The following is a 55727-nucleotide window of genomic DNA, read 5'->3' on the forward strand; positions in this document are numbered from 1 at the left end:
ACCACGTTCCGGCAGATCGACAGGCCGATGCCGGTGCCGACGCCCGCCGGCTTGGTGGTGAAATAGGGATCGAAGACCTTGCGGCGCAGGTCCTCCGGCACGCCCGGCCCGTTGTCGGCGACGGTGATGGCCACCTTGCCGTCGCGCAGGGCGGTCTCGAGGCGCACGATGCGCGGCGCCGGCCGGTCCATCAGCGCCTGCTGGGCATTGATCAGCAGGTTGGCAAGAACCTGGCCGAGCAGGTCGCGGTCGCCGGAAATGGCCGGCAGTCCCGGCGCGAGCGAGGCCTGGACCGCGATGTCCGAGCTCTTCAGGCCATAGGCGACCATGTCGAGCGCGCCGGCGGCGATGGTGTTGATGTCCACAGGCTCGCGCTGCGGCGGCTTCTGGCGCGCCATTGCGAGGAAGCTCTTGACGATGCGACCGCAGCGCTCGGCGGCGGCATGGATGCGCTCGCCGCGGCGGCGCACGTCATCGCTCGGCGCCTTCTCGATCAAGAGGGACGACTGGGCGATGACGATGGCCAGCGGATTGTTCAGCTCGTGCGCAACCCCCGCCAGCAGCGACCCCATGGCCGAGAGCTTTTCCACCTGATGCAGGCGCTCGCGGCTTGCCTCCGCCTCGGCGGTCATCCGGCGCGCCTCGGTCAGGTCGCGGACATGGGCCATGAACAGGCGCTGCTCGCCGAAGCGCACCGAGTTGACGGAATATTCGATGGGGAAGTTGCTGCCGTCCTTGCGCAGGCCGAAGGTCTCGAAGCGGCGGGCGAGGCCGGTGCCGTCGGCGCGCGTCTTGTAGCGCTCCATGGCGCTGGTCTGCTCCTCGCGCAGATCCTGCGGAATGACCAGTTCGGTGACCTTCATGCCGATCGCCTCGTCGCGCGTGTAGCCCGACATGTCCTCGGCGGCGGGGTTGAACTCCAGGATCGTCCAGTCCTCGTCCGTGACGATGATGGCGTCGAGGGATGCGCGAACCACGGCCCTGTTGAGGGCCTCGCTGCGGGCTAGCTCCTGCTCGCCCAGCTTCTGCTCGGTGAGGTCGCGGGTGAAGGTGAGGAAGCCGACCTTGCTGGCCCCGATGGGCAGGTAGGGAATGAGAGAGACCTGCAGATAGCGCCCGCCCCGGCTGACGAAGTCGATCCAGCCTTCCCAGCGCATCGTCTCGCCGCCCTGGACGCGGGCGGACATGGACTCGTACTGCTCGACGACGCGGGGGCCGAGGATTTCCCCGACCGTGTGGCCGATGACCTCGTCGCGGGTCTTGCCGACGAAGTCGAGGAATTCCCGGTTGGCGTCCCGGTAGATCAGCTCATGATCGACATAGACCGTCCTCAGCGGGATGCCGTCGATCATGGCGCGCAACTGGTGGAACTTGGCGCGTTCGTCGGCGATCGCCGCGCCGATCTGCGCGCGCAGCGGCATCCAGGGCGCCGGCACCTCCGGGAGCGGCGTCTCCATGCCCTGCCGCGCCTCGGCGCCGAAGCGGGCAAGCTCGACCGCCGGGGCAACGAACTGGCGCCAGACCAGCAGGGCCAGAACCGTGAAGGTCGCGACGATGCCGAACACCAGGACGACGTGCTGGACGAGATGGTCCAGCGCCTGAGCGGTGATCTCCGCGCGGCCATAGGTGGACCAGGCGAGCAGCAGGACCAGAAGCAGAAGCGGCAGGCCGCAGACGGTCAGCAGCCCGGCGAAGCGCCGGGACAGGTCCGCCCCCCGCTGTGGCTGCCGGGGAGCAAGGGCATCGGGCGCGCCGGTCTCGGCCATGCCGCGGACATTGGTCGGGCCTTGCCGTGGCGTCAAGCGCCCGGGCGCTCAGTTGCCGGCAAAAAGCCGGCGCACGCGCATGAGTTCGCCGGTGGTCTGCCGGATCTTGCCGCGGAAATCGTCGTGGACGCGGAGCGCGGCATCCGGAAACTCGGTCAGGACGCGACGGAACAGGGCGCGCGGAATGCGCAGCACCGTCGTCGGCTCGGCCGCGACCGCGGTCGCCGGCCGGGATGTCTCGACGATCAGGGCGATCTCGCCGACCAGCGCGCCCGGCCCGGCCCGGTGCTCCCCAAGGCCGCCGCTGCCGGAGAGCGTCAGGGCGCCCTCGACCACGACATAGCCGGAATCGGCGGCATGGCCCTCGCGGAACAGGACGTCGCCGGCGCGCAGCACCCGCGTCTCGGCTGAGAAGGCGAGCAGCCGGATAGGCTCGGCGCCGATGGCTGCGAGGAGCGGAACCCGGGACAGAAGCGCAATATCGTCTTCGAGGGCCATGGGCTCCGATTCGTGGAAGGGTCAGGGCACGAGCTTGTAGCCGCCGCCCTCTGTGACGAGAAGGGACGCGTTGCCGGGATCCTTCTCGATCTTCTGGCGAAGCCGGTAGATGTGAGTCTCCAGCGTATGGGTGGTGACGCCCGAATTGTAGCCCCAGACTTCGGAGAGCAGGATCTCGCGCGAGACGGGCTTGACGCCCTGCCGGTAAAGGTAGCGCAGGATCGCCGTCTCCTTCTCGGTCAGCCGGACCTTGCCGTTCTTCTCGGTGATCAGCAGCTTGGACGAGGGACGGAACGTGTAGGAGCCGATCTGGAAGACCGCATCCTCGCTCGCCTCATGCTGGCGCAACTGGGCGCGGATGCGGGCCAGCAGCACGGCAAAGCGGAACGGCTTGACGACATAGTCGTTGGCGCCGGCTTCCAGACCGAGGATCGTGTCGGAATCGGTGTCGTGGCCGGTGAGCATGATGATCGGGCTCTTGAAGCCGCCCTTGCGCATGATCTTCACCGCCTCGCGGCCATCCATGTCCGGCAGCCCGACATCCATGATCAGGAGGTCGATGTGATCGCCCTTGACCAGCTGGATGGCCTTGGTGGCGCTGTCGGTGGTGGTGGCGTCGAACTCCTCGTGCAGCGCGAGCTGCTCCGAGAGGGCCTCGCGCATGTCGGCATCGTCGTCGCACAGGAGGATCTTGCGCACCTGACTCATCGAATCACCCGGATGTGGGAAAGGGCGGCACGCGGGGACGGCCACCAGAATAGGACACAGAAGCAGGCTTCGCGCAAACGGCCGAGACCGCTACAGGTCGCCTGTCTGCTCCTAGAGATATGGATGACCGTTTGATGGCGAAAGGCCGGATCACACGCATTTTTGTCCATGCCCTGCCCGGCAGGCCGTCGCGCGGCATGGTCCATGTCGGCTTCGCCGCCTTTCCCTGCGCGCTCGGACGCGGCGGAATCCGGGCCGCGAAGCGCGAGGGCGACGGCGCCACACCGCGCGCGCAGCTGCCCCTGCGCCGGGTGTTCGTCCGGGCCGACCGCAGGGTCCGGCCGATGTCGCTCCGGCCCGTGCGCGCCATCCGCGCCGACGACGCCTGGTGCGACGATGCGGCCGACCGCCGCTACAACCGGCTGATCCGCCGCCCGCCGGGGCCGGCCGAGGAGCGACTGATGCGCGACGACAGGCTCTACGATGTCATCGTCGAACTCGGCTGGAACGACCGTCCGGTGCACCGCCACAGGGGCAGCGCCATCTTCTGGCACGGAGCGCGTGAGGGTTTCACGCCGACCGCCGGCTGCGTCGCCATCCGGATTGCCGATTTTGCCCGGATCCTGCCGCGCCTGTCGCGACGGGCCGTGATGGTGGTGCGCTGAGCCTCACACCGAGACGGTGAGGCCGCCATCCACGAACAGGATATGCCCGGTGACGAAGTCGGAGGCGGGCGCGGCGAGGAACACGCAGGCGCCCTGAAGTTCCGCCACATCGCCCCAGCGGCCGAGCGGTGTGCGTCTGGCGAGCCAGGTGGAGAAGATCTCGTCCTTCACCAGGGCGTCGGTCAGGTCGGTGCGGAAATAGCCCGGCGCAATGCCGTTGGAGCGGATTCCCTTCGGTCCCCATTCCACCGCCATCTGGCGGGTCATCATCTTCACGGCGCCCTTGGAGGCGGTGTAGGGGGCAATCGTCGGGCGCCCGAGTTCGCTCATCACCGAACAGGTGTTGATGATCTTGCCGTAGCCGCGCGGGATCATGTGCCGGGCCACCGCCTTCGAGACATAGAAGACGCTGTCGATGTTGGTCGCCATGACCTGGCGCCAGCCGTCAACGGGGAAGTCCTCCAGCGGCTGGCGAATGGTCATGCCGGCATTGTTGACGAGAATGTCGATCGGCCCGAGATCGCGTTCGATGGCGTTGACGCCGTCGGTGACCGCGTCCGGATCGGTCACGTCGAAGACCTGCGTGGCGACCTTGAAGCCCTTCGCCTCGAGCGTCTCCCTGGCCTTGCCGAGCTTGGCCTCGTCCCGGCCGTTCAGAACGATCTCGCAGCCGGCACCTGCCAGCCCCTCGGCGAACGACAGGCCGATGCCGCTGCCTGATCCGGTGATGAGCGCGCGGCGCCCGGTGAGGTCGAAGCTCTTCAAGGTCATGGCGCCGTTCCCCGGTATGCGCACTCCGCCTGCCAGCAAAAGCGAAGCGGCGAGACAAGGCAAGCGGGACCTTGACGGCTACTCCGCGACATACTTGACCAGTTCCCCGCCACGGGGCTGGTCCGTCGGCCCGAGGCCGTTCAAGGCGCGGAACCTCTCCTCGGCGCGGTCCGGCACCTGCATGCGCCGGGCAAAGGTCTCGACCGTGTCGCCTTCACCGGCACGCAACACCCGCACGCGCAGGGGCCTGATCGCGGCCTCCTCGCTGGTCAGGCGGCGGAAGCTGTTCATCGAGGCGCGGAAGGAGCCATCCACCTCGCCGCTCAGATCGCGGGCCGCATAGATCAGCCGGTACACCTCGCTGCCGAACCGGATGACCATGATGCGAAACGACCAGTCGGACCCGCGTGCCACGGCCGTTGCACCCTGGAAGCCGTTGACGTTGACCTGTTCGACCGTGTCCTCGGCGAGGCCGTCGATCCAGCCCGAGGCAAGATAGGTGGTGAGCGACTGGCTGGCCGGCACCCGCACGACGTCAAGCCGGATCGCCATGTCGTTCGGACCGAGGCCGGTCACCGCCGAGCGCGAATTCTCCAGCGTGAAGCCTTCGGGCGCCGTCACGGTGAAGCCGAGGCGGGGGTGGATGAAGGTGCGCCCGCGCACGACGCCCTGGCGCGGATCCTCGGCGAAGGTGATGCCTTCCACCGCCCGCAGGAAGCGCTCGCTGTCGCGTGGCCGGCCATCCGGCGCCGTGAACTGGCGCGCCGACAGCACGGCCTGGCGGATGCGCTCGGGGGTGGAGGGATGGGAGGCGAGGAAGTCCGGCCCCTCCTCGCCGCCGCGTGCCCCGCGCAGGGCCGCGTTGCGGTCCATGCTCTGCAGGAACCGGGAGGCGCCGTAGGGATCGTAGCCGGCCTTTGCGATCAGCGCGACGCCGATTGCATCCGCCTCCAGCTCCTGGGCGCGCGAGAAGCCGGCGAGCGAGACGCGGGCCTCGGCGCGGCGGGCCTCGGCACCGGCGGTGTCGTTCAGCAGGCGGGCGCGCATGACGGCGACCAGCTCGCTGGTCCGCACCCGGTCCTCGCGCTGGCTGGCATGGCGGGCCGAGACATGGGCCATCTCGTGGCCGAGCACGGCGGCGAATTCGCTGACATCGTTGATCAGCGCCAGCATGCCGCGGGTGACGTAGATCTGGCCGGAGGGCAGCGCGAAGGCGTTGATGGTGGCCGAGTTCAGCAGGGTGAGGCGATAGCGCTGCTCGGGCCGGTCGGAGGCGGCTGCGAGCCGTTCGAGAATCTCGGCCCCCAGCCGCTCGAGGTTCGGCGCGCTGTATTCGCCGCCGAATGCGGCGAGGATGCGCTGGTGGTCGCGCGAGGTGAGCGGCGGCAGCCGGCTCTCTGTCGGCACGGGAGTGGGCAGGGGGGTCGGCAGCGGATCGGGGGCGGTGGCACAGCCGGCAAGGCTCAGGGCAAGCGCGATCGTTGCCGGACCCGCCGTCCGGCAATACCCCTCCCACGCTCCTGTGAACCGAAACACGGTCCCGGGCTACCTCGCGCCGCTGACAGGCGCCGCTGCGATGGTGATCGCCTCCGGCATCGCCGCCGCGATGAAGGGGCCGCGCCGGACCGTCACGGTCCCGCGCACCCGCAGCATCTGCCCGCGGAATGCGGCAGGTTCAAGCCCCGCATTGCGGAAGGCGGGCATGTCGCGCTGGTGGATGGTCACGGTCAGGGCCCCCGATCCGGGCGGGCCGAAATTGACGTAGGTGATGCGATTGACGGTCCGGACGTTGCGCACGCGGCCCTCGGCGACGGCAAACAGCCCGTCGCGGGCCTTCAGGGCTTCCGTATCGTTTGTATCGAGAATTGTGCCAGCCGTTGCCCAGATGCCACGCCGGGCGGTCACGGCCTCGGTCTCGGCCGCCTCCATCAGGCGCCAGCAGTCGCGCGGCACGGCACGGGCCGGGGTGAGGCGGGCCGTGCCGGCGCGCAGCAGGCCGGCCTCGAGGAGGCTATCCGCACCCAGCGCAAGGACCGGCAGGCGCCCGTGCCGGTCGGCCGTGCCGAGAATGGCCAGGCGGGTCGCGTCCGAGGCCGGAACCTGCACCTCGCCCGCCAGGGCGACGAGACGGAAGCGCCGTCCATCGGGAGCGGCCAGAACGAGCGGTGAATCGGCACGCAGGCCGGGTATGGCTTCCGCGCCCTCGGGCGAACAGGCAAGCACCTGACCGCCCGCGACGACACAGGTGCCGTGAACGAGCGCCGCCGCCAGGAGGCGCGCGGCGCCCATGGTCAGGCGCCCCTGCGGTTCTGCCGGTTGTTGATCAGGTCATCGACGACGGCAGGATCGGCCAGCGTCGAGGTGTCTCCCAACGCGCCGAACTCGTCCTCGGCGATCTTGCGCAGGATGCGGCGCATGATCTTGCCCGAGCGGGTCTTGGGCAGGCCGGGAGCGAACTGGATGAGGTCGGGCGAGGCGATCGGGCCGATCTCCTTGCGCACCCAGGCGACCAGTTCCTTGCGCAGCGCCTCGGCAGGCTCCTCGCCCGTCATCAGGGTGACATAGGCATAGATGCCCTGGCCCTTGATGTCGTGGGGATAGCCGACCACCGCGGCTTCCGAGACCTTCGGATGGGCGACGAGGGCGGATTCGACCTCCGCCGTGCCCATGCGGTGGCCCGAGACATTGATAACGTCGTCGACCCGGCCGGTGATCCAGTAATAACCGTCGGCATCGCGCCGGCAGCCGTCGCCGGTGAAATACTTGCCGGCATAGGTGGAGAAATAGGTCTGGACGAAGCGCTCGTGGTCGCCGAACACCGTGCGCATCTGGCCCGGCCAGGAATCGGCGATGGCGAGATTGCCCTCGCAGGCGCCCTGGAGCACCTTGCCCTCGGCATCGACGATCTCGGGCCGCACGCCGAAGAAGGGCAGCGTCGCCGAACCCGGCTTCTGCGCGATGGCGCCGGGCAGCGGCGTGATCAGGATGCCGCCGGTCTCGGTCTGCCACCAGGTGTCGACGATCGGGCAACGGCCCTCGCCCACCACCCGGTGATACCATTCCCAGGCCTCCGGATTGATCGGCTCGCCCACCGATCCGAGCAGCCGCAGCGAGGCGCGCGAGGTCCGCTTCACCGGCTCCTCGCCGGCGCCCATCAGCGAGCGGATGGCGGTCGGTGCCGTGTAGAAGGTGTTGACCTTGTGCTTGTCGACCACCTCCCAGAAGCGGGAAATGCTGGGCCAGGTGGGGATGCCCTCGAACATCAGCGTGGTGGCGCCGTTGGCCAGCGGACCATAGACGATGTAGCTGTGGCCGGTGACCCAGCCGACATCGGCGGTGCACCAGTAGATGTCGCCGTCGTGGTAGTCGAAGACATACTGGTGGGTCATCGAGGCATAGACCAGATAGCCGCCGGTCGTGTGCAGCACGCCCTTCGGCTTTCCCGTGGAGCCGGAGGTGTAGAGGATGAACAGCGGGTCCTCGGCGTTCATCTCCTCCGGCGGGCACTCGTCCGGCACGGAGGCGGCAAGGTCGGCATAATAGTGGTCGCGCCCCGCCGTCATGGCCACGGGCGAGCCGGTGCGCCTGACCACGATCACGCTCTTCACGACACCGGGGGCCTTGTCGCAGGCGGCATCGACATTGACCTTGAGCGGCACCTTGCGGCCGCCACGCAGGCCCTCGTCAGCGGTGATCACGACGGATGTCGAGGCATCCTCGATGCGGCCGGCCAGCGAATCCGGCGAGAAGCCGCCGAAGACGATGGAGTGGACGGCGCCGATGCGGGTGCAGGCCAGCATGGCATAGGCCGCCTCGGGGATCATCGGCAGGTAGATGGTGACCCGGTCGCCCCGCGACACGCCCTGGCTCTTCAGCACATTGGCCCATTTCATCACCTGGGCATGCAGCTGGCGGTAGGTGATCCGCGCGTCGTCCTTCGGATCGTCGCCCTCCCAGATGATCGCCACCTGGTCGCCGCGCTTTGCCAGATGCCGGTCGACGCAATTGTAGGAGACGTTGGTGGTGCCGTCCTCGAACCAGCGGATCGAGACATTGTGCGGGTCGAAGGAGGTGTTCTTCACCTTCGTGAACGGCCGGAACCAGTCGATCCTTTTGCCGTGCTCGGCCCAGAACGCGTCGGGAGAGGCGAGCGAGGCCTCGTACATGGCCCGGTAGCCGGCCGCATCCAGATGGGCCCGGGCCGCCCATTCGGCGCTGACGGGATAGAGCTTCTCGGACGACATGGGCTTCCCTCCAGGGCCGGCCGGCCGCGAGAGGAGGCCATGCCGGTCACGATGCTTGTTGTGCTCGCGCGTGGTGCCGCCTTCACGAGGCGGTTCTGTTCGTGGGGCCTTGCAGCCGGGCGGACAATACGTCGGGGAAAGCAGGCGGCTCAAGAGAGGCCCGCTCACACTTTGGTCGCTGCGGCGCGGGGATACCGGTCATCCGGCCCGATTGACCCGGCCGGCCCGGCCCGCCCAAGGTGCCGCCTCTCAGGACGGTCCGGGGCGGGGCATGAAGCAGGCGATCGACACCATTCTTTCCGAAGCCACGGCCTCCGGCGCGGTGCCCGGCGTGGTTGCGGCGGTCGGCGACCGGACCGGCGTGCTCTACGAGGGCGCCTTCGGCCTGCGCGGTCTCGACCGGCCGGATCCGATGACGCCGGATACGGTCGCCTGGGTCGCCTCCATGACAAAGGCGCTGACCACGGTCGCCCTCATGCAACTGGTCGAGCGCGGCAAGGTGGAACTGGATGCGCCGGCCGGCCGCTATTGCCCGCAGATCGGGGCGGTGCAGGTGCTGGCCGAATTCGATGCGGGCGGCCAGCCGGTGATGCGGGCGCCGAAGCGACCCGTGACGGTGCGCGACCTGCTCACCCACACATCCGGCTATGCCTATGACTTCGCCTCCGGCGCCATCCGCAAATACATGAAGGCGACCGGTTTGCCTACGACCAATACGGGGCTGAAGGCCTCGCTCGCCGCGCCGCTGATCGCTGATCCGGGCGAGGCCTTCGTCTACGGCATCAGCACCGACTGGGCCGGGCAGGTGGTGGAGGCGGTGACGGGTTCAACGCTCGAGCAGGTCTTCGCGGCGAACATCGCCGGCCCCCTCGGCATGTCGGACACGATGTTCCGCCTCGGTCCGGACCAGCACGCCCGGCGCGCGACCGTCCATGCGGTGAAGGAGGACGGCAGCTACGTGCCGACGCCGATGGTGGTGGTGCAGGAGCCGGAATTTGCCTCCGGCGGCGGCGGGCTCTATTCGACCGCCGGGGACTATCTGGCCTTCACGCGCATGCTGCTGAACGGCGGCGTGTTGGACGGCACCCGCATCCTGTCGGAGGCGAGCGTCGCCGCGCTCGGCACCGACCAGATTCCCCACATGACCATCCCCGCCATGGGGCTGATGTCGCCGATGGGCCTGCGGCAGGTCGACTTCTTCGGGGGCCAGCCGACCGGCTGGACGCTGGCCTTCCAGATCAACCGCGAGCGGAGCGCCGAGGGCCGCGCCGCCGGCTCGCTGTTCTGGGGCGGCTTTGCCAACACGTTCTACTGGATCGATCCGGCCAGCGGCCTCACCGGCGTGTTCATCACGCAGGTGGTGCCGTTCTTCGATCCGCGCTCGGTCAAGCTGTTCAAGGCCTTCGAGCGGGAAGTGTATCGGGCGAGGTGAGGCGGCCGAGTGCCGGGTGGGTGCAGCGGAAACGAAGTGGGGCATCCCGGTTCAGCACTGCGATCATTCCTTCTCTTGCCGTCACCCGTCATCCCCGGCGGAGCGCAGCGAGGGGAAGGGGATCCAGACTTTCGCGCGAGAGCGAGGCTGGCAGGCTGGACCCCCTTCCCTCGGCCTTTGGCCTCGCCGGGGGTGACGGCAGGTGTTCGCCTGTGCCGATGCGCAAGAGCGCTGGCCATGTCATCTGCGCTCATACCCTCGGTTTGCTCCACCCGTCATCCCCGGCCGAGCGCAGCGAGGGGAAGGGGATCCAGCCCTGCACTTATCCGTTGAGCCGCTCGTAGAGATCGTCCCAGTCGGGGTTGTCGCGCTCGATAAGCCTGATCTTCCAGGCGCGATTCCAGCCCTTCAGCTGCTTTTCTCGCGCGATCGCTGCGGCAATGCTCTCGTAGGGTTCCATCTGCACCAGCAGGGCAACGCCGTAGCGGCGTGTGAAGGCCGAACCGATGCCCTGCCGATGCTCAAAGGTGCGACGCGAAACGTCGTTGGTCACGCCGACATAGAGCGTGCCGTTGCGCCGGCTGGCGAGGATGTAGACGTAGTACACAGCGGCCGTCTCTGTGTTGCTGGCATCTGGACCCCCTTCCCTCGGCCTTTGGCCTCGCCGGGGGTGACGGCAGGTGTTGACCTCGGCGGATGTGCAGGGCCGGCGACCGTGTCGCCCGCGCTATCATTTTCGACGGCCTCCACTCGTCATCCCCGGCCGAGCGCAGCGAGGGGAAGGGGATCCAGCCCTGCACTTATCCGTTCAGCCGTTCGTAAATGCCCTTCCATTCGGAATTATCGCTTTCGACAAGCCTGGTCGTCCAAGCGCGACTCAGCTCCGCCTGCCCCCTATTCCGCCGCCTTCGGCAGCTTCACACCTGCCTCGCGGAGCACCGCTTCCGTGTCCTGGCCGAGCTTCGGCGGCGAGGAGCGCGTCGTGGCCGGGCTGGCGGCGAAGCGCACCGGGTGCTTCATGTCGATCCAGGTATAGCCGTCCGGGTGCTGGCGCTTGCGGAAGAAGCCGACCGCCTTCAGGTGCGGGTCGTCGGCCAGGTCCTCCAGCCGGTTGACCCGAGCGTGGGGGATGTTGCGGGCGCCGAGGCTGGCGATCCAGTCCTCGGTGGTGCGGCTGGCGCAGAGCTCGTCCATCATGCCGTAGAGCGTCTTGATGTTGGCCTGACGCGCCGGATAGCTGGAAAAGCGCTCGTCGGTGGCAAGGTCGGGCCGCCCGGCGAGCTCGAAGAAATCCTTCCAGTTGCGGTCCGAATAGGGCGTCACGCCCACCCAGCCGTCCTTCGTGCGATAGGGCCGCCGGTCGGGATTGTGGATGCGGGTATAGCCGAAGCCGGCGCCGGCCGGCGGCGGGTCATAGACATTGCCGTAAAGGTTCTCGTGCAGCACGAAATGGGTGTAGCACTCGAACATCGGCACCTCGACGAGTTGTCCCTCGCCGGTGCGCTCCCTGTGCAGGATGGCGGCGAGCGCGGCCTGCACCATGAACAGGCCGACCGTCTTGTCGGCGGCGAGCGTCGGCAGGTAGCGCGGCGTCGGGTTGCCATCGATGCGGCAGAGCAGGTCGGCGCCTCCCGAGACGCCCTGGATCAGGTCGTCATAGGCCGGCTGGCCGGCATAGGGGCCGTCCGAGCCGAAGCCCGAGGCATGGACATAGATCAGCCCCGGCTTCACCTTCGCCATGGTGTCGTAGTCCATGCCGAGCTTGGCGGCCGTCTCCATCCGCATGTTGGAGCAGACCACGTCGCAGGTGGCGGCCAGCTGCAGGCAGGCCTGCCGGTCCTCGGGGCGCTTGAGGTCCAGCGTCACCGAGCGCTTGTTCTTGTTGTTGAGCATGAACAGAGGCCCCATGCCGGGGCCGGCGGCCTCCGCGCTCGGGCCGGCCCAGCGCATGATGTCGCCGCCATCGGCTCCGGGGCTTTCCACCTTGATGACTTCGGCGCCCATGTCGCCGAGCAGCATGGTGGCATAGGGGCCAAGGATGACGGCGGTCAGGTCCAGGATGCGGATGCCGGAAAGCGGGCCGCGCGGCGCTTCGGCGGGGTCTTTGGCGATCTGTTCGGTCATGGGTCGGGTCACGAGCCTGTCGGGAGCGGTTCAGCCTTCATTCTAGTCCGGAGCCCGGTGCCTTGCGAACCCCGTCAGGTGGAAGCCGTGACCGTCGCCCAGCGCAGGACCTGGTCAACCGGCCGCCTTCTTCGGATCGATGCCGCCCATCTGGCAGACCAGCGCCCATTCCGCATCGGTCACCGGCTGCACCGACAGGCGCGAGAGCTTGAGCAGCGCCATCTCGGCGAGCCGCGGCTCCTGCTTCACCGCTTCGAGCGAGACCGGGGTCTTCAGCGGCATGACCGCCTTCAGGTCCACCACCACCCAGGGCTCGCCGGCCTCTGCGGTCGGGTCAGGATAGGCTTCGCGGATCACCTCGACGATGCCGACGATCTCCTTGCCCTCGTTGGAATGGTAGAAGAAGCCGCGGTCGCCCTTCTGCATGCGCATGAGGTTCAGCTTGGCGGCATGGTTGCGCACACCGTCCCAGTGCGTGCCCTTGGCGCGGGCGGCGACCTGATCGTCCCACGACCACTTGAAGGGCTCGGACTTGTAGAGCCAGTGCGCCACGTCAGGCTCCCTCGGGCTTCTGACCAGCGGTCGGGATCAGCTTGCGGAAGGCATCGAGTTCATTCACGAAACGGTCGAACTCGGCCAGCGTCATGGTCGCCTTGCCGTCGCCGGTCTCGATCACCACGATCGGCTCGCCGCCCGTCCGCCGCTTCATCAGCCTAGCTACGGGGAAGATCACCGAATGGGTCAGGTCGAAGGGGTGGGTCTCCGCCACGAGGTCCGCACCCATGGCCTTCTGCGCCGCCTCGACGCCGCGCGCCAGCTTGTCGAAGAAATTGGTCATCCGTCCGCTCCGCCTATTCCGCCCGCTGCGGCCGTGCCATCAGCTGGGCAATCGCCTGGTCCACATCAATCAGCCCGCCGAGGACCGCGTCCACCGCCTGGGCGATGGGCATGTCGATCCCTGCCGCGTGAGCCGTCTCCACCAATATCTCTGCGGTCAGTGCGCCTTCCGCAAGCGCGCCCCTGCCGGACACCATGTCCAGGGCCTTTCCCTCGCCCAGCGCATGGCCCAGCGCGAAGTTGCGAGACTGCAGGCTCGAGCAGCTCAGGATCAGGTCGCCGAGACCCGAAAGCCCCATCAGCGTCTGCGGCAGGGCGCCGAAATGGGTGCCGAAGCGGGACAATTCGGCAAAGCCGCGCGCGGTGATCGCCGCGGTTGCGCTCGCGCCGAGCCTGCGGCCGGCGACGATGCCGGCAGCGATGGCCAGCACGTTCTTGGTGGCGCCGCCGATCTCGACGCCGCGCAGATCGGTCGTGTGGTAGAGGCGGAAGGCCGGCGAGCCGAGGGCCGCGGCGATGGCGCGCGCCACCGCCTCGTCCGCGGCGGCCACCGTCACCGCCGTCGGCAGTCCGCGGTCGATGTCGCTGGCAAAGCTTGGCCCGGACAGGACGGCCGGCACGGCGGCCGGTACCTCTTCCTCGGCGATCTGCGACAGGAACCGCCCGGTGCCGCGCTCGATGCCCTTGGCGCAGACGACTAGCGGCGTGCCCGGAGCGATGTCCGCCGCCGCAGCCTTCAGGACGCTGCGCAGGGCCTGCGCCGGGACGACGACCAGCACGATGTCGGCCGCCAGGGCCTCGGCAAGCGTTCCGGTTGCGGTCACCGCCTCGTGGATGATGGCCCCCGGCAGGCGGACGGCATTGGTGCGCGGCCCGTTGATCTCGGCGACCACGCCCGGTTCGCGCGCCCACAAATTCACACGCCGGCCAGCCCGCGCCGCGACATTGGCCAGCGCCGTTCCGAAGGCGCCGGCGCCCAGAACGCCGACATGCAGGGCGCCGGTCTGCGGTCCCGGTGTCATGCCCGCGTTCTCCCGTTGCCCGCCATGGCGTCTGCTCCCGCTCCCCCGCGCCTCATGCCTTGGCCCCCAGCCGTCCCGAGCCGATGATCGCCGCCGCCTCGTCCAGCGGCCAGCGGGCCCGGGGCGCGAAGGAGAGGTCGTCGACGAGCCCGAGGCGCAGCCGCTCGACCCCGGCCCAGGCGATCATGGCGCCGTTGTCGGTACACAGTTTCGGTGGCGGAACGACAAAGGGCAAGCCGCTTGACCGTGCTGTCCGCTCCAGCGTCGCCCTCAGAACCCGGTTCGCGCCGACCCCGCCGGCCACCACCAGTGCGGATGGTTCACCGTAACGCTTCCGGAACAGTCCGATGGCGACCTTCGTGCGGTCGGCAACCATATCGGCGACCGCCTGCTGGAACGATGCGCACAGGTCCGCAATATCCTGCCCGGTCAGGGTCCCGGCCTCGCGGACCAGCCTCTCGGCTTCCACGCGAACCGCCGTCTTGAGGCCGGAGAGAGAAAAGTCCGGCTCCGGCCTCCCGGCCATCGGGCGCGGAAAGGCGAACCGGTCCGCGCGGCCGCCCAGCGCCCGCCGCTCCACCTCCGGACCGCCCGGATAGCCGAGGCCGAGCAGCTTGGCGACCTTGTCGAAGGCCTCGCCGATGGCGTCGTCGATGGTCGTGCCGAGCTTGGCATAGGCACCGACCCCGGACACGGCGACAAGCTGCGTATGGCCGCCGGAGGCGAGCAGCAGGAGATAGGGAAAGGCCACGGCATCGGTGAGCCGCACCGTCAGCGCATGGGCCTCGAGGTGGTTCACCGCGATCAGCGGCCGGTCGATGGCCAGGGCCATGGCCTTGGCGGTGGTCAGGCCGACCAGCACGCCGCCGATCAGGCCGGGACCGGCCGCCGCCGCCACGGCATCGAGCTCGCCGGGCGTGACCGCGGCCTCGCGCAACGCCTCGCCGATGATCCGGTCGGCAACCTCCACATGGGCGCGCGCGGCGATCTCCGGAACCACGCCACCATAGGGTGCATGGTCGGCGAGCTGGCTCAGCACGATGTTCGACAGGATGGCACCATGCCCGTCGGCATCGACGCGCACGACCGCAGCGGCCGTCTCGTCGCAGGTCGTTTCGATGCCGAGGACGAGCATGGACAGAAGCTTCCGTCACGGGCCGCCAGACCGGCCCTTCCGGCGCGCGGCCGGATCGTTATGATCAGCGCGGCAGCATCGGCCTAGCATCGCAGGTTCCCATGGCGCAATCGCCCTTCCTCCGCATCGGCACACGCGGCTCCGCACTCGCCCTGGCCCAGGCCCATCAGGTGCGGGGGCTGCTGGCCGCCGCGCATGGCGTGGCCGAGGACGATATCCATGTGGAGGTGATCCGCACCTCCGGTGACATCATCCAGGACCGGCCGCTGTCCGAGGCCGGCGGCAAGGGCCTGTTCACCAAGGAGATCGAGGAGGCGATGCTCGACGGGCGCATCGATCTGGCCGTCCATTCCTCCAAGGACATGCCGACCGTGCTACCCGACGGTCTCGGATTGACCTGTTTCCTGCCGCGCGAGGACGTGCGCGACGCCTTCATCGGCCATGGCGCGGCGTCCATCGCCGGATTGCCGCAGGGGGCGGTGGTCGGCTCCTCCTCGCTGAGACGGCAGGCCCAGCTCCGGCGCGAGCGGCCGGACCTGTCCATCGTCATGTTCAGGGGCAATGTGAACACCCGCCTCCACAAGGTCAGCACCGGCGCGGTTGCGGGCACGCTGCTCGCGCTTGCCGGACTGAAGCGCCTCGGCCTCGCCGATGCCGTGTCCGAGCTGATCGCGACGGAACGGTTCCTCCCGGCGGTCGGGCAGGGGGCCATCGGCATCGAGACACGGCTCGACGACAGCCGCACCCGCGACCTTCTCGCACCGCTCGACCACCGCGATACGGCGATAGCGCTCGCCTGCGAGCGGGCCTTCCTCGCCGGGCTCGACGGCTCCTGCCGCACGCCCATTGCAGGACTGGCACGGGTGACCAATGGCGAAATTGCCTTCCTCGGCGAGATACTGAAGCCGGACGGACGCCAGTTCTTCGGTGCGGCCCGGACGGGACCGGTCGCGGAGGCTGTCGCCCTCGGGGCCGACGCCGCTGCCGAACTCAAGGCGCGCGCGCCGTCAGATTTCTTCCTCGACACCTGATGCGCGTACTCGTCACCCGTCCCGAGCCGGATGCCGGCGCGACGGCGGAACGGTTGCGCGGGCGGGGGCACGATCCCCTGCTCGCGCCCTTGATGACTGCGGTGCCCGTGGCCGAGCCGCTGCCTCTGGCACGGCCCGACGGGCTCGCCTTGACGAGCGGGCGCGCCATCGCCTTCCTCGATCCTGCCCTGATGGCCGCGTTCCGCCACCTGCCGGTCTTTGCGGTGGGCGAAAGAACCGCCGCGGTGCTGGTGGAGACAGGCTTTGCCGATGTCCGGCCGGCCGGGGGCGATGTCCGTTCTCTGGCCCGCCTGATCGCCGCGGCCGACCTGCCCGAAGGCAGTCGCATCCTCCATCCCGGCGGCGAGGACCGCGCCGGGGACCTGCGGGCGCTTCTCGCGGGTACCGGCCTGACGGCGGTGCCCTGGACGGTGTACCGGATGGAGCCGGCGGCAACCCTGCCCGCCGCCGCGGTCGCAGCGCTCCGCGAGGGGCGTATCGACGCGGTCCTGCACTATTCTCCGCGCTCGGCGGCGACATTCGCAGCCCTTGCGGTCGGCGACGGGCTTGCACGAGCCGCCGCCGGGCCTCTCCATGCCTGCCTGTCGGAGGCCGTGGCTGCCGCCCTTTCGCCGCTCCGGCCGGGCATGGTGCGGATTGCCGCGCGTCCCGACGAAATGTCCCTGATGCGGCTGCTGGACGGCAGGTCGGGTTGCGGCTGAGATGCCCTGCGGATACAGCTTGGCGTCCGGGGCAACGGAGACGACGGATGGCTGAGGACGACCGCCCGACCGACGCTGGAAAGCTGAAGCGCCGCGGCAAGGCGCCGACCCTGACGCTGGAAGCGACCGACATCACGCCGGCCGTCGAGGCTCCTGCAGACCCGCTGCCGGGGGGCGCCTGGCCCGCGATGGAGCCGACGGCGCCCGAGGCTGCCGCCGAACCCGCCACAGGTGCATCCGGGGCCTCGTCTGGCGGCAGCGACGAGGCTGTCGCGGTTGCCTCCGATGCGGGCGGTCCCGGCGCCTCTGCGGAAACGGCACCGCCTGCGGAGGCATCGTCCCCCACAGAGGCTCCATCCCCGGAAGCCCCCGGCCCGGCCGGCGCCGATGGACCAGCGACCTCGCGAGGCGACGCATCCGCGGGCGACACGGCTGCCGACGCCCCGTTGCTACCACCCGCCGAGGCCGCCCCCCCGGCGCCCGACGAGGCCCGGCGGCATCCGGATCCGGAGCCGGCCGGCCTCTCCGGCTCCCCGGCGACCGGTGACGCCGCTGCCGCCAGACCAGAGCCTTCCCGCGCATCCGAACCGCCGCCGTCCATGCCGGTGCCACTGCCGGCCGGCCGGTCCGGACCCGGCTTCGGCGCACTGATCGCCGCCGGCCTCGTCGGCGCGCTGCTGACGGCGGGACTTGCTTTCGGCGCCGCGCAGTTCGGCTATTTCTCGCCACCGCCGGCCGACACGTCTGCGCTCGAAACCCGCCTCGCCGCCCTCGACCGCCGCATCGGCGAGGTCGCGGCCCGTCCGGCTCCCGTTGCGCCTCCGGTCGCCGGCGCGACCGGCGCCCCGCTGGACATCGCGCCCCTGACCCAGCGGCTTGAGACCCTGGACACGGCGCGGGCCGCCCTGGAGGCGCGCATCGCCGCGCTGGAGAGCCGGCCGCAGCCCGAACCGGCAGCCGCCCCGCCGCCAGCGGCCGCACCGGCGCCGGTCGATCTCGATCCGGTCAATCGCGAGATCGAGGCGCTCAAGGCCGCGCTCGGCCGCGTCGAGGAAGCGCAGCGCAGCGTCGCCGCCGCGCCCGCTCCGTCGCCGGCGCCGACCGGTCCCGACATGGCCGCGGTGACCGCCGCCATCGACGAGCGGCTGCGCGAGGCCGTGGCGACGGAGGCGCGCAGGGCCGAGGCCATCGAGGGCCGGGTCACCCAGCTCTCGACGGAAATCGCGCGCCAGGCTGAAGCGCTAGAGGGTCGGGTCACGGCGCTGACCGGTGATCTTGGCAAACAGGCCGCTGCCACCGAGGCTGCCACCCAGCGCCTCGCCACCCTCGACCAGGCCCGCGCCCTTGGCGAACGATCCGCGCGTCTGGTCGGTATCGAGGTGCTGCGCGCGTCGGTCGACCGCGGCGGGGCCTATGCAGCCGAGTTGCGCGGGGCTCTGGCGCTGGGCGTCGATGCGGATGCCCTTGCGCCGCTGTCGGCCTCGGCCGAACGGGGCGTGCCCACGCGGGCGGCGGTCCACCGGGGCTTTGCCGGTCTTGCACCGCAGCTTGTCCGCGCGGCGCCGACCGGCGGCGAGGGCGGCTTCTTCGACCGACTGGCGTCCAATGCGCAGGGGCTGGTGCGCGTGCGCCCGGTCGGCGAGGCGGCAGGGGATTCGGTCCCGGCCGTGGTGGCGCGGATCGAGGCGAAGCTCGGCCGGGGCGATCTGGCCGGCGCGCTGGCCGATTTCGACGCGCTTCCCGAGCCGGTCAAGGCGCCGGCGCAGGACTGGCTGGTGGGGGCGCGCGCACGTTTCGTCGCCGATCGCGCCCTGGCAAAGGTTTCTGCCGAAGCGCTGGCCGCGCTGCCGGCGCGTTGAGGAGGGGTCATGATCCGCATCGTCGTCTTTCTCCTCCTCATCGCGGCTCTGGCCACCGGTGCCGGCTGGCTGGCTGACCGGCCCGGGACCGTCACCGTGGTCTGGCTCGGTCGTAACATCGAGTTCGAGGTGCTGACCGGCATCGTTGCGGTGGTTGTCGCGGCGGCGCTGGCCATGCTCAGCCTGTCGCTGCTGCGCTGGCTGGTGACCAGCCCCGCGATTGCGGCGCGCGCCATGCGGCGGCGCAAGCAGGACAAGGGCCGCGAGGCGATCCAGCGCGGCATCGTCGCGGTTGGGGCCGGCGACCGGCGCGCGGCCGAGCGCCATGCCTCGGAGGCCGACCGCTATGCCCCCGATGCGCCGCTGACCCTGCTGCTGAAGGCGCAGGCGGCCCAGCTTGCGGGGGATCGTCCGGGCGCTGAAAAAGCCTTCCGGGCCATGATCGATCGGCCGGACACACGGGTTCTCGGACTGCGCGGCCTGCATGTCGAGGCGCAGCGACGCGCCGATCCGGTTGCCGCCCGCGCCATTGCCGAGGAAGCGGTGAAGGTCGCGCCCGGCGCCGGTTGGGCGGCACAGGCGGTGCTGGAAAGCCAGACCGTGTCGGGCGACTGGGACGGCGCCATCGCCACGGTCGAGAAGCAATATGCCGCGCGGGTCATAGACAAGGACACGGCGAAGCGGCGGCGGGCCGTGCTCGTCACCGCCAAGGCGGCGGCGCTCGAGGACGTCGATCCGCCGAAAGCCAGGGCCCTGGCACTGGAGGCGGTGACGCTCGCGCCGACACTGACGCCAGCTGCGGCCATTGCCGGCCGGTTGCTCGCCCACGAGAATGATCCGCGCAAGGCCTCGAAGATCATCGAGGCGGCCTGGAAGGCCATGCCGCATCCCGATCTTGCCGAGGCCTATGCCCATGCCCGCCAGGGCGATTCCCGGCTCGATCAGCTGAAGCGGGTGGAATATCTCGCCCGGCTCACCCCGTCCCATCCCGAGGCGCTGCTGGCGGTCGCCCGTGCGGCCATCGATGCCGGCGACTATGCCACGGCCCATCGCGCGCTCGACGAGGTGGTGGAGATCCGGCCGACCCAGCGCGTGTGCCTCCTGATGGCCGAACTCTTCACCCGCGAGGCCTCCGACTACGGACGCGCGCGCGAGTGGATGGCCCGCGCCCTGCGCGCACCCCGCGACCCGGTCTGGACCGCCGACGGACAGGCAAGCGACGTCTGGCTGCCGGCTTCGCCGGTGACCGGCCGGCTGGACGCCTTCGAGTGGAAGGTGCCGGTGGCAGAGCTTGGCGGGCCGTCGCTGCATGTCGACGACGTGCTGGCCGATATCGCGGAGGCGGAGGCGCAGATGGCGGCGGAGGCGGTTGCCCCCGCGCCGGTCATCGAACTGGTTCCCGAGCCTGCGCCAGAGCCGATCCGGGTGGTCGAGCCGGAACCGGCTCCGCCTCCCTCCCCGCCGCCGGTTGTCGTTCCCGTTGCGGCCGCCGCGGCCAGCATCGTGCCGACGCCGCCTGCAGCGCCGCCCCCGCCCGCAGCCGCCCCGCTCAAGGCCAATGGCACCGCGGCCCCGGAACCGGCGCCCGCCCCGTCCGTCGAGCCTGATCCTGTGCCCGCCGTCGCGACGGAGCCCGTCCCGGCCGCGACCGAGCCGGTGGCAGAGCCTGCTCCCGCGCCGGCGGCGGCCGATCCGGCGCCAGAGGCGACGGGGCCTGCGCGAACGCGGCCGAAGCCGGTGGAAACCGTCTTCCCCATGGCCCGGGCACCCGACGATCCCGGTCCGCCCGAGCCGGCCGAGGCGCCTCCCAAGCGAATGTCCATCTTCCGCAGCTGACGGATGCCATGCGGGATCGGGGCAGGTCCGGTCCGGGACAAAGGCTTGCCCGGTGCCGGGACCTCATGACATAGAGGGCGCGCCGGTCCCGTAGCTCAGCAGGATAGAGCAGCGGTTTCCTAAACCGTTGGTCAGGGGTTCGAATCCCTTCGGGACCGCCATTCTTGCGCTCACGGCCGTCCGCGACAGGTCAGCCGCGTGTGCCAAAAATGGCGCTACCGACCCTGACATGGGTCGCGCCCATGGCAATGGCCGTGGGGAAATCGGCGCTCATGCCCATGGAGATGGTCGTCAGGCCGTTGCGGCGGGCGATGGTGGTGAGCAGGGCGAAATGGGGCGCCGGCGGCTCGTCGGCCGGCGGGATGCACATGACGCCCTCGACATCCAGCCCGTAGTCCTGGCGGCAGGCGCGGATGAAGGCGTCGGCGTCCTGCGGCAGGACGCCGCCCTTCTGCGGCTCGGCGCCGGTATTGACCTGAACGAGGAACCGGATCACGCGGGTGCCGCCGGCCCTCTGGATCTCCTTGCGAAGAGCCGAGGCGAGGGAGATGCGGTCCAGCGTCTCGATGACGTCGAAGAGCGCCACGGCCTCCCTGGCCTTGTTGGACTGGAGCGGGCCGATCATGTGCAGTTCCACGTCCGGATAGCGCTGTCGCAGGTCCGGCCATTTGGATTTCGCGTCCTGCACGTAGTTCTCGCCAAAGACCCGCTGTCCGGCGGCCAGCACCGGTTCGATCGCCTCGGCGGGAAAGGTCTTTGACACGGCGACCAGCGTCACCGCGTCGGGCGGTCGCTGCGCGTCGGCCGCGGCTCTCGACACCGCGGCGCGGACCGCGTCGAGGCGGGCAACGGCTTCGGAAGAGGCGGCAATGTCTGTCATGGCTCTGGCCGTGTCCGGGCGATGAGGAGCGGCCTGCCTAGCACGGCGCGGCGGCCCGCGACCATGCGGGCGCCCGTCAGGGCCCATGCATGCGGCGCGGCCTATTCCGCAATGCCCCAGACGTCGGGCGTCTGCCAGACCAGATGCTGGCCGCCATCCACCGGCAGGATCGCCCCGGTGATGGCTTTCGCGCGGGCAAGATAGAGCACGGCTTCGGCCACAGCCTCCGGCGGGCTTCCGGCGCCGGTGAGCGTTGCCGAGACCTGTCGGCCAAAATCCTCCGGCGCCTGCCGCAGATTGGCGGCGCTCGGGCCGGGCGCGACCGCGTTGACGCGGATGCGGGGGGCAAGCGCCTGGGCGAGCGTCTTCGTCGCCATGGCGAGGGCGGCCTTGGTCAGCGTGTAGGAATAGAATTGCGGCGTCGGCTTGAACACGCGCTGGTCGATGAGATTGACGATGGCGGCGCCGTCCGGCGCCTGGGTGGCAAAATCCTGGGCCAGGAACGAGGGCGTCTGGATATTGACGCGGAACTGGCGGTTCCAGACCTCGCGCGACAGCGAGCCGACATGGTCCTCGACGAACTCGCTGGCATTGTTCACCAGCAGCGTCAGCGGGCCGAAGGGTTCTGCGGCCGCGCTGATCAGCCCGTCGATCTCCGACGGTTCGGCGAGATCGGCGAAGACCGGTGCCGCCCTGCCGCCGGCAGCGCGGATCTGCGCGACCAGAGCTTCGGCCTCGTTGCGTGACCGGTTGGCGTGAACGAGCACCGCATGACCGGAGCCGGCAAGCGCCAGGACAATGGCGCGGCCGATCCGGCGGGCCCCGCCTGTGATCAGAGCGACCTGTGCTGTTTCCGCCATTGTCTTTGCTCCCCGGACGCTGGCTTTCGATCTTCTCCAGTCATACGCCCTGACGGCGGCCGGTGGACCACGGTTTCCGCTGCTGTTGCCGCGCTTCGGCAGATGACATGCGCGCCACCTCGACTTCAGCGTCCTGCGATTGGACCGCAATCTGCCGCGAAGCCGCCACATTGAAGCGACGGTTCAAAGCAATCATCTTGGAGAATTTCGTCTAATATAAGATAAAATTTCATGTAACGAATTATTACCCATATTCAATTCCCTGTATTGGCCCTTCTTCAGTCGCATATCCCTGACAAGAGGCGGCGAGAATGTTCCCGTCCGGCGGCATCATAATCCCAGCATTCACCGACCATTAACGACATGGTGAACGTGACCGAGAAAATGCAATCGAAACCGGATATAGAACCTTCACCACGCATCAAGGGACGGGCCGTCCGGTCGAACCGGATCGCGCTCGTGGGACAGGAGCAGACCATGAAGAAGATTCTTTGCGCCGCCGCTGCGGTTGCCATGCTGGCGGGCCCGGCTCTCGGCGCCGACCTTCCGCGCCGGCCGATCCATGACACGGTCGTGATGCCGGTGGCGCCCGCGGGCGTGTGGACGGGCTTCTATGTGGGTGCCCATCTCGGCGCCGGCTTCTCCTCGCGCTTCAACAACGATGTCGGCTTCGGCCTCGGCAGCGCCTCGGGCTTCCTCGGCGGCCTGCAGGCCGGCTACGACTACCAGGCCGACCGGTTCGTGATGGGTATCGCGGCAGATCTCAGCTATGCCGGGATTTCCCGCCGCCATATCGATGCCATCGGCCCCAACGACGTGCGCACCTCGCTGAACTGGAACGGCTCGCTGCGCGCCCGGCTTGGCTACCTCGTGCAGGACAACCTGCTGCTCTACGCCACCGGTGGTCTCGCGCTCGGCAATGTGCAGGCCCGCGAACTGGTTCCGGCGGTCGTCACGCAGTCGCGTTCGCTGGTCGGCTGGACCGCAGGCGTCGGCGGCGAATACATGTTCACCCGCAACGTCTCGGCGCTGCTCGAATACCGCTACACCAGCCTCGGGCGCGCCAATTACCTGAACCTGACCACCGCGCCGCGGATCGGCTTCGAGGGCCACACGCTGCGCACCGGTCTGAACTACCGCTTCTGATTCACCCGCCGCTTGGGTGAACGCGGCCCGGGCCATGCCCGGGCTGTTTGCATTCGGCACGGCGGCGGCGGTGTCGTCACGGGGCTGTCATCGCCGGGCCGACCGGGCGCGATTGCGCAGGGCCGCCGGGGCCACTAGAAACGCTGGACCATGGCGCTTCTCGACCTCGCCAATCCGACCCGGTTCCTCGCGCTCGTGGAGCGTGTGCTGCCCTGGCTCGCCGGGCTGACCGTGATCCTGTTCGTCGTCGCGGCCTGGTTCGTCTTTGCCGTCGCGCCGGACGATTACCAGCAGGGCGCCACCGTCAAGATCATGTTCATCCATGTGCCGGCGGCCTGGCTCTCCATGGCCTGCTATGCGCTGATGGCGCTCGCCTCGCTCGGCACGTTGGTCTGGCGTCATCCGCTTGCCGATGTCTCCGCCCGCGCTGCCGCGCCCATCGGGGCCGCCTTCACCTTCGTGTGCCTTGCCACCGGATCGCTCTGGGGCCGGCCGATGTGGGGCACCTGGTGGATCTGGGACGCGCGGCTCACCGCCGAACTCGTGCTGCTGATCATGTATCTCGGCCTGATCGCGCTGTGGCGCACGGTGGAGGATCCCGGTCGCGCCGGTCGCGCCGCCGCCGTGCTGACGCTGGTCGGGACGATCAACCTGCCGATCATCAAGTTCTCCGTGGACTGGTGGAACACGCTGCACCAGCCGGCCTCGGTGTTCCGCCTCGGCGGGCCGACCATCCACACCTCGATCCTGGTGCCGCTTGCGATCTCGGCGCTGGCCTTCACGGTGTTCTTCGTGCTGCTGCATCTTGCCGCCATGCGCAACGAGGTGCTGCGCCGCCGCATCCGGGCCATGCGGCTGGTCGCCGCCCAGCGCGAGGCCCCCTCGGATATCCGGGCCGTGCCGCAGGGGGGGAACTGATCCCATGGACATGTTCGGCCTTGGACCCCATTCCGGCTTCATCATCGCGTCCTATGCGGTGACCGTTCTCACCTGCCTTGCCCTCATCGGCTGGGTGATGATCGACCACCGGCGCCAGCGGACCACCCTGGCCGAACTGGAGCGGCGCGGCGTGACGCGTCGTGCCGGCCGGTCGGAAGGGGCGCCGTCATGAGCGAGGCAACCACGGCCACCGCGTCCGGGTCACGGCGCCGGCTCGTCCTCGCGCTGGTGCCGCTCATCCTGTTCGGCGGGCTGGTGGCCCTCTTCCTCGTGGGCCTCAGGGGCGATCCCCAACGGCTTCCCTCGGCGCTGATCGGGCGGCCCGCGCCGGAGTTTCGCCTGGCCCCGCTGGCCGGAATGGACCGTCCGGGCTTTGCGACGGCCGATCTGGCCGGCCATGTCACGCTGGTCAATGTCTTCGCCTCCTGGTGCATTCCCTGCCACGAGGAGCATCCCTTCCTGATGCAGCTTGCCGGCGACAGCCGCATCCGTCTCGCCGGCATCAACCAGAAGGACCAGCCGGACAATGCGCGCCGTTTCCTCGGCCGCAACGGCAACCCCTATCACATGATCGGCGTCGATCCTTCGGGGCGCACGGTGATCGACTGGGGCGTCTATGGCGTGCCGGAGACCTTCATCGTCGGGCGCGACGGGCGCATCCTGTTCAAGCATGTCGGCCCGATCACGCAGGCCAACCTGGACCGGGTCATCCGGCCCGAGATCGAGAAGGCGCTGGCGCGGTAGACCAGCACGCCTCCCCCGAACCGGGGAGATGCGGAACGGGGCTCCCCGTCCCACACTGGCCCGAACCGTGCGGGGAGCGCCATGTCCGACCTTCTGATCGACCGCCGCGGGCCGGTCGCCATCCTGACCCTCAACCGGCCTGACGCCATGAATGCGCTGTCGCAGGCGCTCATCCGGGCGCTGACGGCGGCGATCATCGAGCTTTCGGCGGATGATGCGGTCAGGGCCGTGGTGCTGACTGGAGCGGGCGAGCGCGCCTTCTCGGCCGGTCTCGACCTGAAGGAACTGGCGGCGCGGCCCGGTCTCCTCGGCATGGTCGAAGGTGACGGCGCAAGGCCCAACCCCATTCGCGCCATCGAGCAGAGCGCAAAGCCCTTCATCGCGGCGGTGAACGGGGTTGCCATCACCGGCGGCTTCGAGCTTGCGCTGGCCTGCGACGTGCTCATCGCGGCGAATACGGCACGCTTTGCCGACACACACCAGCGCGTCGGCGTCATTCCAGGCTGGGGGCTTTCCCAGAAGCTCTCGCGGATCATCGGCCCCTCGCGCGCCAAGGAGATGGCCTTTTCTGGCCGGTTCGTTACGGCGGGTCAGGCGAGCGAATGGGGGCTGGTCAGCCGGGCGGTGCCGCCGGCCGACCTGATGGCCGACGCGCTGGCGCTCGCGCAGGAGATCGCCGAGGTGCCGGGGACGTTCATCGCCGACTACAAGCGGCTGGTGGACGAGGGCTATGCCCTGCCGTTCGGCGAGGCCATGACGCTGGAGGCCGAACGTTCGCGCCGGCACAACAGCGCGATCGTACCCGCCGACATTGCCGGCCGCCGTGCCGCGGTGCAGGAGAAGGGCCGCGCGCGGTAGGTCCTGAAGAGTCCCTTTCGAGGGCCGTTTGTCCGCCGATCGCCGCCCGGCGTCATCGCCGCGTCACACGAATAGGCGTTGACGGACCGGCGTTCCCGTGGCCAATGCCCCATTCTTCCGATGGGTCCCGGGCCTGACAGCCAAGGGACCCTTTTCGTCGTATCCGTCACCCGTGCAGTCCGGAGACCTCGCATGAGCCAGTGGCCCGTCTATCATGAAATCACCGGTCCGATCGTCATGATCGGCTTCGGCTCCATCGGCCGCGGCACGCTGCCGCTGATCGAGAGGCATTTCAAATATGATCAGACGCGCATGGTGGTTATCGATCCGGTCGATACCGACCGCGCCCTGCTCGACGAGCGCGGCATCCGCTTCGTCCAGGAGGCGGTCACCCAGCAGAACTACCGCGACCTTCTGACGCCCCTTCTCACCGCCGGCGGCGGCAAGGGGTTCTGCGTCAACCTGTCGGTCGATACCTCCTCGGTCGACATCATGGAGCTCTGCCGCGAACTCGGCTGCTTCTATATCGACACGGTGGCCGAGCCCTGGGCCGGCTTCTATTTCGACACGTCGAAGGGCCCGGCGGCGCGCTCCAACTACATGCTGCGCGAGCGCGTGCTGGAGGCCCGCGAGCGCAATCCCGGCGGCATCACCGCGGTGTCGTGCTGCGGCGCCAATCCGGGCATGGTGTCCTGGTTCGTCAAGCAGGCCCTGCTGAACGTCGCAACCGACCAGGGCGTCGCCTTCGCCGAGCCGAAGTCGAAGGCCGAATGGGCGGCGCTGGCAGCCGAGGTCGGCGTCAAGGGCATCCATATCGCCGAGCGCGACACCCAGCGCTCGAAGAAGCCCAAGCCGGCCAATGTCTTCGTCAACACCTGGTCGGTCGAAGGCTTCGTCTCGGAGGGCCTGCAGCCGGCCGAGCTCGGCTGGGGCACGCACGAGACCTGGATGCCGGCGAATGCCGGAACGCACGAGACCGGCTGCGGTGCGGCCATCTACCTGCTCCAGCCCGGTGCCAACACCCGCGTCCGCTCCTGGTGCCCGACGCCCGGCCCCCAGTACGGCTTCCTCGTCACGCACAACGAGGCGATCTCGATCGCCGACTATTTCACGGCGCGCGACGCCACCGGCAAGGTCACCTACCGGCCGACCTGCCACTATGCCTATCACCCGGCCAATGACGCCGTTCTGTCGCTGCACGAGATGTTCGGCGCCGCCGGCAAGCGCCAGGACTCGTGGCACATCCTCGACGAGAACGAGATCGAGGACGGCATCGACGAACTCGGCGTGCTGCTCTACGGCCACAAGGGCAATGCCTACTGGTATGGCTCGCAGCTCTCCATCGAGGAGACGCGGGCGATCGCGCCCTACCAGAACGCCACCGGCATGCAGGTGACCTCTGCCGTGCTCGCCGGCATGGTCTGGGCGCTCGACAACCCCGAAGCCGGCATCGTCGAGGCCGACGACATGGACTTCCGCCGGTGCCTGGAGGTGCAGCGGCCCTATCTCGGTCCGGTCATCGGCACTTATACCGACTGGACGCCGCTGGACGGCCGTCCGGGCTTCTTCCCCGAGGATATCGACACCTCCGACCCCTGGCAGTTCCGGAACATCCTCGTCCGGGATTGAGCCGGACGGGACTGGCGACGGGGAGGGCGGGCCACGGGTCCGCCCTTTCCGACTGGAGCATGCGTGCTTCGGAGCGTATCGGCGAAGGCCCCTTCTGCACCCTCGCCTCAGATCCGCTCCTCCAGAGCCTCCTCGAGCAGTTCCAGCGTGGCGAGCGCGAAGGCGAGCATGTTGGCGGACCGGTCATCTGAGCCGGTCCTCAGCGTGATCGCCTTCGCTTTCGGGCCATCCACGGCCAGGCAGGCATGGCCAGCCGGGTCGCCATAGCGGTTGCCGGTCGGCCCTGTCGCGCCGGTCTCGGCGAGGCCCCAGGTCGCGCGGTGGCTCGTGCGGATGGTCTTGGCCATCAGGGCCGCCCAGGGCTCGGAGGCGGAGCGGATGCCCTGCATGTCGTCGGGCCCGATGCCGAGCAGGGCGTCGCGGGCACGCACCGTGTAGACGACCGCGCCGCCGAGATAATAGGCGGACGCCCCGGGCACCGACAGCAGCGCCGCGGAGACAAGGCCGCCGGCCGAGGATTCGGACACCGCCACCGTCTCGCGTCGTTCCACCAGCAGCCTTGCAATCCGTGCCGCCGCCGCCTCCAGCCTGCCATCACCGATCATCGCTTCACTCCTCCCCAAGGCAGCCAGACTGGCCCCGCCGGGCGCGGCGGTCGAGCCGGCCGGACGGGGGGCTGGGGTGACCCATCGTCAAGCGCGGAGCGGTTGATAAAGCCTGCGCTTTGCCTAGATTGCCGCGTCCGCCGCCGCTGCGGCTTGCCTGACGAAGGATGGCATCATGGTGCGACGCTCCCTGTCGGTCGGTCTCCTGGTCCTTGCCGCGAGTTTCGGTCTCGCCGCCGGCGCCGCGGCGCAGGCCCAGCGGGAACTGCGCATCTTCAATTGGTCGAACTATATCGACGAGCAGGTGCTTCGCGACTTCGAGCGCGAGTTCAACGCCCGGGTCGTCTACGACACCTACGATTCCAACGAGGTGCTGGAGACGCGCCTGCTGGCCGGCCGCACCGGCTATGACATCGTGGTGCCGTCGGCGCCGTTCCTGTCGCGGCAGATCGCCGCCAATGTGCACCAGCGGCTCGACCTCTCGAAAATCCCGAACAGCGTCCATTTCTGGCCGGAGGTGCAGCGGCGGGTCGCGGCCTACGATCCCGGTAATGCCTATTCGGTGAACTATCTGTGGGGCACCACGGGCATCGGCTTCAATGTCGCGAAGATCCGCGAGCGCATGCCGGACGCTCCGCTCGATTCCTGGAAACTGGTCTTCGACTTCGACACGCTGAAGCGCTTCCAGGACTGCGGCATCCATTTCCTCGACACGGCCGAGGACTTCCTGCCCTCGGTCATGCGCTATCTCGGCCGCGACCCCAATTCCAAGCGTGCCGAGGACTGGGAGGCGGCGGCAAGCCACGTCCAGCGCCTGCGCACGCTGGTCACCAAGTTCCACTCCTCCGAGTACATTTCCGCGCTGGCCAACGGCGATATCTGCATCGCGGTCGGCTATTCGGGCGATATCTTCCAGGCGCGCAACCGCGCGCGCGAGGCCGGCAACAGCGTCGAGGTCCAGTATGTGATCCCGAAGGAGGGGGCGCAGATGTGGTTCGACCAGATGGCGATCCCGGCTGATGCGCCGAACGCCGATCTCGCCCATGCCTTCATCAATTATCTCAACCGGCCCGAGGTGATCGCCAGGGTGGCGAGCTTCGTCTCCTATGCCAGCGGGAACCTTGCGGCACGGCCGCTGATCGCACCGGCCGTGCGCGACAATCCGGCTGTCTATCCGCCGGACGAGGTGATGGCGCGCCTGTTCACCGTGACGAGCCCCGACGCGCGGCTGCAGCGAACCATCACCCGCGCCTGGACGCGGGCCAAGACCGGACGCTGATCCATCGTGACCGACCTGTCCCCTTCCCGCACCGCTTCGCTGGGAGCGGTGCGTTCCGCCTTCGCGCCGTGGAACGATGCCGCCGCCATACCGCTGGTCGTCTTCGACCGGGTGACCAAGCGCTACGGCGCCGATGCGGCGGTGGACGACCTGTCGCTTGCCATCCACGAGCACGAGTTCTTCGCGCTGCTGGGGCCGTCCGGCTGCGGCAAGTCCACGCTGATGCGCCTGCTCGCCGGCTTCGAGACGCCGACGTCGGGTCGGGTCCTGCTGGCCGGCAAGGACCTTGCCGGCGTTCCGGCCCACCGGCGGCCGACCAACATGATGTTCCAGTCCTATGCGCTCTTTCCCCATATGAGCGTGGAGAAGAACATCGCCTTCGGTCTCGCCATGGAGGGCCTTCCGCGCGAGGAGATCGCGCAGCGGGTTGCCGACATGCTCAGGCTCGTGCGGCTGGAAAGCTTTGCGGCGCGCAAGCCGCATCAACTGTCCGGCGGCCAGCGCCAGCGCGTCGCGCTCGCCCGCGCGCTCATCAAGCAGCCCAGGGTGCTGCTGCTCGACGAGCCGCTGGGAGCCCTTGACCGCAAGCTTCGCGAGGAGACGCAGTTCGAGCTGATGGCGCTGCAGGAGCGGCTGGGTCTGACCTTCATCATCGTCACCCACGACCAGGACGAGGCCATGACCATGGCCACCCGCATCGCGGTGATGGACAAGGGCAGGGTCGTGCAGGTGGCGCCGCCGCCGGTGATCTATGAGGCGCCCGCCAACCGCTATGTCGCGTCGTTCATCGGCGACATCAACATGATCGAGGGGAGGATCGCGGAGGTCGCGGCCGGGCGGGCCATCGTGGAAACCGCCGCCGCCGGACGGGTGTCGGTGGAGACCGGCGAGGCGCTCACCACCGGACAGGCCGTGGCGGTCGCCTGGCGGCCGGAGAAGACACGCATCGTGCGCGCGGGCGAGGCCGTTGCCGGCGGCCGCATGATGCTGGCCGGCACGGTCCACGACATCGGCTATCTTGGAGACTGGACCACCTATGTGGTCGAGGCCGGCGGTTTCAGGCTGCGGGCCGCCGTTGCCAATGCCTCGCGCACCGTGGAGCGTCCGATCGGCTGGGACGACCCGGTCCAGCTCGCCGTCGCGCCCGACGCGCTCATCCTGCTGACGGGGTGAGGCGATGACCGACCGCGCCACCCGCCGCACCGTCATCCTCATTCCCTATCTGTGGCTGGCGGTGTTCTTCCTCGTGCCCTTCGCCATCGTGGCGAAGATGTCGCTGTCGCAGGTGGCAACGGCCATTCCGCCCTATGTGCCGGTCTTCTCGGTCGAAGACGGGCCGTCCGGCTGGCTGGCCAAGGTCCGCGAGCTCTCGTTCGAGAACTATGCCGTCATTTTCGGCGACCGCCTCTACATTGACGCCTTCCTGTCCTCGCTCAGGATCGCGGCCATCGGTACGCTGATCCTGCTCCTGATCGGCTATCCCATGGCCCATGCCATGGCGCGCGCGCCCGAGCGCATCCGGCCGATCCTGGTCATGGCGGTGATCCTGCCGTTCTGGACCAGCTTCCTGATCCGGGTCTATGCCTGGATCGGCATCCTCAAGCCGGAAGGGTTGCTCAACGAGGTGCTCCTCGGCCTTGGCCTGATCGGAAGCCGGCTGCAGATCGCCAATACCGACACCGCCATCCTGATCGGCGTCGTCTATTCCTACCTGCCCTTCATGGTGCTGCCGCTCTACGCCGCGCTCGAGCGCATCGACCGGACGCTGCTCGAGGCCGCCGGCGATCTCGGCTGTCCGCCCTGGAAGGCGTTCTGGCGCATCACCGTGCCGCTGTCGCTGCCGGGCGTCATCGCAGGCTGCTTCCTGTGCTTCATCCCGATCACCGGCGAGGTGGTGATCCCCGACCTGCTCGGCGGCTCGGACACGCTGATGATCGGCCGCACGCTCTGGACCGAGTTCTTCTCGAACCGGGACTGGCCGGTGGCCGCGGCGGTTGCGGTTCTGTTGCTGGTCCTGCTGGTGGGTCCCATCGTCGCCTACCAGCACATCCAGGCCCGCCAGCTGGAGGCGGCGCGATGAACGTCCGCTCGCGCCTGTTCGACGCCACCGCGCTGACGCTCGGCTTCGCCTTCCTCTACCTGCCGATCGTCATCCTCATCGTCTTCTCGTTCAACGCCTCCCAGCTCGTCACGGTGTGGGGCGGCTTCTCGACGCGCTGGTATGTGGCGATCCTGCAGAACCGCCAGCTGCTCGACTCCGCCTGGATGACGGTGCAGGTCGCGGCGCTGTCGGCGACGATCGCCACGACGATCGGAACGCTCGCCGCGCTCGCCCTGACCCGGTACCTGCGCTTCCGCGGCCGCATGCTGTTCACCGGCATGGTCTATGCGCCGCTCGTCATGCCGGAGGTCATCACCGGTCTGTCGCTGCTGCTGCTGTTCGTCTCGCTGGGCATCGACCGCGGCTTCTGGACGGTGTCGATCGCCCACGCCACCTTCACCATGGGCTTCGTCGCCGTGGTGGTGCAGTCGCGCCTCGTCACCTTCGACATGGCGCTGGAGGAGGCCGCCGCCGATCTCGGCGCCACGCCCTGGCAGGTTTTCTTCCTGATCACGCTGCCGCTCATCGCGCCGGCCGTGCTGGCGGGGTTCCTGCTCGCCTTTACCCTGTCGCTGGACGACCTGGTGATTGCCAGCTTCACCACCGGGCCCGGCGCCACCACCCTGCCGATGCGGATCTACAGCCAGGTCAGGCTCGGCGTGACGCCGGAGATCAATGCCATCTCCACCATCATGATCGGCCTCGTCACGGTGGCGGTGATCGTCTCGGCGCTCGTCACCAAACGACAGGCATTGGCCGGCAAGGGCTAGCTTGCGCGGCGACCTTGACCCCTGCCGCCGGCAATGGTCTGTGCGATCCATCGCGCATGCGACCGCCAAGCCGGAGCGCCCCATGACATCGGCCGTCGACAGCCTCGTCTCGATCCTGGACCTTGAACCGCTCGAGGTGAACCTGTTCCGGGGAAAAAGCCCGCAGGACGGGTGGCAGCGCGTGTTCGGCGGCCAGGTCATCGGCCAGGCGCTGGTAGCCGCCTGCCGCACCGTGGACGGGCGCAGGCCGCATTCGCTGCACGCCTATTTCGTGCTGCCGGGCGATCCCCGGTCGCCGATCATCTACGAGGTGGAGCGCATCCGCGACGGGCGCAGCTTTTCCACGCGCCGGGTGCGCGCCATCCAGCACGGCGCCTCGATCTTCTCGCTGTCCGCCTCGTTCCACCTCGAGGAGGAGGGACCCGAGCACCAGTTCGTCATGCCGGCCGTGCCCATGCCAGAGGATCTGCGCAGCGAGTCCGAGGTGCGCGCCGAGCTGATGCCGCACATGCACGAGGACATGCGCAACTATTTCCAGCGCGAGCGGCCGATCGAAATCCGTCCCGTCGAGTTCGGCCGCTATACCGGCGAGCGGCAGCCGGAGGGCAAGTTCCACGTCTGGATCCGGGCGACCCGGCCGCTGCCCGCCGACCCGGTCATCCATCAGTGCGTTCTGGCCTATGCCTCGGACATGACGCTTCTGGACGCGGCCAACGTGCCGCACGGACGCTCCTTCCACGACCAGTCCGTGCAGGCGGCCAGCCTCGACCACGCCATGTGGTTCCACCGGCCGTTCCGTGCCGACGACTGGCTGCTTTACGCGCATGACTCGCCGTCCGGTCAGGGATCGCGCGGCTTTACCCGCGGTGAAATCTTCACGCGCGAGGGCGTGCTGGTGGCGTCAGTTGCCCAGGAAGGCCTGCTTCGCCCCAGGAAGCCCAAAATTTAGGCAGAAATTGCCGGCCAAGGTGGCTGCCTGCGCTTCGCCTCATTTGGCTGCCCAAGTTTTAATCAATCACTGTTCCGGCTGCGCGGAGATCTGTCAGCGCTCCGATCTATCTCTTTCATATCCTTGGGGAAATCCGGCTCTCCCCGAGCTGGCACGCGACTTGATTACCTGCAACCCGGTTCGGTCGTCGCCCCACGGGGCGGCCCCGACACGATGCACACCAAGCATCCGTTGGGGCGAGAACCGAACGGAGCCAAACGGGGATGCCGAGATGAAGATCGTGATGGCGATCATCAAGCCATTCAAGCTGGAGGAGGTGCGCGATGCCCTGACGGGTATCGGAGTGCACGGCCTGACCGTCACCGAGGTGAAGGGCTACGGGCGCCAGAAGGGCCACACGGAAATCTATCGCGGCGCCGAATATGCCGTGAGCTTCCTGCCCAAGCTGAAGATCGAGGTGGCGGTCCCCGCCGCCGATGTCGACAAGGTCGTGGCCGCCATCGCCGGCGCTGCCAAGACCGGCCAGATCGGCGACGGCAAGATCTTCGTCACCTCCATCGAGCACGCCGTGCGCATCCGCACCGGCGAGACCGATATCGACGCGCTGTGACCGCCGCGCTCCCCAGATCGCACTTCCGGAGACATCCCTCATGACAATCCTGCGTTCCTCCCGGTGGGCGGCAGCGGCGGTGGGCCTCGGTGCCGTGGCTCTCGCCTTCGCCGAACCCGCATTCGCCCAGACGCCGGCGCCCACCCCCACCCTCAATTCCGGCGACACGGCCTGGATGCTGGTGTCCACGCTACTGGTGCTGCTGATGATCGTGCCTGGCCTTGCCCTGTTCTATGGCGGGCTGGTGCGCTCCAAGAACATGCTCTCGGTGCTGACCCAGGTGCTGGCGGTTGCCAGCGTCACCATGATCATCTGGGTGATCTACGGCTACAGCCTGACCTTCGGCGACGGCAATGCCTTCATCGGCAATTTCTCCAAGGCGTTCCTGCGCGGCATCACGCCGGAATCGCTGAACGCGACCATCCCCGAATATGTGTTCCTGTCGTTCCAGATGACGTTTGCGGCGATCACCGCGGCGCTCATCATCGGCGGCTTCGTGGAGCGGACCAAGTTCTCCGCCATCATGCTGTTCACCATCCTCTGGGTGACCTTCGTCTATTTCCCGATCGCCCACATGGTCTGGCATGCCGACGGTTACCTGATGAAGCTCGGCGCGCTTGATTTCGCTGGCGGAACGGTCGTCCACATCAATGCCGGCGTTGCCGCCCTCGTCGGCGCCCTCGTCATCGGCAAGCGCATCGGCTACGGAAAGGAACTGATGCCTCCCCATTCGCTCACCCTGACCATGGTCGGCGGTGCGCTGCTCTGGGTTGGCTGGTTCGGCTTCAATGCCGGCTCGGCCCTCACGGCCGGCGGCGTCGCCTCGCTCGCCATGATCAACACCTTCGTCGCGACGGCGGCTGCGGCTTTGGCCTGGCTTCTGGTCGAATGGGGTGCCAAAGGCAAGCCCTCGCTGCTCGGGCTCGTGTCGGGCGTGGTGGCCGGGCTCGTGGCCGTCACCCCGGCGGCCGGTCTGGTCGGCCCGATCGGGGCGATCGTTCTCGGCGCCCTCGGCGGTGCAGTCGCCTTCTTCTTCTGCACCACCGTGAAGAACGCGCTCGGCTATGACGACAGCCTCGACGTGTTCGGCATCCACGCGGTGGCCGGCATCGTCGGATCGATCGGCACCGGCATCTTCGTGTCGACCTCGCTCGGCGGCGTCGGCGTCGCCGACTATTCCATGGCCGCCCAGGTCTGGAAGCAGTTCGTGGCCGTGGTCATCGCCATCGTCTGGTGCGGCATCGTCTCGTTCATCCTGTTCAAGATCGTCGATGTCATCGTCGGCCTCAGGGTGACGGCGGACCGCGAGCGCGAGGGTCTCGACCTCGCCGAGCACGGCGAGCGCGCCTACAACACCTGACCGGCCACCTTCCGGCCGCCTATGCGACCCCCGGCGCCCCGCGCCGGGGGTTTTGCGTTGCCCCCGCAACGCCCGCAACCGGGCCATGGTTAATCCAGCGTCAACCCTTGCCTAGGTAAGGTCCGCAATCAGGCCGGCCTGTCCCCGCGGGACGCCGGCAGATCGTGCGTGGGACTGGATCGACATGGCTGTGGCGCAGCGGCATTCCGGGCCGACCCTGCTGACGGAAGGTCTGGGCGGCATGTTCAGGCGGCGGCTGCGGCAGATCGTCGGGCTGGCCGTTCTGGCCGGCGTGGCGCTGGCTGCGGTGGCCATGCTGACCTGGACCGCCGGAGATCCCTCGCTGAGCCGCGCCACCCATGCCCCTGTCCAGAACTGGGTTGGACGGCCGGGCGCGATCCTGGCCGATCTCCTGATGCAGCTGGTCGGCCTCGGCTCGGTCGTGCTGCTCGCCATTGCCGCGGCCTGGGGCTGGCGGCTGATGCGCAACCGCTCCTTTGATCGCGAGGGCCTCAGAATCCCGCTCGGGCTTGCCGCAGCGATGGTGGCTGCGGTGGCGCTGTCGCTGTTGCCCGCTCCCAGCGGCTGGCCTCTGCCGACCGGTATCGGCGGCGTCATCGGTGATGGCGGGCTGACCGTGCTGGCCTCGCTGCTCGGCCGCATGGACGGCGCGATGCGCTGGATTGCGGCGCTTGCCATGGGCGGTTTCGCCGTGCTGCTGGCTGCCGTGGCGGTGGCTGCCCTGTTCCGACCCGAGCCGGAAACGCTGGCCGAGGAAATCGACCGTGTCGCGCCGCAGCCGCGCCGCACCCGGTCTCCCGACGAGGAGCCCGGCCGCCTCGCCCTGATCGGGCAGAGCCTCACCGGCGGCATCGTCCACGCGATGCTCTCGACGCGGGCCCGCATGGCGCGCGCGATGGCCGAGGCACCCCAGACGGCGCGGCGCGCAGCCGGCGCCGACCCGGCCGATGGCAGCGACCGGTCCCCGGGGCTGGTGGCGCGGGCCAAGGCCTATTTCACCGAGCCCGACGATGATCTCCTGCCCGGCTCCCGGCGAAGCTCCGGCGTGCGGCGCGAGCCCGTGATGGAGGAGCCCGCCCGTCCGCCACGGACCTACCATGCGCCGCTGGCACGACCGGCGGCAGCCGAAGCCGGACCTGGAAGCGCTCCGGCACAGCGCATTGCCGACGAGCCGCCTGGCCGCGACAGAAACACATCGGACGACCGGCCGTCTTCAGATGACCGGCCGTCGGCCCATGACCTGGATGACGGGGCCGGACTGCCGCCATCCGCATCGCCGCCCAAGGGGGCGGCTGGCCCGCGCATTCATGCGCCTGCGCCTGCGCCAAAGCCCGCCGCAATCCAGCAGAAGCTGCCGCTGCCGCCGCCGGACGGCGCCGAGGATGATTACGAAATGCCGCCGCTCGACCTGCTGGCCGAGCCGAAGCCGTCCGAGCGCCATCCGTCCATGTCGATGGACGTGCTGCAGGAGAACGCCGCGACGCTGGCCTCCGTGCTCGACGATTTCGGCGTGCGCGGCGAGATCATCAATGTCCGGCCCGGCCCGGTGGTCACGCTCTACGAACTCGAGCCCGCGCCCGGCACGCGCTCCAACCGCGTCATCGGCCTCGCCGACGACATTGCCCGCTCCATGTCGGCGATTTCGGCGCGCGTCGCCCTCGTCTCCGGCCGCAATGCCATTGGCATCGAACTGCCGAATGCCAGGCGCGAGAACGTGCTGCTGCGCGAGATGCTGGCGAGCCAGGACTTCATCACCGCCAAGGAGAAGCTGCCGATCGCGCTCGGCAAGACCATCGGCGGCGATCCCGTGATCGCCGACCTTGCCAAGATGCCTCACCTGCTGGTCGCCGGCACCACCGGCTCGGGCAAGTCGGTGGCCATCAACACCATGATCCTTTCGCTGCTCTACCGGCTGCGGCCGGACCAGTGCCGGCTGATCATGGTCGATCCGAAAATGCTTGAACTGTCGATCTACGACGGCATTCCCCATCTGCTGACCCCCGTCGTCACCGATCCGAAGAAGGCGGTCGTGGCGCTCAAATGGGCGGTGCGCGAGATGGAGGAGCGCTACAAGAAGATGTCGAAGCTCGGCGTCCGCAACATCGACGGCTTCAACGCCCGCATGGCGCAGGCCAAGGCCAAGGGCGAGGTGCTGACCCGCACGGTGCAGACAGGCTTCGACCGCGAGACGGGCGAGGCGATCTACGAGCAGGAGGAGATGGGCCTCGAGCCGATCCCGTACATCGTGGTCATCGTCGACGAGATGGCCGACCTGATGATGGTCGCCGGCAAGGAGATCGAGGGTGCCATCCAGCGCCTCGCCCAGATGGCGCGCGCCGCCGGCATCCACCTGATCATGGCGACGCAACGCCCCTCGGTCGATGTCATCACCGGCACGATCAAGGCCAATTTCCCGACCCGCATCTCCTTCCAGGTGACGTCGAAGATCGACAGCCGCACCATTCTCGGCGAGCAGGGGGCCGAGCAGCTGCTCGGCCGCGGCGACATGCTGTACATGGCCGGCGGCGGCCGTATCAGCCGCGTCCACGGCCCCTTCGTGTCGGACGAGGAGGTCGAGCGCATCGTCAGCCACCTGAAGATGCAGGGCGCGCCCGACTACCTTGACGCCGTCACCACCGACGACGACGAGGGGATGGACGGCGAGGGCGAGGATGGCGCCGTGTTCGACAAGGGCGCCTTCGGCGAGGAGCCGGCCGATCTCTACGACAAGGCGGTGCAGGTCGTGGTGCGCGACAAGAAGGCGTCGACCTCCTATATCCAGCGCCGCCTGCAGATCGGCTACAACCGGGCTGCCTCGCTGATCGAGCGCATGGAGCGGGAGGGGCTGGTCGGTCCCGCCAATCATGCGGGCAAACGCGAAATTCTCATGCCGGAGGCGGTCGACTGACGCAGCGGCCGCCTCGAAATCGCCCCACCGGCTTCCTATCTCCCGCCAGAACCGTGAGCCTTCCGGAGACCCGATGACACGACGCCTGGCAGCCGCGATCCCGGCCGGACTGATCGCAGCAGGATGCGCCCTCTCGGCCGTCCTGCCGGCCGCGGCCTCGCCCGACCGCCCGTTGATCCTCGCCCAGGGGGCGCCGATCCAGCTCGGCCCGCCCGCCGGCGGCGCCGCCCCGGCCCGTCCGCAGGGTGCGCCAGCCGCCGCGACCGGTGCCCTGACCCCGCCGGTCCGCCATCCGGCCCCGCGCGGGGCCCGCGGCGTCGATGCCAGCGCCCGCGAGATCGCCCAGCAGGTCAATGCCTATTTCAACGGCATCCGCACCCTGCAGGGCGACTTCGTGCAGATCGGCCCGGACGGGCGGCGCACCACCGGCAAGCTCTTTCTGGAGAAGCCCGGGCGCATCCGGTTCCAGTACAATGCGCCGAGCCCGGTGGAGATCATCGCCGACGGCCAGTCGGTGGCGGTGCGCGACCGGCGCCTGAACACGCAGGACATCTATCCGCTGTCGCAGACGCCGCTGCGCTTCCTGCTGTCCGACCGTGTCGACATCCTGCGCGACGCCAATGTCACCTCGGTCTCGCGCGATCAGGACTATGTCGTGGTCATGCTGGAGGAGCGGCAGGCGATCGGCGGGACGAACCGCCTCATGGTGCTGTTCAATGCCGGTGACCTGACCCTGCGCCAGTGGACGGTCTATGATGCGCAGGGCTACGAGACATCCGTCGCCCTGCACAATCTCGACCCGCGCACCCGGCCCGACCAGCGCCTGTTCCGCATCAACTACCAGCGCATCCTGGAGTGACCGGACGGTCGGTAGCCCGGCGTCCTCAGTCGATCTCTCTCAGCGTGCGCATGACGGTCTGCCGCGAGGTGAGCGCGGCAACCGCCGTGACGAGCGCGGCCAGCGCCGCGATCCACAGATAGCCGGAACCGGTCAGCGCGAAGGAGCCGAACAGCGCCTCGATCTGGTCGCCGCCGGCCGTGGCGCGCCAGCGGGCGGCGACGAGCCCGGCGAGGTGGATGGCGCCCAGCGCCCCCAGTGCTCCGGCAATGCTGCCCTTCAGCGCCAGCCAGAGGAAATGGCGCTGGAACTCTCCGGCGATGAAGGCATCGCGCGCACCGACGAAGTGCAGCACCTCCACCACCGGGCGGTTTGTCGCCACCGCCGCACGGGTGGCGAAGATCACCGACAGGCCGGTGGTCGCCACCATCAGCGACACGATGACGAGGCCGGCGATCACCACCGCCCGGGCCATGGCGCGCAGTCTGTCGAACCATTGGCGGTGGTCGTCGAGGCTGGCGCTGGGCACCGCTTCGGTGAGCGTGCGGCGGAACCGCTCCATGTCGGTGCGCCGGTCGTCGGCGAGCTTGACCACGATCAGCCGCGGGATCGGCAGGTCCTCGGCGCCGAGGCCGGTGCCGAGCCAGGGTTCCAGCATGCGCCGCGTCTCCTCGGCGGTATAGGGGGAGACATCGGCGACGCCGGGGAACCGGGCGGCGATCTCGGTGGCGAGCGTCACGTCGGCGGCAAGATCGCGGCCGGGTATCGGCCGCACCTGGATGGTCGCCTCGCGCACGATGGAGGCGGTCCAGTCCTCGGCCGCGCCGCGGACAAGCTCGACGCCGCCGACCGTGAGCGAGCCAAGGAAGGTCATGATGGCGATGATCACCGCAAGCGCCCGGCCGGCAATGGACGAAGGCGGGATCAGGGAGGCGCCGCTGGCGCTGAGGCCGCCGGGCTCGGCAGCAAGACCGATCCGGTCGCGGCCGCGGCGGAGCAGGGCGTCCGACCGCTGGCGCAGGGCGGCGAGGCTCACCATTGTCCGTCCTCGGCGGTCTCGGGATCGACGATCGACAGGTGCCCGTCGTCGAGAATCAGGTGGCGGGCCTCTACCTGGTCGAGCAGCGACAGGTCGTGGGTGGCCACCAGCACGGCCGTGCCGGTGCGGTTGAGTTCGACGAAGAGGCGCAGCAGCCTGCGGGCGAGCGGCGGGTCCACATTGCCGGTCGGCTCGTCCGCCAGCAGCATCTCGGGCCGCACGATGACCGCCCGCGCAATGGCGGCACGCTGCTTCTCGCCGCCCGACAGGATCGGCGGATAGGCGTCGATCCTGTCGCCGAGCCCGACCCAGTCCAGCAGGTCCACGACTTCGGAGCGATAGGTCGCCTCGTCCTTGCCCAGAACCCTCAGCGGCAGGGCGACGTTCTCATAGGTGGTCAGGTGGTCCAGCAGGCGGAAATCCTGGAACACGATGCCGATTCGCCGCCTGAGCACGGAAAGCTCGTCCTTGGTGAGGTCCGCCGTGTCGCGATCGAACACGCTGACGCTACCGCGCGTCGCGCGCAGCGACAGGAACAGCAGTTTCAGCAGGCTGGTCTTGCCGGCGCCCGAGGGCCCGGTGAGGAACTGGAAGGAGTGCGGCTCGATGGAGAAGCTGAGATCTCTCAGCACCTCCGGGCCAAGGCCGTAGCGCAGGCCGACATTCTCGAAGCGGACCACGGGGCGGCGTCTCTCTGGTTCCGGGCGGCGATTCGGGCTGGCGCAATCATGGCATGCCTCGGCGCTTAACGGCCAATTAACCACGGTGAGCGACGGTGCATGAGGGAAAAGAGGTTCCCTGGGCATCGCCATGATGATCGTGTGCCCGTCGTGCGCGACGGCTTTCCGCGTCAACCAGCAGGCTCTCGGTCCGTCCGGGAGGCAGGTTCGCTGTGCCTCGTGCCGCACGGTCTGGCTGGCGACGCCGGACAGCGCCGTGGAGGAGCCCGTGGCAGCTGTCGCCGTCCAGCAGGACGAGCCGCGCTCCGCCCGGCCTGCCGAGCGGCCGATGGCGCCCGAGCCAGCCGCTCCCGCCGCCGACGATGACGACTGGGGCGCAGCCTTTGCCGAAGAGGCCCGCTCCCGCGACGGCACGCCGGGTGGCCCGGATGGTCCCGAGCCGCCAGATCACCAAGACGGGCCGGTGCTGGCCGAGTCACCGCCGCTGGCGCCGCCGGACGCCGCCGCACCGCTTCCCTCGCAGGTTGATCTCGACGCCGACGATCCGCCCCCCGCGCCGCCGCCGCGCAGGTCCCTGTCCTCGCGGGTGGCAGGGCTGCGGCCCCAGCTTGCCGTCAGGCCGTCGAAGGCCGCGGCATGGCGCCTGTCGCTCCCGGTGGTTGTCATCGTTCTCGGCAGCGCCATCCTTGCGACCTTCCTTCTCGGCCGCGAGCAGGTGGTCCGCACGGTGCCTGATTCGGCGGCCGTCTATGAGCAGCTCGGCATGCCGGTGAACCTGCGCGGCATCGATTTCCGCGACGTGCGCGGCGCCAACGAGATCGTCGATGGCGTCGTCGTGCTGGTGGTGGAGGGCCGGCTCGTCAACATCACCAGCCGCACCGTGCCGCTGCCGCGCCTGCGGCTTGCCGTGCGCGACCGGACCGGCAAGGAGATCTACACGTGGAACGCGGCGCCGCCGAAGGCCAATCTGGAGCCCGGCGAGGCGACGCCGTTCCGTTCGCGACTGGCCTCGCCGCCACCGGATGGCGCCAGCGTGGAGGTCCGCTTCTTCACCGCCGCGGATGCCTCCGGCAGATGACGCCGTTCGCGCGCCGCGCTAGATTTCCCGCAGCGTTGCCGGCCGTTCCGGTGATGGCCGGAGCCTGATCGATGACCCGCGACAAGATCCGCGTCCTGTTCTCGGCCGACCAGATCGCCGAGCGCCAGAAGAGCATGGTCGACGAGATTGCCAAGACCCGGCCGGAGCGGCTGCTGGTGATCGCCGTGCTGAAGGGAAGCTTCGTCTTCGCGGCTGACCTGATCCGCGCCATGGACGCCGCCGGGATGGCGCCGGAGGTCGAGTTCATGTCGCTGTCGAGCTATCTGGAAGGCACGGTGTCGAGCGGCACCGTGCGCGTGGTCCACGACATCGAAAGCCCGGTGGCGGGCCGCGACGTGCTGCTGGTCGACGACATCCTGGAGAGCGGGCGCACGCTGACCTATGCCAAGGACCTGCTGATGGCGCGCGGGGCGCGCAGCGTGAAGACCTGCGTGCTGCTGGAAAAGCCGGGCAAGCGGGCGGTTCATCTCGAGCCCGATATTGTCGGCTTCACCTGCCCCGACGTCTTCGTGGTCGGCTACGGCATGGACGTTGCCCATGCCTGGCGGCAATTGCCGTTCGTCGGCGTGATCGAGGGCTGATCCGGCCATGGCGCGCATTCTCGTGGCCGAGGACGACGAACCGGTCCGCGCCTTCGTGCGCCGGGCGCTGGAGGTGGACGGCCATGCCGTCACCGAGGCGCGCGACGGCGCCGAGGCGCTGGAGGTGCTTGAGCGCGAGGCCGGTGCCTACGACCTGCTGCTCACCGATATCCGCATGCCGCTGATGGACGGGATCGCGCTGGCGCTTGCCGCTGCCCCGCAGTTCCCGGCGCTCGTGATCCTGCTGATGACCGGCTATGCCGATCAGCGCGAACGGGCGCACGGGCTGGAAGCGCTGGTCCATGACGTGGTGACCAAGCCGTTCTCGCTCGCCGACATCCGCGCCAAGGTGGCCGAGGCGCTGGCTGCGGGTCCGAAGGGCTTCTGACCGAGCACGGCAACGGCCTCCGGGGCAGACGGCCCGGACTGGCGCCTCGCTTCAGGTCATGCCCGGGAAGCGACACGGCCTGTCGCTTGCCCAGGCGAGAGGCGGAACAGGTCGGGGTCAGCGTTTGTCCGACTTCGGCCGGCCGGCCGCCTTTGCGGACAGCTTCGCTCCGGCAGCTTTCGTCTCGACCGTCTTCGTCTCGGCCGATCTGGCTTTGGCCGACTTGGTCTTTTCGGTCTTGGCTTTGGCTGACTTGGCCTTCTCGCTTCTGGCCTTGGCAGCCTTGCCGCCCGCTTTGGCCTTGCCGCCATCCTTGGCGCGTGTCGCCCGTTCGATGGCCTCCAGGATCAGGCGCCGGGCGTCCGCCGCGTCACCCCAGCCGATGACCTTCACCCATTTGTTGGACTCAAGGTCCTTGTAGTGGGAGAAGAAGTGCTCGATCTGCTTGAGCGTGATTTCCGGCAGATCCTTGATGTCGTGGACGTTCTCGTAGCGGCGGGTGAGCCGGGACACCGGCACGGCCACGATCTTCTCGTCGCCGCCGGCCTCGTCCTGCATCATGAGCACGCCCACCGGGCGGCAGGCAACGATCGCGCCGGGAATGATGCCGCGCTGGTTGGCGATCAGCACGTCGCAGGGGTCGCCATCCTCCGACAGCGTATGGGGGATGAAGCCGTAATTCCCCGGATAGCGCATCGAGGTGTAGAGGAAGCGGTCGACGATCAGCGTGCCCGCTTCCTTGTCCATCTCATATTTGATCGGCTCGCCGCCGACAGGCACCTCGACTATGACATTGACCTCGTCGGGCGGGTTCCTGCCGATTGAAATGGCGTCGATGCGCATGGGGTGGGTTCTCCACGGGGAAACGTGGTGCTCCCTTTGCCGCAACGCAACACGGGCAGCAAGGGCCGCGCGACGAAAGGATGAACGATGCGAGGTGCCTCAGGCCGGCCAGCCGAAGGCGGTCTTGTCGAGCGAGCGCTCGCCGAAGGTTTCCGATGAGCGGGCCACCGGCTTGCCGTCGAGACCGCGATAGAAGCGCATGGCGGCGTCGTTGTCGGTCAGCGCCCAGATGACGAGGCTGTCGAGGCCATGGGCGGCCAGATCCCGCCGCGCAGCCTTGAACAGGCGGCGGCCGAGGCCGAGACCGATGAACTGGGGCCGCAGATAGATCTCATAGACCTCGCCGTCATAGGACAGCGCGCGGGCCCGGTTGCGGCCGTAATTGGCATAGCCGGCGATCTCGTCGCCGAAGCCGAGCAGGGCGACGCGGTTGCCCTTGCGGATCGCCGATTCCCACCAGGCCGGGCCGCGGCGGGCGATGAGCTTTTCAAGCTCCGGGCCGGGGATCAGGCCCCGGTAGGCCGAGCGCCAGGCCTCGTCGTGCACCTCGGCGATCACCGGGGCATCGGAGGCGCGGGCAAGCCTGATTTCGGTCGTGACGGTCTTCATGGCGATGCCGATGGAACCACGACTGCCACGGAGCCGCAACGGTTTCGTTAAGACTTCGTCAACACCTGTGACCGGAAGGTTAACATCCACAGGCCCCCTGTGGATGGCCCGGCCCGACAAGCAAAGGCCCCGGCAGTGCCGGGGCCTTTGGGAAACAAGGCTCTGTCGCGAGACGCGCCGTCAGGGCTGCTGGACGGCGGAGAGCTGCCACATGCCGCCATGGGGGCGGCGGAAGGTCCACAATTCGGTGGCTTCCTCGCCCTGCGGATTGCCGGAGACGACGCGGCCGGTTGCCCGTTCCAGCACCACCTCGGTAACGGCGAACCGCATGGCCACCGTCGCGTAGTCGGCATCGTTCTCGCGCCAGGCTTCCGACAGGTCGCCCTGCAGCAGCTTGACATTGGACAGGCGGGTCACATGACCGAGTGCGGCGGTCTGGCGCAGTTCTTCCTCGAAGTAGCCGGCAACTTCCGGCGTGGTCATGGCGCGGATGGCGCCGATGTCCTCGCGCGAATAGGCCTCCTCGATGTTGAACAGGAGCCGCTCGAAATTGTCGAAGTCGCGGCCGTCCAGGCCGACCTCGTCGCTCGGGGCGGACGGCGGGGCAGCGGCGGGAGCGCCCATCGGGGCACCGGCCGCCATCGCGCCGCCACCCATCGCGGCGGCGCCGAGCGGACCACCGCCCGGCTGCGGGCCGGGAGCAGGGCCGCCGGCCGGGCCGCGGGCATAGGCATTCGCGGTCGAGGGCTGCTCGCGCCGGCCGCGGACGAAGCGGACGATGAGGTAGATGACGCCGGCGATCAGGGCGATCTGCGCGAGGAAACCGATCAGGCCCATCAGCGAGCCGAGGCCGGCAAGGAAGCCCTGTCCGGAGAGCAGGCCGAACAGGCCCGCGCCGATGAAGCCGGCGGCAAGACCCATGCCGAGCGCGCCGAAGCGGGAGCCCTGCGCGGCGGGAGCAGCCGCCGGCCGCGCCGCTGCAGCCGGACTGGCGGCCGTCGGGCCGGGAGCCGGGGTCTGCGTGCGCTGGATCGGCTGGGCCGTGCCCGGCGCGGTCTGCGTCGGCGGCGGCGCAGACTGGGTGCGGGTGCCGCGGCTGCCGAACGACCCACCACGGCGGGCCTCGGCGACGGCCGCGCTGAGGAACACGGCGACCGCGGCGATGGCCGCGATCTTCAGCCAGGTCCGGCTACCGGAGGATCTGAGCCCGAAGGACCGGGAAGGCGTCTCGTTCATGGTCGTTTCCCCAAGGGTCTTCCCGGCATGCAGATGCCGGTTCTCGAACCTACCATATGGGGATCAGGCCGCTTCGGGCAATCCGTGCACCGCGCCCCCGGGGTGCGGGAAATCGCCGCGCCGCCACGAAACGCCACATTAACAAAGGCAAAACCGGCGCCGCTGGCGACGCCGGTCGAAACCTCATGCCGAAACCGGCGGATCAGGCGGCCGCGGCGGCCTGCTTCTTGACGATTGCCGTCTTCAGCTGCCTGGCCTTGGCCGACAGGGTGTCGGCGCGCGCCTTGGTCAGGAAGGCATCGATGCCGCCGTTGTGATCGACCGAGCGCAGGGCATGGGTCGACACGCGCAGCGAAACCGTCTGGCCGAGGACCTCGGAGGCAAACGAGATGTTCTGCAGGTTCGGCAGGAAGCGGTGCTTCGTCTTGATGTTCGAATGGCTGACGCGGTGGCCAACCTGGACACCCTTGCCGGTGAGTTCACAACGACGCGACATCGGTCGGTTCCTGGATAATGGCAAAGCGGCGCGGGAGGCCGCTGGACAAGACAGTCCTGATCGGAGACGGGTTCGCTTAGTGACAGAGGCCCTGTCTGTCAAGCAAAACCGGCTGCCCGGCCGTTTTCCGCCTGCCCAGAGGATCGATCGCCATGCCCGTTGCCCGCGTCCACCTGGTCCCCGCCGCCGCTCCCGACGACGTGTCGGGACTGGAAGCGCTGATCGCCGCCGGCCGGCTCGATCCATCCGGTATCCTGGCGATCTTCGGCAAGACCGAGGGCAATGGCTGCGTCAACGATTTCACCCGCGGCTTTGCCACCCGGGCGCTGACCGATGCGCTGGCGGCCCATGTCGGGCGGGAGAAGGCGGCGGCGGTCTGCTACGTCATGTCGGGTGGCACCGAGGGGGCCATGTCGCCGCACTGGACAGTGTTCGAGCGGCTGGAAGACGCTCCGGGCGAGGAGAACCATGGCCCCCGGCCCGCGCTCGCCATCGGCAGGGTTCACACTGCCGACCTGCCGCCCGAACATCTCGGCCGCATGGGCCAGGTGGAGCTGGTCGCCGCCGGCGTGAAGGCGGCGATGAAGCAGGCCGGCATCCGCGCCGCCCGCGACGTCCATTTCGTCCAGATCAAGTGCCCGCTGCTCACCGCGCAGCGGATCGGCGAGGCGGAGGCGCGCGGTGCCGATGTCGCGGTGCGCGACACGCTGAAGTCGATGGGCCTGTCGCGCGGGGCCTCCTCGCTCGGCGTCGCCCTGGCGCTTGGCGAGGTCGCGCGCGACCGGCTCGGCGACGACGTGGTGTGCCGCGACTGGTCGCTCGCCTCCGGCCGGGCCAGCGCCTCCGCCGGCGTGGAGCTTCTCAACCACGAGATCGTTGTGCTTGGCCGCTCGGCCGACTGGTCCGGGCCGCTGACCATCGACCATGCCGTGATGGCCGATGCCATCGACACCGAGGCGCTCCGCAAGGCGCTCGACCGGCTCGGCCTCCATGCGGCCGGCCAGCTCGACCGCGCCCAGCAGGCCCGCCTGGTGGCCGTCCTTGCCAAGGCGGAGGCGAGCCCGGACGGGTCGGTGCGCGGCGCGCGGCACACCATGCTGGACGATTCCGATATTTCCTCCACGCGCCATGCCCGGGCCTTCGTGGCGGGTGCGCTGGCGGGTCTCGTCGGCCGGACGATGATCTATGTCTCGGGCGGCGCGGAACATCAGGGGCCGCCCGGTGGGGGACCCGTGGCGCTGATCGTCGAGCGGTAGGCGCGCAGACCGGAGGACCCGGCCGCCGATCCGGAGGGGCGTGACAATCGGCCCCGCCTTGCCCCACCGGCCGCCATCCGCGACAGTCATGCCGAACCACGCGGGAGAGGCCAGCATGGCGTCAGCAGCACGCATCGCCTGGGATGCGGTGGAACGATTTCTGGAAGACGACGGCTGGGCCGTGTCCAGCCATATCGCGCTCAACGGGTTGATGTCGCTGTTCCCCTTCCTGATCGCGGTCACGGCGCTGGCCGGCTTTCTGGGCGCCAAGGCCTATGGGGACGAGGTGACACGACTGATCCTCGAGGCCTGGCCGGCTGTCGTGGCCGAGCCGATTGCCCGCGAGATCCACACGGTGCTCACCGGCTATCGCACGGATCTGCTCACCGTCGGCGTCGTCCTGTCCGTCTATTTCGCATCGAACGGCGTGGAGGCCCTGCGCACCTCGATGAACCGGGCCTACGAGGTGAAAGAGCAGCGCTGGTGGTATGTCTGCCGGATGGAATCGATCGGCTATGTGCTGGTCGGCGCCATCGCCCTGCTGGCGGTTGCGGTCCTCGTCGTGCTCGGGCCACTGATCTGGGCAACCATCGTCCGGTTCGTGCCGCAGCTGGCCCCACTGGGCTGGATCGTCCTGTTCATCCGGGCCGTGGCGGCATCAATCGTCATCATCATGGCGCTGACGCTGCTCCACCTGTTCCTGCCGGCCGGGCGGCGGCGGTTCCGCGATGTCTGGCCGGGCATTCTGGCGACGCTGGTGCTCTGGCTTGCCGGCGGCACGCTGTTCGGCACCTATCTCGCCAGCTTCTCGCAGAGCTACGTGAACACCTATGCCGGGCTTGCGTCCGGCATGATCGCGCTGGTCTTCCTGTATTATTCCGCAGCCATCTTCGTGTTCGGCAGCGAACTCAATGCCGCCATCTGGCGCGCCCAGGGGCGGATCGTGTCCTGAAGCCCTCAGGCCGGGCGGCCCGGAATGACGAGCGGATTGTCGGTCAGCGCGGCGCGGTCCGGCTGGTCGGGCCGGACGATGCCGAGAAAGGCGTCGAAAAGCGCCTGAACCACTGCGGGCTCCATGTCCTTCAGGATGAAGATGATGCGCGTGCGCGCATCGCCGTCCGGCCAGGTGTCCAGCACGGTGGTCGGGTGGAAGACGTGCTGGGCACCGTGGATCACCACCGGCCGGTCCGGAAATTCGGCGACCTTCACCACGCCCTTGACCCGCAGCAGCTTCGGCCCGTGGGCGCCGCGCAGCAGGTCGAGAAACATGTCGAGGGCGGCCGTCCCGATGGCGCGGTCGGTGGTCAGGGCGAAGGAGCGGATGCCGTCCTCGTGGGTGTGGGCGGTAGTGCCCGCCGCCTCCGCCACCGCTTCCTCGTTCAGCCAGCGGGCGACATCGGCCGTCTTGGTCGCAGGGTCGTAGAGGCCCGCCGCCAGAACGGCAGCAGCGCCGGCCTCGCCGCGGGCAGCGTCCAGCCGCACGGCGCCGGGCGCCAGCGCTGCCAGACGCGCCTCCAGCCGGTCGAGAGCCGCGCGGGAGGATGTATCGACCAGGTCGGTCTTCGTGACGACGATGCGGTCGGCGACCGCCACCTGGCGGACAGCCTCGCCATGGGCATCCAGCGTCGCAAGGCCGTTGATGGCATCCACCACGGTGACCACCGCATCGAGCCGGAACCGCATCGCGAGATAGGGGTGGGCCATCATGGTCTGGATGACCGGGACCGGATCGGCGAGGCCGGTGGTCTCGATGATGACGCGGGAGAACGGCTCGACACGGTCGTTGTCGAGCGCGCGCAGCAGGTCTTCCAGCGCCGCGACGAGATCGCCGCGCACGGTGCAGCAGACGCAGCCCGAGGCGAGCATGACGATGCCCTCCTCGACCGTCCGCACCAGCAGGTGGTCGAGGCCGACCTCGCCGAATTCGTTGATCAGCACGGCGGTGTCGGCGAGTGCCGGATCCGCAAGCAGGCGGTTCAGCAGGGTGGTCTTCCCGGCCCCGAGGAAGCCGGTCAGCACGGTGACCGGAACGGGCGGACGGGGCTTGCGGGGTGCGGGCGCGGACATGGGAGGACTTCAGGTCAGGCGGGGACCGGGCGGCGCCGCAATTCGCCCGCCGAGGTGGCGATGAGGGCGGCGAGAACGAAGAGGCTGCCGATCATCTGGGTGGTGGTCAGCGTTTCGCCAAGCACGAGTCCGGCCATGGCGATGGAGACCACGGGCTCGAGGCAGAAGACGAGGCCGATCAGGGCGGGCGGGGCCTTGCGGGCAGCCAGCATCTGGAGGGCGAATCCGGCGAGATAGCCGGCAACCGTGATGGTGGCGGGAAACCAGGCGGCGGCGAGCGTCGCCCAGCCGCTCATGCCGACCGCCAGCATCACGGCCCCGGCGATCGGCATGATCACCACATGCGACCAGAACAGCACGGCCGCCGGGTTTGATCGCGCGCCTGCGCGCGCAGCGGCGAAGAACTGGGCCGCGGCAATCAGGCTTCCAAGCGATGCGAGCGCCACACCGCGCCAGTCGAGACCGCCGAGGGCGGGTCCGAGCGCGATGACGAGGCCGGCAAAGGCGAGGGCGAAGATGGCAAGGCGCGCCAGCGTGAAGCGCTCGCCGTCGATGAAGGGGCTGGCGGCCAGGATGATCAGCGGGAAGGTGTAGAAGATCACCGCCGCCACGCCGACCGGCACGAAGGACACCGCGAAGAAATAGGCGAGACCGACACCGGCCGAGGTGATGCCGATGGCGAGGATCGAGGGCCAGCCGCGGGGCCCCACCGCGATGGTGCTGCGCATGGCGCCAACGGCGAGCGCGACCAGTCCGAGCATGAGAAACACGCGCAGGAAGACGAGATCGGCGGCGGAGACGCCCATCTGGGTCGTCATGCGCGCATAGACGATGTTGATGCCGTAGGCGGTAGCCGAGGCGAGGGCTGCGGCGATGCCGATGGCCGTGCCGCTCTGGCTCACCGCCGGCGCTGGGCGGGTGCCCGTCCCGGCCGCTGGCGCTGTTCGGCACGGGTCGCGGCGCGTGTGGCGCCGGAGCGCTGGCGGGACCGGGTCACGGGGCGCTCATCCGCGCGCGGGGGCGCGCTCGCGGGCCGCGGCGCCGGCAGGGCCGCGCCCTGCAGCGTCATGGGGGCGCTGATCGCTCCCGGACGAGCCGGCTGCTGGCTGGCAGGGGGAACGGCGGCCGTGGCGGTGCCGGGCCGGCCGATGGCGCCCGGCTGCGGTGCTGTGGGGGCGGCCGGCTCGGCAGCGGGCGGAACAGCGGCAAGGGCGGGGGCGGCAGGCGCCGCCATCGGGCCGGCATTGCCGAGGAACACCGGCACCGGGTCCATGGTCGGACGGTAGGGACCCAGCGCCGAGACGAAGGCGCCCGATGGCGTCGAGCCCTGGACGCCTGCGAAGGGCGTTGCGGTCGACGAACGCCGGCCGGGGCCCGCCATCATCTGGGCATAGGACAGGTTGCCGGGATCGACGGAAGCGATCGGCTCATTGTCGAGTTCCTCGCCCGCCTCGATATAGGTCTGCCGGCCGCGCCGCCGGCAGGCCTGATCGCGGATGCTGGGCGGTGACAGATGCGTCTGGTTGGCGACGGCCTGCAGGCTGCCTCCGCCGCCGCCGAAGCCGGAGAAATGCCGGTTGAACAGGTTGGCCGCCGTCTCGGACCGGCCGCGCGCCGAGGTCGCGCCCATCACCACCACGATCAGTTGCCGGCCGCCGCGGGTGGCGGTCGCCACCACGTTGAAGCCGGAGGCGCAGGTAAAGCCGGTCTTGAAGCCGTCCGCGCCGAGGTAGCGGCCGATCAGGTGGTTCGGATTGCGCATGACGCGGTTTCCGAAACGGATGGCCGGCATGCGCCAGAGGATCGAGTGCTGCGGAAATTCGCGCATCATCGCGCGGGCGAGAACCGCCATGTCGCGCGCGGTGGTCTGCTGGCCGGCGCCGGGCAGGCCGTTGGGATTGATGAAGCGGGTGCCGGTCATGCCGAGGCGGCGCGCCTCCGCATTCATCATGCCGACGAAGTTCTCCACCGAGCCGCCGAGGCCCTCGGCGATGGTCACCGACACGTCGTTGGCCGACTTGACCATGATGATCTTCAGCGCGTTGTCGAGCGTGACCACGGAGCCCGGCCGGAAGCCCATCTTGGAAGGCGCCGACCGGAACGCGCGCTGGGACACGCGCAGACCGGAATTCATGGTCACGCGCCCGGCCGAAACCTGCCTCAGAGCCACATAGGTGGTCATCATCTTGGTGAGGGATGCGGGCAGCCAGGGCACGCCGCCACGGTCGGACTGCAGCACGTCGCCGGTGGCCGCATCGATGACCATGGTGGGGCCGATCTGCGTCTGGGCCTGGGCCACGGAGGCGCCGGCAAGGCAGGCGAGCACGGCAAGAAGGGGTCGTGTGATCCGCAAGAGCGAAAGCCTGTTCGGGAAGAACCTGTCGGGGACCTTGGGACGTTCTATCCGCTTCGCGGGCGCCGCGCCAAGGCCGTCGGAAAAGAAAGCGGGTCGGAACTGGGGAGAAAGCCGGGAAAGGCGGCCAAAGCGTGACGCCAGGCCCGCCTGCGACCCCGTGACAGCCCGTCGAAAGCCGGGCTGGCGCCGTTCCGGCAGGGCAGCCATGATCGGAACAGCCCATGGCGGCCGCCCGCCGGCATGGTATCGTGTATATACCCGTTCGCTGCCAACCCTCCGCCATTTCGAGGAGCGCCTCCATGACCGCCTGCATCGTCGGCTGGGCCCATACGGCCTTCGGAAAGCTCGACACCGAGACTGTCGAGAGCCTGATCGTGCGCGTCGCCAACGAGGCGCTGGCCGATGCCGGCCTCGGCGCCGAGGATGTCGACGAGATCCTGCTCGGGCACTTCAATGCCGGCTTCTCGCCGCAGGACTTCACCGCATCGCTGGTGCTGCAGGCTGATCCGAAGCTGCGCTTCAAGCCGGCGACGCGGGTGGAGAATGCCTGTGCCACCGGCTCAGCGGCCGTCCATCAGGCGGTCCGTGCGGTGAAGGCGGGCGATGCCCGCATCGTGCTGGTGGTCGGCGTCGAGCAGATGACCAGGACGCCGGGTCCAGAGATCGGCAAGAACCTGTTGCGCGCCTCCTACCTGCCCGAGGACGGCGACACGCCCGCGGGCTTTGCCGGCGTGTTCGGCAAGATCGCCCATAACTATTTCCAGCGCTGGGGCGACCAGTCCGACGCGCTCGCGATGATCGCGGCGAAGAACCACAGGAACGGCGTGGAAAATCCCTATGCGCAGATGCGCAAGGATTTCGGCTATGAGTTCTGCCGCACCGAGAGCGAGAAGAACCCCTTCGTCGCAGGCCCCCTGAAGCGCACCGACTGCTCGCTGGTCTCTGACGGCGCGGCGGCGCTGGTCATCACCGATACGGCCACGGCGCTGAGGATGAACAAGGCCGTGGCCTTCCGTGGCCAGGCCCATGTGCAGGACTTCCTGCCCATGTCGAAGCGCGACATCCTCAAGTTCGAGGGCTGCACGCAGGCCTGGGGCAAGGCGCTGGAAGAGGCCGGCATTGCCTTGTCCGATCTCTCCTTCGTCGAGACCCATGACTGTTTCACGGTGGCCGAGCTGATCGAGTACGAGGCGATGGGCCTTGTTCCCGAGGGCCAGGGCGCGCGCGCCGTCATGGAAGGCTGGACGCAGAAGGACGGCAGGCTGCCGGTCAATCCCTCGGGCGGGCTGAAGGCCAAGGGCCACCCGATCGGGGCCACCGGCGTCTCCATGCACGTGCTCTCGTCGATGCAGCTCATGGGCACCGCCGGCGGCATCCAGGTGAAGGACGCCAGGCTCGGCGGTATCTTCAACATGGGCGGCGCGGCGGTGGCCAATTACGTCAGCGTGCTCGAGCGGCTGCGCTGACCCTGGGGTAACCGGGCCGGCATGGCGCCAGCCCGGGTCCGGTTTTTCAGTGACCGGGAGCGGCGAGGGTGGCGCCTTCGCGCTGATGGGTGCCGAGGCGCTCCACCATCGTCGCCGTGGCCTCGTTCATGCCGATGATCTCGACCGGAATGCCATGGTGCCGGAACTTCAGCACCACGCGATCGAGTGCATTGACGCTGGTGATGTCCCAGAAATGCGAGGCATGCACGTCGATGACGATGCCCGTCAGGTCCTCCTCGCGGAAATCGAAGGCCGAATGGAAGGCCTCCGCGGTGGCGAAGAAGATCTGGCCGGTGACCGTGTAGGTGCGGACCGTGCTGGTCTCGCCGCGGACCGAGTTCACGCTGAAGAAGCGGGTCACCTTGTGGGCGAAGAACAGCCCGCTCAGCACGACACCGAACAGCACGCCCTTGGCAAGGTCGTGGGTCGCCACGACGACGACGACCGTGCCGAGCATGACGAAGCTGGAGCTCTTCGGGTGGGTGAGCAAGGTGCGAACCGAGTTCCACTGGAACGTGTTGATCGCGACCATGATCATCACCGCGACCAGGGCCGCCATCGGGATCTGGGCGACATAGGGTCCGAGGACGACGATCAGGAACAGCAGGAACACGCCTGACCAGAGCGTCGAGAGCCTGCCCCGGCCGCCTGATGTCACGTTGATGACCGACTGGCCGATCATCGCGCACCCGGCCATGCCGCCGAAGAAGCCCGACGTGACGTTGGCGAGGCCCTGTCCGGCGCATTCACGGTTCTTGTCGGAATCGGTATCGGTCATCTCGTCGACGATGGCCGCCGTCATCAGGCTCTCCAGCAGGCCGACCATGGCGAGCGTGAGCGAATAGGGCAGGATGATCTGCAGCGTCTCGATGGTCAGCGGAACCTGCGGCAGCGCGAACCAGGGGAGTTCGCTCGGCAGCGCGCCCATGTCCCCGACCGTGCGGACGCCGAACCCGAAATACATCGACACGCCGGTGAGCAGCACGATGGTGATCAGCGGCGAAGGGACGGCCTTGGACAGGTAGGGGAAGCCGTAGATCATGGCGAGGCCGACCGCCGTCATGATGTAGACGGTCGTGCCCTGGCCGAGCAGTTCGGGCATCTGCGCCAGGAAGATCAGGATCGCGAGGGCGTTGACGAAGCCCGTCACCACCGAGCGCGAGACGAAGCGCATCAGGTCGCCAAGCTTAAGGATGCTGGCGCCGATCTGCAGGATGCCGGTCAGGATGGTGGCTGCGAACAGGTAGCCGACGCCATGGTCCTTCACCAGCGAGACCATGATCAGCGCCATGGCGCCGGTCGCCGCGGAGATCATGGCCGGGCGGCCGCCGGCAATGGCCGTGATCACGGCGATGCAGAAGGAGGCGTAGAGCCCGACCTTCGGGTCGACGCCGGCGATGACTGAGAAGGCGATGGCTTCGGGAATCAGCGCGAGGGCGACGACCGTCCCGGCGAGCAGGTCGCGGACGATGTTCGGCGACCACTCGGCGCGCAATTTGGCGAGTGACATGGGGGATCTTTCGGATTTTCGGACAGGCAAAGGGTGTTCGCCGGGCAGGGGCTCGGCGGCGCAGGCGTCGGATTGTCTGCGAGGAACCCGTTACGGCGGGCTGGGCCGGAAGCGAAGCATCATCAGGCGAATGAACATGAACCGTGTCTAGGGCGCCTGTGCGTGCTGCGCAACATCAAATGTTGTGCAACGCAGCATGGCTCTGCCTCAATTCTGGCAGGCCTCGCGTCGTTCAGGCCAGATCCGCCATCGCCGGGATCGTCAGTCCGCCCGGAATGCTGACGCCCTTCGCGCCCAGCACGGCCCGCACCACGGCCGCGGCCATGACCTGGGCGGCGATGGCGCCGAGCGCCATCATGTCGCCGGCCTCGCCGCTGCGGCCCGTCGCCAGTCCGAAAATGGTGTCGCCGTCCCACATCGTGTGAACGGGATCGATGGTGCGCGCATAGCCGTCATGGGCGTGCTGCGCCAGCTTGCGCGCCTGGGCCTTGGTCAGCACGGCGTCGGTGGCCACCACGCCGATGGTGGTGGCCGTGCCGGCCCCGATCCCAGGCGGCATCTGGCCGGCCAGCATGGCGCGTGTCGATCCGATGCAGGTCCGGCCATCCGGGCTGCGGGCGCCGGCCAGCACGCCGCCGGTCATCGGGTCCATGACATCGCCGACCGCGTTGACGGCCACGATGGCGCCGATGGTGACGGCGCCGGCCCGGGCCGAGGCCGTGCCGATGCCGCCCTTCATGGCGCGGTCCATTCCGTAGAGCTTGCCGACGGTGGCGCCTGCGCCGGCACCCACCGAACCCTCAGCCGGCGGGCTGTCGCTGGCGGCCTCGCAGGCCTGATAGCCCGCCTCGGCATCCGGGCGGATGCTCGGATCGCCCACCGGCAGGTCGAACAGCACGGCGGCCGGCACGATCGGCACGCGCACCGAGGCGG

Annotated in this window: 53 protein-coding genes, 1 tRNA gene and 2 pseudogenes (2 of these 56 cut by a window edge); 29 read left to right on the forward strand and 27 right to left on the reverse strand. The window is 69.0% G+C overall.

Annotated elements, in window-relative coordinates; genetic code table 11:
* The 3 genes in view from ACTIFS_RS02340 to ACTIFS_RS02350 are tightly spaced (at most 21 nt apart) and all read right to left on the reverse strand, a layout consistent with a single transcriptional unit that may run on beyond the window.
* Positions 1 to 1802, reverse strand: partial view of a PAS domain S-box protein gene (locus ACTIFS_RS02340; protein ID WP_439572419.1) — the 5' portion only. 541 nt of this gene lie to the left of the window's left edge; only the first 1802 of its 2343 coding nucleotides appear in the window; its start codon is at positions 1800 to 1802; the stop codon falls past the left edge of the window.
* A 12-nt stretch (positions 1803 to 1814) separates the two neighbouring features.
* Positions 1815 to 2264, reverse strand: coding sequence for a cyclic nucleotide-binding domain-containing protein (locus tag ACTIFS_RS02345; protein ID WP_439572420.1), 450 nt, complete (start codon positions 2262 to 2264; stop codon positions 1815 to 1817).
* Between the two features lie 21 nt (positions 2265 to 2285).
* Positions 2286 to 2972 carry a response regulator transcription factor gene (locus ACTIFS_RS02350; protein WP_439572421.1) on the reverse strand — a complete coding sequence of 229 codons (687 nt, stop codon included), beginning with the start codon at positions 2970 to 2972 and terminating at the stop codon, positions 2286 to 2288.
* 134 nt (positions 2973 to 3106) lie between these two features.
* Between ACTIFS_RS02350 and ACTIFS_RS02355 the strand changes: the two genes are divergently transcribed.
* Positions 3107 to 3637: a L,D-transpeptidase family protein gene (locus ACTIFS_RS02355; protein ID WP_439572422.1), complete on the forward strand. Its 531-nt coding sequence runs from the start codon at positions 3107 to 3109 to the stop codon at positions 3635 to 3637.
* Between the two features lie 3 nt (positions 3638 to 3640).
* Here ACTIFS_RS02355 and ACTIFS_RS02360 read toward each other — a convergent pair whose 3' ends face one another.
* The 4 genes from ACTIFS_RS02360 to acs all read right to left on the reverse strand — a co-directional run bounded on the left by ACTIFS_RS02360 (position 3641) and on the right by acs (position 8652).
* A complete protein-coding gene (locus ACTIFS_RS02360) occupies positions 3641 to 4408 on the reverse strand; it encodes an SDR family oxidoreductase (protein WP_439572423.1) in 768 nt (255 codons plus the stop codon).
* Between the two features lie 78 nt (positions 4409 to 4486).
* Positions 4487 to 5944 (reverse strand): M48 family metalloprotease, encoded by a 1458-nt coding sequence (locus ACTIFS_RS02365; RefSeq protein WP_439572424.1) that lies wholly within the window; start codon positions 5942 to 5944, stop codon positions 4487 to 4489.
* 9 nt (positions 5945 to 5953) lie between these two features.
* Positions 5954 to 6697 (reverse strand): hypothetical protein, encoded by a 744-nt coding sequence (locus ACTIFS_RS02370; protein WP_439572425.1) that lies wholly within the window; start codon positions 6695 to 6697, stop codon positions 5954 to 5956.
* Positions 6698 to 6699: 2 nt separating this feature from the next.
* Entirely contained in the window at positions 6700 to 8652 is a 1953-nt protein-coding gene (gene acs, locus ACTIFS_RS02375) for an acetate--CoA ligase (RefSeq protein WP_439572426.1), read from the reverse strand.
* Between the two features lie 271 nt (positions 8653 to 8923).
* Between acs and ACTIFS_RS02380 the strand changes: the two genes are divergently transcribed.
* On the forward strand, positions 8924 to 10084 hold the full coding sequence (locus ACTIFS_RS02380) for a serine hydrolase domain-containing protein (RefSeq protein WP_439572427.1): 1161 nt from the start codon (positions 8924 to 8926) through the stop codon (positions 10082 to 10084).
* Positions 10085 to 10406: 322 nt separating this feature from the next.
* Here ACTIFS_RS02380 and ACTIFS_RS02385 read toward each other — a convergent pair whose 3' ends face one another.
* From ACTIFS_RS02385 to tsaD, 6 genes are all read right to left on the reverse strand, one after another.
* On the reverse strand, positions 10407 to 10691 hold the full coding sequence (locus ACTIFS_RS02385; RefSeq protein WP_439572428.1) for a GIY-YIG nuclease family protein: 285 nt from the start codon (positions 10689 to 10691) through the stop codon (positions 10407 to 10409).
* Positions 10692 to 10978: 287 nt separating this feature from the next.
* Positions 10979 to 12208: a CaiB/BaiF CoA transferase family protein gene (locus ACTIFS_RS02390; RefSeq protein WP_439572429.1), complete on the reverse strand. Its 1230-nt coding sequence runs from the start codon at positions 12206 to 12208 to the stop codon at positions 10979 to 10981.
* A gap of 114 nt (positions 12209 to 12322) precedes the next feature.
* The gene (locus tag ACTIFS_RS02395; protein WP_439572430.1) at positions 12323 to 12760 is read right to left on the reverse strand and encodes an EVE domain-containing protein; all 438 of its coding nucleotides are present in this window, start codon (positions 12758 to 12760) and stop codon (positions 12323 to 12325) included.
* Position 12761: 1 nt separating this feature from the next.
* Positions 12762 to 13046: a hypothetical protein gene (locus tag ACTIFS_RS02400; RefSeq protein ID WP_439572431.1), complete on the reverse strand. Its 285-nt coding sequence runs from the start codon at positions 13044 to 13046 to the stop codon at positions 12762 to 12764.
* A gap of 13 nt (positions 13047 to 13059) precedes the next feature.
* A complete protein-coding gene (locus tag ACTIFS_RS02405) occupies positions 13060 to 14067 on the reverse strand; it encodes an NAD(P)H-dependent glycerol-3-phosphate dehydrogenase (protein WP_439572432.1) in 1008 nt (335 codons plus the stop codon).
* Positions 14068 to 14119: 52 nt separating this feature from the next.
* On the reverse strand, positions 14120 to 15202 hold the full coding sequence (tsaD, locus tag ACTIFS_RS02410; RefSeq protein ID WP_439572433.1) for a tRNA (adenosine(37)-N6)-threonylcarbamoyltransferase complex transferase subunit TsaD: 1083 nt from the start codon (positions 15200 to 15202) through the stop codon (positions 14120 to 14122).
* A gap of 101 nt (positions 15203 to 15303) precedes the next feature.
* Here tsaD and hemC point away from each other — a divergent pair, with 101 nt between their 5' ends.
* The 5 genes from hemC to ACTIFS_RS02435 all read left to right on the forward strand — a co-directional run bounded on the left by hemC (position 15304) and on the right by ACTIFS_RS02435 (position 20811).
* On the forward strand, positions 15304 to 16233 hold the full coding sequence (hemC, locus tag ACTIFS_RS02415; RefSeq protein ID WP_439572434.1) for a hydroxymethylbilane synthase: 930 nt from the start codon (positions 15304 to 15306) through the stop codon (positions 16231 to 16233).
* Positions 16233 to 16955, forward strand: a complete 723-nt coding sequence (locus tag ACTIFS_RS02420; protein ID WP_439572435.1) for a uroporphyrinogen-III synthase — start codon at positions 16233 to 16235, stop codon at positions 16953 to 16955. Before hemC ends, ACTIFS_RS02420 begins: the two co-directional genes overlap by 1 nt.
* Positions 16956 to 17554: 599 nt before the next feature.
* The gene (locus tag ACTIFS_RS02425; protein ID WP_439572436.1) at positions 17555 to 18814 is read left to right on the forward strand and encodes a mitofilin family membrane protein; all 1260 of its coding nucleotides are present in this window, start codon (positions 17555 to 17557) and stop codon (positions 18812 to 18814) included.
* Positions 18815 to 18823: 9 nt separating this feature from the next.
* A complete protein-coding gene (locus ACTIFS_RS02430) occupies positions 18824 to 20650 on the forward strand; it encodes a heme biosynthesis protein HemY (protein ID WP_439572437.1) in 1827 nt (608 codons plus the stop codon).
* A gap of 84 nt (positions 20651 to 20734) precedes the next feature.
* Positions 20735 to 20811 (forward strand) — tRNA-Arg (locus ACTIFS_RS02435).
* 29 nt (positions 20812 to 20840) lie between these two features.
* On the opposite strand, the gene ACTIFS_RS02440 is transcribed toward ACTIFS_RS02435, so the two are convergent.
* Positions 20841 to 21530, reverse strand: a complete 690-nt coding sequence (locus ACTIFS_RS02440; protein ID WP_439572438.1) for a YggS family pyridoxal phosphate-dependent enzyme — start codon at positions 21528 to 21530, stop codon at positions 20841 to 20843.
* 101 nt (positions 21531 to 21631) lie between these two features.
* Positions 21632 to 22390, reverse strand: coding sequence for an SDR family oxidoreductase (locus ACTIFS_RS02445; protein ID WP_439572439.1), 759 nt, complete (start codon positions 22388 to 22390; stop codon positions 21632 to 21634).
* Positions 22391 to 22867: 477 nt separating this feature from the next.
* Between ACTIFS_RS02445 and ACTIFS_RS02450 the strand changes: the two genes are divergently transcribed.
* The 6 genes from ACTIFS_RS02450 (at position 22868) to ACTIFS_RS02475 (ending at position 27706) form a co-directional block, all read left to right on the forward strand.
* The gene (locus ACTIFS_RS02450) at positions 22868 to 23536 is read left to right on the forward strand and encodes an outer membrane protein (RefSeq protein WP_439572440.1); all 669 of its coding nucleotides are present in this window, start codon (positions 22868 to 22870) and stop codon (positions 23534 to 23536) included.
* Between the two features lie 150 nt (positions 23537 to 23686).
* Positions 23687 to 24454, forward strand: coding sequence for a heme ABC transporter permease (locus ACTIFS_RS02455; protein ID WP_439572441.1), 768 nt, complete (start codon positions 23687 to 23689; stop codon positions 24452 to 24454).
* Positions 24455 to 24458: 4 nt separating this feature from the next.
* Positions 24459 to 24647, forward strand: coding sequence for a heme exporter protein CcmD (gene ccmD, locus ACTIFS_RS02460; protein ID WP_439572442.1), 189 nt, complete (start codon positions 24459 to 24461; stop codon positions 24645 to 24647).
* Positions 24644 to 25219, forward strand: a complete 576-nt coding sequence (locus ACTIFS_RS02465; RefSeq protein WP_439572443.1) for a DsbE family thiol:disulfide interchange protein — start codon at positions 24644 to 24646, stop codon at positions 25217 to 25219. The genes ccmD and ACTIFS_RS02465 overlap by 4 nt, the downstream gene beginning before the upstream one ends.
* 81 nt (positions 25220 to 25300) lie before the next feature.
* A complete protein-coding gene (locus tag ACTIFS_RS02470; protein WP_439572444.1) occupies positions 25301 to 26077 on the forward strand; it encodes an enoyl-CoA hydratase in 777 nt (258 codons plus the stop codon).
* A gap of 192 nt (positions 26078 to 26269) precedes the next feature.
* Positions 26270 to 27706, forward strand: coding sequence for a homospermidine synthase (locus ACTIFS_RS02475; protein ID WP_439572445.1), 1437 nt, complete (start codon positions 26270 to 26272; stop codon positions 27704 to 27706).
* A 107-nt stretch (positions 27707 to 27813) separates the two neighbouring features.
* On the opposite strand, the gene ACTIFS_RS02480 is transcribed toward ACTIFS_RS02475, so the two are convergent.
* Positions 27814 to 28311 (reverse strand): CinA family protein, encoded by a 498-nt coding sequence (locus ACTIFS_RS02480; RefSeq protein ID WP_439572446.1) that lies wholly within the window; start codon positions 28309 to 28311, stop codon positions 27814 to 27816.
* A gap of 175 nt (positions 28312 to 28486) precedes the next feature.
* Here ACTIFS_RS02480 and ACTIFS_RS02485 point away from each other — a divergent pair, with 175 nt between their 5' ends.
* From ACTIFS_RS02485 to ACTIFS_RS02525, 9 genes are all read left to right on the forward strand, one after another.
* The gene (locus tag ACTIFS_RS02485) at positions 28487 to 29590 is read left to right on the forward strand and encodes a polyamine ABC transporter substrate-binding protein (RefSeq protein ID WP_439572447.1); all 1104 of its coding nucleotides are present in this window, start codon (positions 28487 to 28489) and stop codon (positions 29588 to 29590) included.
* A 6-nt stretch (positions 29591 to 29596) separates the two neighbouring features.
* A complete protein-coding gene (locus tag ACTIFS_RS02490; RefSeq protein ID WP_439572448.1) occupies positions 29597 to 30763 on the forward strand; it encodes an ABC transporter ATP-binding protein in 1167 nt (388 codons plus the stop codon).
* Between the two features lie 4 nt (positions 30764 to 30767).
* Complete coding sequence (locus tag ACTIFS_RS02495) at positions 30768 to 31670, forward strand: ABC transporter permease (RefSeq protein WP_439572449.1); 903 nt, start codon at positions 30768 to 30770, stop codon at positions 31668 to 31670.
* Positions 31667 to 32461 (forward strand): ABC transporter permease, encoded by a 795-nt coding sequence (locus ACTIFS_RS02500; RefSeq protein ID WP_439572450.1) that lies wholly within the window; start codon positions 31667 to 31669, stop codon positions 32459 to 32461. Before ACTIFS_RS02495 ends, ACTIFS_RS02500 begins: the two co-directional genes overlap by 4 nt.
* A gap of 82 nt (positions 32462 to 32543) precedes the next feature.
* Positions 32544 to 33410: an acyl-CoA thioesterase II gene (tesB, locus tag ACTIFS_RS02505; protein ID WP_439572451.1), complete on the forward strand. Its 867-nt coding sequence runs from the start codon at positions 32544 to 32546 to the stop codon at positions 33408 to 33410.
* A gap of 271 nt (positions 33411 to 33681) precedes the next feature.
* Positions 33682 to 34020, forward strand: a complete 339-nt coding sequence (locus tag ACTIFS_RS02510) for a P-II family nitrogen regulator (protein ID WP_439572452.1) — start codon at positions 33682 to 33684, stop codon at positions 34018 to 34020.
* A gap of 40 nt (positions 34021 to 34060) precedes the next feature.
* Positions 34061 to 35380: an ammonium transporter gene (locus tag ACTIFS_RS02515; protein ID WP_439572453.1), complete on the forward strand. Its 1320-nt coding sequence runs from the start codon at positions 34061 to 34063 to the stop codon at positions 35378 to 35380.
* 184 nt (positions 35381 to 35564) lie between these two features.
* Positions 35565 to 38309 carry a DNA translocase FtsK 4TM domain-containing protein gene (locus tag ACTIFS_RS02520; protein WP_439572454.1) on the forward strand — a complete coding sequence of 915 codons (2745 nt, stop codon included), beginning with the start codon at positions 35565 to 35567 and terminating at the stop codon, positions 38307 to 38309.
* 73 nt (positions 38310 to 38382) lie between these two features.
* Positions 38383 to 39168: a LolA family protein gene (locus ACTIFS_RS02525; protein ID WP_439572455.1), complete on the forward strand. Its 786-nt coding sequence runs from the start codon at positions 38383 to 38385 to the stop codon at positions 39166 to 39168.
* A gap of 25 nt (positions 39169 to 39193) precedes the next feature.
* On the opposite strand, the gene ACTIFS_RS02530 is transcribed toward ACTIFS_RS02525, so the two are convergent.
* Both ACTIFS_RS02530 and ftsE read right to left on the reverse strand, forming a co-directional pair.
* On the reverse strand, positions 39194 to 40186 hold the full coding sequence (locus ACTIFS_RS02530; RefSeq protein ID WP_439572456.1) for a cell division protein FtsX: 993 nt from the start codon (positions 40184 to 40186) through the stop codon (positions 39194 to 39196).
* Positions 40180 to 40866, reverse strand: coding sequence for a cell division ATP-binding protein FtsE (ftsE, locus tag ACTIFS_RS02535; protein ID WP_439572457.1), 687 nt, complete (start codon positions 40864 to 40866; stop codon positions 40180 to 40182). Before ftsE ends, ACTIFS_RS02530 begins: the two co-directional genes overlap by 7 nt.
* Positions 40867 to 40999: 133 nt before the next feature.
* On the opposite strand from ftsE, the pseudogene ACTIFS_RS02540 reads away from it, so the two are divergent.
* The 4 genes and pseudogenes from ACTIFS_RS02540 to ACTIFS_RS02555 form a co-directional block, all read left to right on the forward strand.
* Positions 41000 to 41095 (forward strand): annotated as a pseudogene (locus tag ACTIFS_RS02540) (MJ0042-type zinc finger domain-containing protein); the annotation flags it as partial.
* A 39-nt stretch (positions 41096 to 41134) separates the two neighbouring features.
* Positions 41135 to 41944 carry an FxLYD domain-containing protein gene (locus ACTIFS_RS02545; RefSeq protein ID WP_439572500.1) on the forward strand — a complete coding sequence of 270 codons (810 nt, stop codon included), beginning with the start codon at positions 41135 to 41137 and terminating at the stop codon, positions 41942 to 41944.
* 71 nt (positions 41945 to 42015) lie between these two features.
* A complete protein-coding gene (gene hpt, locus ACTIFS_RS02550; protein WP_439572458.1) occupies positions 42016 to 42546 on the forward strand; it encodes a hypoxanthine phosphoribosyltransferase in 531 nt (176 codons plus the stop codon).
* Positions 42547 to 42553: 7 nt separating this feature from the next.
* Positions 42554 to 42934 (forward strand): response regulator, encoded by a 381-nt coding sequence (locus ACTIFS_RS02555; protein WP_439572459.1) that lies wholly within the window; start codon positions 42554 to 42556, stop codon positions 42932 to 42934.
* A gap of 318 nt (positions 42935 to 43252) precedes the next feature.
* Here the strand turns inward: ACTIFS_RS02555 and ppa are convergent.
* The 4 genes and pseudogenes from ppa to rpmB form a co-directional block, all read right to left on the reverse strand.
* Positions 43253 to 43777: pseudogene (ppa, locus tag ACTIFS_RS02560) on the reverse strand (inorganic diphosphatase); the annotation flags it as partial.
* Positions 43778 to 43876: 99 nt separating this feature from the next.
* A complete protein-coding gene (locus ACTIFS_RS02565; protein ID WP_439572460.1) occupies positions 43877 to 44386 on the reverse strand; it encodes a GNAT family N-acetyltransferase in 510 nt (169 codons plus the stop codon).
* 180 nt (positions 44387 to 44566) lie between these two features.
* Positions 44567 to 45622, reverse strand: a complete 1056-nt coding sequence (locus ACTIFS_RS02570) for a TIM44-like domain-containing protein (RefSeq protein ID WP_439572461.1) — start codon at positions 45620 to 45622, stop codon at positions 44567 to 44569.
* A gap of 202 nt (positions 45623 to 45824) precedes the next feature.
* Positions 45825 to 46118: a 50S ribosomal protein L28 gene (gene rpmB, locus ACTIFS_RS02575; protein ID WP_439572462.1), complete on the reverse strand. Its 294-nt coding sequence runs from the start codon at positions 46116 to 46118 to the stop codon at positions 45825 to 45827.
* Positions 46119 to 46270: 152 nt separating this feature from the next.
* Between rpmB and ACTIFS_RS02580 the strand changes: the two genes are divergently transcribed.
* Positions 46271 to 47374 carry a ring-opening amidohydrolase gene (locus ACTIFS_RS02580; RefSeq protein WP_439572463.1) on the forward strand — a complete coding sequence of 368 codons (1104 nt, stop codon included), beginning with the start codon at positions 46271 to 46273 and terminating at the stop codon, positions 47372 to 47374.
* Between the two features lie 115 nt (positions 47375 to 47489).
* A complete protein-coding gene (locus tag ACTIFS_RS02585) occupies positions 47490 to 48326 on the forward strand; it encodes a YihY/virulence factor BrkB family protein (protein ID WP_439572464.1) in 837 nt (278 codons plus the stop codon).
* Between the two features lie 5 nt (positions 48327 to 48331).
* On the opposite strand, the gene ACTIFS_RS02590 is transcribed toward ACTIFS_RS02585, so the two are convergent.
* From ACTIFS_RS02590 to ACTIFS_RS02600, 3 genes are read right to left on the reverse strand one after another with little or no spacing between them, the layout of a single operon-like run.
* Complete coding sequence (locus ACTIFS_RS02590; RefSeq protein WP_439572465.1) at positions 48332 to 49441, reverse strand: CobW family GTP-binding protein; 1110 nt, start codon at positions 49439 to 49441, stop codon at positions 48332 to 48334.
* 14 nt (positions 49442 to 49455) lie between these two features.
* On the reverse strand, positions 49456 to 50343 hold the full coding sequence (locus ACTIFS_RS02595; RefSeq protein ID WP_439572466.1) for a DMT family transporter: 888 nt from the start codon (positions 50341 to 50343) through the stop codon (positions 49456 to 49458).
* Entirely contained in the window at positions 50340 to 51794 is a 1455-nt protein-coding gene (locus tag ACTIFS_RS02600; protein WP_439572467.1) for a D-alanyl-D-alanine carboxypeptidase family protein, read from the reverse strand. The genes ACTIFS_RS02595 and ACTIFS_RS02600 overlap by 4 nt, the downstream gene beginning before the upstream one ends.
* A 302-nt stretch (positions 51795 to 52096) precedes the next feature.
* Here ACTIFS_RS02600 and ACTIFS_RS02605 point away from each other — a divergent pair, with 302 nt between their 5' ends.
* Entirely contained in the window at positions 52097 to 53263 is a 1167-nt protein-coding gene (locus ACTIFS_RS02605; protein WP_439572468.1) for an acetyl-CoA acetyltransferase, read from the forward strand.
* 46 nt (positions 53264 to 53309) lie between these two features.
* Here the strand turns inward: ACTIFS_RS02605 and ACTIFS_RS02610 are convergent, their stop codons facing one another.
* Both ACTIFS_RS02610 and ACTIFS_RS02615 read right to left on the reverse strand, forming a co-directional pair.
* Positions 53310 to 54794 carry a SulP family inorganic anion transporter gene (locus tag ACTIFS_RS02610; RefSeq protein ID WP_439572469.1) on the reverse strand — a complete coding sequence of 495 codons (1485 nt, stop codon included), beginning with the start codon at positions 54792 to 54794 and terminating at the stop codon, positions 53310 to 53312.
* Between the two features lie 232 nt (positions 54795 to 55026).
* Positions 55027 to 55727 carry the 3' portion of a P1 family peptidase gene (locus ACTIFS_RS02615; RefSeq protein ID WP_439572470.1) on the reverse strand. 322 nt of this gene lie beyond the right edge of the window, so only the last 701 of its 1023 coding nucleotides appear in the window; its start codon lies off the right edge, out of view — the gene reads right to left on this strand; it ends in the stop codon at positions 55027 to 55029.

Origin of the sequence: Phreatobacter sp. (genome assembly GCF_051860605.1) — a bacterium.
Classification (GTDB): Bacteria; Pseudomonadota; Alphaproteobacteria; order Rhizobiales; family Phreatobacteraceae; genus Phreatobacter.

Excerpts from the sequence above, each read along its gene's own strand:
- ACTIFS_RS02345 (WP_439572420.1), bottom strand. The coding sequence starts at position 2,264 with ATGGCCCTCGAAGACGATATTGCGCTTCTGTCCCGGGTTCCGCTCCTC.
- ACTIFS_RS02350 (WP_439572421.1), bottom strand. The coding sequence starts at position 2,972 with ATGAGTCAGGTGCGCAAGATCCTCCTGTGCGACGACGATGCCGACATG.
- ACTIFS_RS02355 (WP_439572422.1), top strand. The coding sequence starts at position 3,107 with ATGGCGAAAGGCCGGATCACACGCATTTTTGTCCATGCCCTGCCCGGC.
- ACTIFS_RS02360 (WP_439572423.1), bottom strand. The coding sequence starts at position 4,408 with ATGACCTTGAAGAGCTTCGACCTCACCGGGCGCCGCGCGCTCATCACC.
- ACTIFS_RS02370 (WP_439572425.1), bottom strand. The coding sequence starts at position 6,697 with ATGGGCGCCGCGCGCCTCCTGGCGGCGGCGCTCGTTCACGGCACCTGT.
- acs (WP_439572426.1), bottom strand. The coding sequence starts at position 8,652 with ATGTCGTCCGAGAAGCTCTATCCCGTCAGCGCCGAATGGGCGGCCCGG.
- ACTIFS_RS02380 (WP_439572427.1), top strand. The coding sequence starts at position 8,924 with ATGAAGCAGGCGATCGACACCATTCTTTCCGAAGCCACGGCCTCCGGC.
- ACTIFS_RS02390 (WP_439572429.1), bottom strand. The coding sequence starts at position 12,208 with ATGACCGAACAGATCGCCAAAGACCCCGCCGAAGCGCCGCGCGGCCCG.
- ACTIFS_RS02400 (WP_439572431.1), bottom strand. The coding sequence starts at position 13,046 with ATGACCAATTTCTTCGACAAGCTGGCGCGCGGCGTCGAGGCGGCGCAG.
- ACTIFS_RS02405 (WP_439572432.1), bottom strand. The coding sequence starts at position 14,067 with ATGACACCGGGACCGCAGACCGGCGCCCTGCATGTCGGCGTTCTGGGC.
- tsaD (WP_439572433.1), bottom strand. The coding sequence starts at position 15,202 with ATGCTCGTCCTCGGCATCGAAACGACCTGCGACGAGACGGCCGCTGCG.
- hemC (WP_439572434.1), top strand. The coding sequence starts at position 15,304 with ATGGCGCAATCGCCCTTCCTCCGCATCGGCACACGCGGCTCCGCACTC.
- ACTIFS_RS02420 (WP_439572435.1), top strand. The coding sequence starts at position 16,233 with ATGCGCGTACTCGTCACCCGTCCCGAGCCGGATGCCGGCGCGACGGCG.
- ACTIFS_RS02425 (WP_439572436.1), top strand. The coding sequence starts at position 17,555 with ATGCCGGTGCCACTGCCGGCCGGCCGGTCCGGACCCGGCTTCGGCGCA.
- ACTIFS_RS02430 (WP_439572437.1), top strand. The coding sequence starts at position 18,824 with ATGATCCGCATCGTCGTCTTTCTCCTCCTCATCGCGGCTCTGGCCACC.
- ACTIFS_RS02440 (WP_439572438.1), bottom strand. The coding sequence starts at position 21,530 with ATGACAGACATTGCCGCCTCTTCCGAAGCCGTTGCCCGCCTCGACGCG.
- ACTIFS_RS02445 (WP_439572439.1), bottom strand. The coding sequence starts at position 22,390 with ATGGCGGAAACAGCACAGGTCGCTCTGATCACAGGCGGGGCCCGCCGG.
- ACTIFS_RS02450 (WP_439572440.1), top strand. The coding sequence starts at position 22,868 with ATGAAGAAGATTCTTTGCGCCGCCGCTGCGGTTGCCATGCTGGCGGGC.
- ACTIFS_RS02455 (WP_439572441.1), top strand. The coding sequence starts at position 23,687 with ATGGCGCTTCTCGACCTCGCCAATCCGACCCGGTTCCTCGCGCTCGTG.
- ccmD (WP_439572442.1), top strand. The coding sequence starts at position 24,459 with ATGGACATGTTCGGCCTTGGACCCCATTCCGGCTTCATCATCGCGTCC.
- ACTIFS_RS02465 (WP_439572443.1), top strand. The coding sequence starts at position 24,644 with ATGAGCGAGGCAACCACGGCCACCGCGTCCGGGTCACGGCGCCGGCTC.
- ACTIFS_RS02470 (WP_439572444.1), top strand. The coding sequence starts at position 25,301 with ATGTCCGACCTTCTGATCGACCGCCGCGGGCCGGTCGCCATCCTGACC.
- ACTIFS_RS02475 (WP_439572445.1), top strand. The coding sequence starts at position 26,270 with ATGAGCCAGTGGCCCGTCTATCATGAAATCACCGGTCCGATCGTCATG.
- ACTIFS_RS02480 (WP_439572446.1), bottom strand. The coding sequence starts at position 28,311 with ATGATCGGTGATGGCAGGCTGGAGGCGGCGGCGGCACGGATTGCAAGG.
- ACTIFS_RS02485 (WP_439572447.1), top strand. The coding sequence starts at position 28,487 with ATGGTGCGACGCTCCCTGTCGGTCGGTCTCCTGGTCCTTGCCGCGAGT.
- ACTIFS_RS02495 (WP_439572449.1), top strand. The coding sequence starts at position 30,768 with ATGACCGACCGCGCCACCCGCCGCACCGTCATCCTCATTCCCTATCTG.
- ACTIFS_RS02500 (WP_439572450.1), top strand. The coding sequence starts at position 31,667 with ATGAACGTCCGCTCGCGCCTGTTCGACGCCACCGCGCTGACGCTCGGC.
- tesB (WP_439572451.1), top strand. The coding sequence starts at position 32,544 with ATGACATCGGCCGTCGACAGCCTCGTCTCGATCCTGGACCTTGAACCG.
- ACTIFS_RS02510 (WP_439572452.1), top strand. The coding sequence starts at position 33,682 with ATGAAGATCGTGATGGCGATCATCAAGCCATTCAAGCTGGAGGAGGTG.
- ACTIFS_RS02515 (WP_439572453.1), top strand. The coding sequence starts at position 34,061 with ATGACAATCCTGCGTTCCTCCCGGTGGGCGGCAGCGGCGGTGGGCCTC.
- ACTIFS_RS02520 (WP_439572454.1), top strand. The coding sequence starts at position 35,565 with ATGGCTGTGGCGCAGCGGCATTCCGGGCCGACCCTGCTGACGGAAGGT.
- ACTIFS_RS02525 (WP_439572455.1), top strand. The coding sequence starts at position 38,383 with ATGACACGACGCCTGGCAGCCGCGATCCCGGCCGGACTGATCGCAGCA.
- ACTIFS_RS02530 (WP_439572456.1), bottom strand. The coding sequence starts at position 40,186 with ATGGTGAGCCTCGCCGCCCTGCGCCAGCGGTCGGACGCCCTGCTCCGC.
- hpt (WP_439572458.1), top strand. The coding sequence starts at position 42,016 with ATGACCCGCGACAAGATCCGCGTCCTGTTCTCGGCCGACCAGATCGCC.
- ACTIFS_RS02555 (WP_439572459.1), top strand. The coding sequence starts at position 42,554 with ATGGCGCGCATTCTCGTGGCCGAGGACGACGAACCGGTCCGCGCCTTC.
- ACTIFS_RS02565 (WP_439572460.1), bottom strand. The coding sequence starts at position 44,386 with ATGAAGACCGTCACGACCGAAATCAGGCTTGCCCGCGCCTCCGATGCC.
- ACTIFS_RS02570 (WP_439572461.1), bottom strand. The coding sequence starts at position 45,622 with ATGAACGAGACGCCTTCCCGGTCCTTCGGGCTCAGATCCTCCGGTAGC.
- rpmB (WP_439572462.1), bottom strand. The coding sequence starts at position 46,118 with ATGTCGCGTCGTTGTGAACTCACCGGCAAGGGTGTCCAGGTTGGCCAC.
- ACTIFS_RS02580 (WP_439572463.1), top strand. The coding sequence starts at position 46,271 with ATGCCCGTTGCCCGCGTCCACCTGGTCCCCGCCGCCGCTCCCGACGAC.
- ACTIFS_RS02585 (WP_439572464.1), top strand. The coding sequence starts at position 47,490 with ATGGCGTCAGCAGCACGCATCGCCTGGGATGCGGTGGAACGATTTCTG.
- ACTIFS_RS02590 (WP_439572465.1), bottom strand. The coding sequence starts at position 49,441 with ATGTCCGCGCCCGCACCCCGCAAGCCCCGTCCGCCCGTTCCGGTCACC.
- ACTIFS_RS02605 (WP_439572468.1), top strand. The coding sequence starts at position 52,097 with ATGACCGCCTGCATCGTCGGCTGGGCCCATACGGCCTTCGGAAAGCTC.
- ACTIFS_RS02610 (WP_439572469.1), bottom strand. The coding sequence starts at position 54,794 with ATGTCACTCGCCAAATTGCGCGCCGAGTGGTCGCCGAACATCGTCCGC.